Below are 52865 nucleotides of genomic sequence, written 5' to 3'. Positions count from 1 at the left end.
GAAGACTGGGTGGTGATGCCGCAGCATGGCTCTGGCATCGTCGTGCACGATGTCCATCGCAATCACGATCGGTAATCATTTTCCTCCCTAAGCGAAGCTTGGGGAGGTGTCGCCGTCATACGGCGACGGAGGGGTCATGAGTCATGGGAGAGGGTCGAGCCTGAGGCTCATGACCCCTCCGCCCCGTGTGACGGGGCACCTCCCCAGCGAAGCTGGGGAGGACTGTGACTACTCCGCCGCGATGCGGAGCGTCTCCGCGTTGCGCCATTGGTGCAGCATCTCGGCCTGCCTGCGGCGCGTCTTCTCGATGCTGGCGTCCTTGATGTGGCCGTAGCCGCGGATCTCATCCGGCAGTGACGCGAGCTTGATGGCGAGCGGATGGTTTGCCGGCGACAGGCCCTTCAGCAGCTCGTCGACCAGGACTTCGTACTCGCCGATCAGGGCGCGCTCCGTACGGCGCTCGGCCGTGTAGCCGAACAGGTCGAATGCCGTGCCGCGCAGTCCCTTGAGCTTCGCCAGGAGCTTGAACGCCGGCATCATCCAGGGACCGAACGCCTGCTTCACGAGATGGCCGGTCTTGGGATCGCGACTGGCCAGCAGCGGCGGGGCGAGATGGAACCTGATCGTGTAGCCGCCTTCGAACTGCCGCTCGATGGCCGCCTGGAACGCCGCGTCGGTATAGAGCCGCGCCACCTCGTACTCGTCCTTGTAGGCGAGCAGCTTGGCGTAGTTGCGGGCGACGGCGAGGGCGAGCCCGGTCTCGCCGGTCTTGTGCTCGGCCGCGCGCACCCTGTCGACCAGGGCGCGGTAGCGCTCCGCCAGAGCCGCGTCCTGGTACTTCGTCAGATGCTCGATGCGTGCCGCGACGAGCTCGTCGAGCGTCTTCGACGGCCGGGCGAACGGCACCACCTTGTCGTCGGCCGGCGCGATCAGTTTCTCGACCGCGGCGCGATCGTGCGCCGCCCGACGAGCTCGTCGAGCGTCTTCGACGGCCGGGCGAACGGCACCACCTTGTCGTCGGCCGGCGCGATCAGTTTCTCGACCGCGGCGCGATCGTGCGCCGCCCGGCGGCCCCAGCGGAAGGCGTTGCGATTCATCGTGACGGCTGCGCCGTTCAGCTCGATGGCCTGCTCGATCGCTTCGTGTCCCAGCGGCACCAGGCCCTTCTGATAGGCATAGCCCAGCATGAACATGTTGGTGGCGATCGAATCGCCCATCAGCGCCGTGGCGAGCTCGGTCGCTTCGAGGAATTCGCAGGCCTCGCCGCCGGCCGCCGCTTCGATCGACAGCCGGAGCGTATTGGCGGGGAAGGCGAGGTCGGGATGGCGCGTGAACTCGCCGGTGATGGTCTGGTGGGTGTTGACGATGGCGCGCGAGCGGCTGCCTTCGAGCCGTGCGAGCGCATCGGCGCTGGCGCTCACCACGAGGTCGCAGCCCAGAAGCAGCGACGCGCCGCCGGCACCCAGGCGCACCGCGTGCAGTGCCTCCGGATCGGCGCCGATCCGCACATGGCTGATGACGGCGCCGCCCTTCTGCGCCATGCCGAGCTGGTCGAGCACGGTGGCGCCCTTGCCCTCGATGTGGGCCGCCATGCCCAGGATGGCGCCGATCGTGACGACGCCGGTGCCGCCGATGCCGGTGATCAGCATGCCGTATGGCCTGTCGTCCACCGTCGGCAGGGAGGGCGCCGGCGGAAGGTCGGGCTCCGCTGTGGCGACCGCGCTCTTCTTCTCGGCCTTGCCCTTGCGCACGCCGCCGCCTTCGATGGTGACGAAGCTCGGGCAGAAGCCGTTCACGCAGGAGAAGTCCTTGTTGCACGACGACTGGTCGATGGCGCGCTTGGTGCCGAACTCGGTCTCGACCGGCACGACCGAGAGGCAGTTCGACTGAACCGAGCAATCGCCGCAGCCCTCGCAGACCGCCTGGTTGATGAAGGCGCGCTTGGCAGGATCGGGGAAGGTGCCGCGCTTTCGACGGCGGCGCTTCTCGGCGGCGCAGGTCTGATCGTAGATCAGGACCGAGACACCCTTCCATTCGCGCAAGGCACGCTGCACGTCGTCGAGCTCGCTGCGATGATGGAAGGTGACGCCGGGCGCCCATTCGGTGCCGACCGGATACTTGTCCGGCTCGTCGCTCACCAGCGCGATGCGGCGCACGCCCTCGGCATGGACCTGCTGGCTGATCGTCCACGGCCGGACGTTGCCGTCGTGCGGCTGGCCGCCTGTCATGGCGACGGCGTCGTTGTAGAGGATCTTGTAGGTGATGTTGGCGTTGACGGCGGCGGCCTGGCGAACCGCAAGGTAACCGGAGTGGAAATAGGTGCCGTCGCCCATGTTCTGGAACACGTGCGGCATGTCGCTGAAATGCCTGGCGCCGACCCACGGCGCGCCCTCGGCGCCCATGTGCGTGAAGGTCTTGGTGTTCCGGTCCATGCCGATGGCGAGCGTATGGCAGCCGATGCCCGCCATCGCCATCGAGCCTTCCGGCACCTTGGTCGAGCTGTTGTGCGGGCAACCGGAACAGAAATAGGGCACGCGGGCCAGTCCCGCCTCGTTGCGGATCTGCCGACCGGTGCGCCGCTGCAGCGCCTCGAAGCGCTGCTTGGTGTGCGCACTGAACGAGTCGAAGCCGAAGCGGGCGACCAGGGCTGCGGCGATCTCATACGGCGTCAGCTCGCCGTCCGATTTCAGGAGCTTCTGGCCACGCTCGTCGGTCTTGCCGACGACGACCGGGCGACGGTGGGCCGGCGCGTTGAACAGCGCGTCCTTGAGCTGTGGCTCGATGATCGCGCGCTTCTCCTCGACCACCAGCACCTCGCGCTTGCCTAGCGCGAAAGCGGTCGCGCCGTCGGTCTCGAGCGGCCACACGAGAGCCACCTTGTAGACGGCGATGCCGAGCCGTTTGGCTTCGGCGTCGTCGATACCGAGATCGTCGAGCGCCTGGCGGACGTCGAGATAGCTCTTGCCGACAGTGACGATGCCGAAGCGGGCGTCGGCCTCGCCCATCATCAGCCGGTCGAGCCGGTTGGCGCGCCAGTAGGCGAGCGCCGCCGGCTGCTTGACGGTGAAGGTGCGGCGCTCCTGGCCGAGCCAGTCGTCGGGCCAGCGGATGTGCACGCCGTCCGGCGGCAGGACGAAGTCGGTCGGCAGGCGGATCTCGATGCGGTGCGGATCGACATGCACCGAGGCCGAGGAGTCGGCGGTCTCGCTGATGATCTTGAAGCCGACCCACAGACCCGAGTAGCGCGACATCGCGAAGGTGTGCAGGCCGAGGTCGAGATACTCCTGCACGCCGGCCGGATGGATCACCGGGATGCCGGCAGCGATGAAGGCGGGCTCGCTCTGGTGTGCCGTGGTCGACGACTTGGCCATGTGGTCGTCGCCGGCCAGCGCCATCACGCCGCCGTTGGGCGCCGTGCCGGCATAGTTGGCGTGCTTCAGGGCATCGCCGCTGCGGTCGACGCCGGGCCCCTTGCCGTACCACATGCCGAACACGCCGTCGTAGCGCGCGCCGGGATAGAGGTGGATCTGCTGGGTGCCCCAGATGGCGGTGGCCGCCAAGTCCTCGTTGACGCCGGGCTGGAACTCGATGTGGTTGTTCTTGATGAAACGCTTGGCCTGCCACAGCGCCTGGTCGAAGCCGCCGAGCGGCGAGCCGCGATAGCCGGAAATGTAGCCGGCGGTGTTGAGCCCGGCCGCCTGGTCACGCTGGCGCTGCATCATCGGCAGGCGCACCAGAGCCTGTGTACCGGTGAGATACACCCGCCCGCTTTCGAGCAGGTACTTGTCGTCCAGGGTCACCGCGTGGGCCATGAAACTCTTCTCCCTGGCCCTCATATACTCGCGCCTGCTCAGGAAATCTCCCTGCCGAGGAAAAGAGCAGCTTTCCAGCCGGCTGGCGGCGGGACCCGGTGAGGCGTTTCGTGAAGACGCCGAAAGGCGAAATCTTGTGAGCGAGGATGCATCTTCTCCTGTTCCTCTCAGCTCTGATCGGCATGACTGGATGAGGCTGCCAAAGGTGGGAGCCCGACCCGATCAGGGCTGTTTCCGAAGTCGCGCTCTTGACGTGGCAAGAAACCCGCCTAGCGTGGGTGGACACTGGCGGTGGGTCATTGCCGGTGAATGCGCAGCATCAAGGAGGATGTGACATGCGCGAGCCGGCTGCCGCTGTTGCCCATGCGAACAGGGTCGATGAGCCTGCGCCGTCCAAGCGGTTTCAACGAGCTGTGCCGGTTGAACCAGGACACACCGAGACCCGGCGCCAAGGCGGAGAGTCGGGGCCGGCTGGAGGGCATCGCCATCCTGCGCGCCCGGCTGACGCAACGACGCCTTCGATCGACTTCCTTGCGTCAGTTGCAAGTGATTGATTTTAAAGGGCACTGACGCAACGGACGCAACTGACGCAAAATATCGCCCATGAATCCCCACGCGGCAGTCCGGCGGATGCGACACGCCAAGACCCGCAAATGGGAGAGGTTGGGTGAGGGAGCTCGAAGATTGCTGCATCGCCCACACCCCATTACCCCTCCTCTCCCCTTGCGAGAGGCGAGGAGCAAGAAAAGAGAGGATGGCGCGTTTCGTGCTGCTCGTGGATAAGGTCATCCGCTTGCCATCCAAGGAATCCGCATTGCCCCTGCTCGAGATCAAGGACCTGCGCCGCGCATTCTATGGGCTTGATGTGCTGCGCGGTGTCGATCTGTCGGTGGCGCCAGGCGGCATCACCGGGCTGATCGGACCGAATGGGGCGGGCAAGACGACCCTGTTCAATGTCGTCTCCGGGCTGGTGCCGCCCGATGCCGGGTCGATCCGTTTCGACGGCCAGGAGGTCGCCGGCTGGGCGCCCGACGCGGTCAGCCGGCGCGGGCTGGTGCGCACCTTCCAGGTGGCGCGCGGCTTTCCCAAGCTCTCGGTGTTCCAGCATCTCATGCTCTATGGGCGAGATCAGCCCGGGGAGAGCCTGTGGCAGGCGATCGTCGGCACCCGGGCGGCGCGCGACCGCGAGGCCGAGCTGGCCGAGCGAGCGTGGGCGACGGCGCGCTTCCTGCGCCTCGACCATCTGATCGACAATCCGGCCACGGCGTTGTCGGGCGGCCAGAAGAAGCTCTTGGAGATCGGCCGGGCGCTGATGGCCGAGCCGCGCCTGGTGCTGCTCGACGAGCCGACGGCCGGCGTCAACCCGACCCTGCAGAACGAGATCGGCGAGCGGCTGCTGGAGCTGCCCAAGCGCGGCATCACCGTGCTGCTGATCGAGCACGACATGGGCTTCATTGCCCGCCTGTGCAATCCGGTGATCGTCATGGCCGAGGGCCAGGTGCTGACCGAGGGCACATTCGACGCCGTGCGCGCCGATCATCGAGTGCGCGAGGCCTATCTCGGACGGCGGGCGGCATGAGCCCGGAGGGTAATGGCCCGAGGGGCGACCTCCTGAACATCGTCGGGCTGCGCGGCGGCTATGCCGCGGCCGACGAGATCGTCAAAGGGGCCGACCTGCGGGTGGCGCCGGGCGAGATCGTCGCCCTGATCGGCCCCAATGGCGCAGGCAAGTCGACCTTGCTCAAGCTCGTCGCCGGCCTGCTGCGGCCGAGCGGCGGCAGCGTGCGCTTCAAGGAGCGCGAGATCGCCGGCCTCGGCGCACCGGCGGTCAGCCGGGCCGGCCTGTCGTTCGTTCCGCAGGAGCGCAACGTGTTCGGCACCATGAGCGTCGCCGAGAACCTCGAGATGGGTGGTTATCTCGACGGCGCGCATGCGAAGAAGCGCATGGCCGAGCTCTACGAGCGCTTTCCCATGCTGGCCGACAAGCGCCGCGCCGCTGCACGCACCCTGAGCGGCGGACAGCGCCAGATCCTCGCCATGGCGATCGCACTAATGAACGCACCCGACCTGCTGTTGCTCGACGAGCCGACCGCGGGCCTGAGCCCGCGCGCGGCCGAACAGCTGTTCGGCACGATCCTGGCTCTGAACAAGACAGGGGTTGCGATCCTGATGGTTGAGCAGAATGCACTCGAGGCGCTGACCGTGGCCGGACGAGCCTACGTGCTGGTCCAGGGCCGGCCGGAGCACGAGGGGCGGGCGGCCGATCTGACCGACGACCCGATCGTCCGCGATCTCTTTCTCGGCGGCAAGGCAGCGCCTATGCTCGCGCGATCGGACGGGGAGTCTTCGAGCAGGGAAATGGGGAACAACACATGACGAATCTTCGTATCGGCCGCCGCGCCGCGCTGGCCGGCGGCGTCGCCGTTCTGGCCAGCCCGGCCGTGGCGCGCGCTCAGGCCGACCCGATCAAGCTCGCGACCCTGACGCCGCTCACCGGCGCCGGCGGCTCCTATGGACCGAGCATGGCCAAGGTCGCGGCTACCGTCGTCGAGGGAGTCAACAAGGCGGGTGGCGTGAACGGCCGCCGCGTCGTCCTGGTGAGCGAGGACGATCAGACCAGCCCGGAGGCTGCCGTTCGTGCGGCGCGCAAGCTGATCGATGTCGACAAGGTCTCGGCCATCATGGGGACCTGGGCCTCGTCGGTGACCACGGCGGTGGCGCCGCTGTGCTGGGAGAGCAAGACTTTCCTGTGCACCGTGTCGGGCGCCGACTCGATCACCCTTCTGCCGCACCAGGGGTTCCTGGTGCGCACCCAGCCCAATTCAAAGCTTCAGGTCACGCGGGTCGGCGAGTTCATTCTCTCGCTGGGGGCCAAGAAGGTCTTCACCATGATCCCGCAGACGCCGTTCACTCAGTCGACCTTCGACATCCTGAACGCAGTGCTGCCGAAAAGCGGAGCGACCCATCAGAGCCTGATCTACGACGACAAGAAGACGACCTATCGCACCGAGGTCGACCAGGCGCTGCGCACCTCGCCCGACGTGATCCTGGCCAACGGCTACACGCCCGACACGGTAGTGTTGCTCAAGGACCTCTATCGCGCCGGCTTCAAGGGCAAGATCCTGGGCTTCGCCTACTCGATCAACCAGAAGCTGGTCGACCAGGTCGGCCAGAACGAGGTGGTCGAAGGCGTCTACACCTTCGCGCCGGCGTCGGCCGAGGACAGCACGGCCTACGACAAGGTCAAGGCCGCCGTGGGGTCGTCCAATCCCGACCCGTACACCAGTCAGGTCTACGACCACATCAACATGGTGCTGATGAGCATGGCGATCGCCAGGGATTCGAGCGGCGTCGCCATCAAGGACAACATCCGCAAGGTGACGCAGGGCGGCGGCAAGACGGTCGACAACGCCGTCGACGGCATCAAGGCGATCACCGCCGGCGAGAAGATCGACTACACCGGCGCGTCGGGTCCCTGCGACTTCGACGAGCGCGGCGACATCGTCGACTGCAAGTTCCGCTACGAGCAGATCAAGGCCGGCAAGTTCACCGTGGTGAAGATCGCCTGACTTGATCGACGTCGTCGTCCAGGCGCTGGTCAACGGGCTGGTGTCGGGCACGCTGCTTGCGGTGCCTGCCATCGGCTTCACGGCGATGTTCGCCGTGCTGCGCTTCCCCAATTTCGCGGTGTCGGGCATTGCCACGCTCGGCGCCTTCGCCGGCTACTTGGCCTACGGCGCGGGCCTGCAGATGGCGGGCTCGCTGGCCGTCGCTTTCGTCGTCGCCGGCGCGGCCGGGCTGCTGTTCGACGAGGTGGCCCACCTGCCGCTGGTCAAGCAGGGGGCGCTGCCGGCCGCCATCGCCTCGATCGCCAGCGGCTTGGTGCTGGAAAACGTCGTGCGGCTGGGTTTCGGCAACGATCCGCGCGGTTACGACCGGCCGATCGCACGCGACATCAGGCTCGGTGACATCAGGGTGAGCCCGCAGCAGCTCGAGACCATGGGGCTGGCGCTGGCGCTGATGCTCGCCGTGTTCGCCATCCTGTCCTTCAGCCGCATCGGCAAGGCGATGCGCGCTTCGGCCGACAATCCCGACCTCGCCTCCTTGAAGGGCATCCGGCCGGAGCGCATCGCCATGATCGCGAGCTTCGCCGGCATGGGCCTGGTCGGCGTCGGCGGCATGCTGCTGGGCCTCGACAGCTCGATTGATCCGCTGACCGGCACCCGCATCCTGCTGTCCCTGTTCGCCGCCGCCGTGCTGGGCGGGCTGGGCAGCGTGCCCGGCGCCGTGCTGGGCGCTTTCCTGATCGGCATTGCCGAGGAGCTGTCGGTTCTGGTCGTCGGCTCGCAATACCGCGCCGCTGTTGGCTTCGTTGCCATCCTGGTGATGCTCACCCTGCGCCCGCGCGGGCTGCTGGGCGAGAGGGCGTATTGAGCAGATGCTGAGCTATCTCCTCTTCGTCGCCACCGTCGGTGGCATCTATGGCTTGCTGGCGCTCAGCCTCAACCTGATCTGGGGCGGGGCGGGGATGGTGAATCTCGGGCTCGCCGGGTTCTTCGCCGTTGGCGCCTACGCGTCAGGGCTGCTCACCACGGCGGGGCAGGGGCCGATCCTGTCAGGCTGGATGGTAGCGCTGGTTGCCGGCGGTTTCGCCGGCCTGATCGTCACGCTGTCGACGACGCGCCTGCGCGAGGACTATCTCGCCATCGTCACCTTGGGTTTCGCCGAGGTGGTGCGCCTGGTCGCTGCGAACGAGTTCTGGCTGACCCGCGGCACCGACGGCATTTCGGGTATCCCGGGACCGTGGAAATCCACGCTCGGCCAGAATTTCAACTCGGTCTACTTCCTGATCGTGGTTGCGGCGTTGCTCGTGGTGTTCTTCGTCGTCCGCCGAATCGATCGCTCACCCTACGGTCGGGCGCTGCGCGCCATCCGCGAGGACGCCCAGGTGGCTCAGGTCGCGGGCAAGCCGGTGCTGCGCTTCAAGACCGAGGCGTTCACGCTTTCCGCCGCGATCGCCGGTCTCGCCGGCGCGCTCTACGGTCATTTCACGTCGTATATCGCGCCCGACCTGTTCCTGCCGCTGATCACGGTCTACATCTTTCTCGCCGTGGCTTCGGGCGGCACCGGCCGCCCGGCCGGTGCATTGCTCGGCGCCTATCTCGTGATGACCCTGCTGGAGTCCTCGCGCTTCTTCGTCGAATGGATTCCCGGCACGACTGCGGTGCAGCGCGCCGCGCTCAAGGAACTGTTGATCGCTGTCGCCCTCATCCTGATGCTGCGCCTGAAACCTTCCGGTGTCCTGCCGGAACGGATCCCGCCGGCGCCACGTCCTGCAACTGGAGCAAGCTCATGACCCCGTTCGACTCTTGCGTCGCCGCCCTGCGCGAGCACGGCTCGAAGGACGCTTTGTTCAAGGTGCTGGACAAGGCGCTGGCCGACACGGTCGGCCACAAGCTGTTCACGCTGCTCTACGTCGCGCCCACCGGCCTGCGCGTGAAGCGCATCTATACCAACATGCCGAAGGAGTATCCGGTCGGCGGCTACAAGGAGATCACCGGCTCGCCGTGGCATCAGCATGTCGTGGAAGGCCGCAAGCCGTGGATCGGCTACAACGCCAAGGACATCGCCTGGGCCTATTTCGATCACGAGCTGATCGTGTCGCTGGGTTGCGAATCGGCCATGAACATCCCGGTGGTCTACGGTGGCCGCCTGCTCGGCACCATGAACCTCCTCGACGCGGCCGGGCACTACAAGGAAGCCGACGCCAAGACCCTGGAGCCGTTCGCCGCGCTGATGGTCGGGCCGTTCCTCGACGCCATCGCCGCCGATCCAGGATGAAGCGCTTCATCCTCACCGGCACGCCGGGCGCGGGGAAGACCGTGCTGCTGCGGCAACTGGAACAGGACGGCTTCGGTGTGGTCGAGGAAGCGGCGACCGACGTCATTGCGCTCGAGCAGGCGTGCGGCGTCGCCGAGCCCTGGACCGAGCCGGGCTTCATCGATCGCGTCGTCGACCTGCAGCGCCGGCGCCGGCTGCGCGCGGCATCGCTGCCCGAGGAGGTTCAGTTCCACGACCGCTCGGCCGTGTGTACGGCAGCCCTTGCGACCTATCTCGGCTACCCGGTCTCTCCTGCGCTTGCCGAGGAGCTGGCCCGGATCGAGCGGGATGCCGTCTTCGACCGCCGCGTCTTCATGATCCGCAGCCTGGGTTTCGTCGCGCCGACGTCGGCGCGACGGATCACGCAGGAGCAGGCGATGCGCTTCGAGGCGATCCATGAGCAGACCTATCGCGCGCGCGGCTTCGAGATCGTCCCCATTGTCGCAGGAAGCGTGCTAGATCGGGTCGGGGTGATCAGGCGGGCGCTGTAGAGCGCGCTTCTCATTCTCCTCCCCAGCGAAGCTGGGGAGGAGAAGAAGGGGGCTCTGGCCGAGCGCCGCGCGTCACCCCATATCGGAGCGTAAACGGAGTCTGTGCGAATGAATGCGATGCTGGGCGACCTGCCGACCTGGAAACTCTCGGACCTCTATTCCAGCCCGACCGGGCCCGACCTCGAGAACGACCTGAAGCGCGCAGGCGCCGACGCTGAGGCGTTCGCCCGGGACTACGAGGGCAGGATCGCCGCCCTCGGCGGCGCCGAGCTCGGCAAGGCGGTCGCCCGCTTCGAGGCCCTGCAGGATCTGATGGGACGTATCGGCTCCTATGCCTCGCTGTACTACGCGCAGGACATGGCCGATCCCGAGCGCGGACGGTTTTCGCAGAACGTGTCCGAGGCCTTGACCGACATCGGCAGCAAGCTGTTGTTCTTCCGGCTCGAGCTCAACAAGCTCGAGGACGCCGACCTCGCGGCCAAGATGAAGGAGCCGGCTCTCGCCAAGTACGGCCCCTGGCTGCGCGATGTCCGCGTCTTCCGCCCGCACGACCTTTCGGACGAGCTGGAGAAGTACATCCACGACCAGTCGGTGGTCGGCGGCTCGGCCTGGTCCCGCCTGTTCGACGAGACCATCGCGCGCCTGCGCTATCCCTTTCGCAACGAGGTGCTGACCGAGCCGCAGATCCTCGACAAGCTGTCGAACAAGGACGCCGACGTGCGGCGCGACGCCGCCAAGTCGTTCGGCAAGGTCCAGGGCGACAACATCGCGATCTTCTCCCTGATCACCAACACCCTGATCAAGGACAAGGAGATCGACGATCGCTGGCGCAAGTACCCGCGCTCACAATCCTTCCGCAATCTCGCCAACGTCGTCGAGGACGAGGTCGTCGATGCGCTGGTCGCATCGGTGAAGGCGGCCTATCCGCGGCTGGCGCATCGCTATTACAAGCTCAAGGCCAGGTGGTTCGGCGTCGACAGAATGCCGTACTGGGATCGCAACGCGCCGCTACCCGAGCACGACGACCGGGTGATCCCGTGGAACGAGGCGGAGCGGATCGTGCTCGACGCCTACCACGCCTTCTCGCCGGAGCTCGCCGATGTCGGGCGAAAATTCTTCGGCACCGGCTGGATCGACGCGCCGGCCCGGCCGGGCAAGTCGCCCGGCGCCTTCGCCCATCCCACGGTGCCGTCGGCGCATCCCTACCTGCTGCTGAACTACCAAGGCAAGGTGCGCGATGTGATGACGCTGGCGCACGAGCTGGGTCACGGGGTGCACCAGGTGCTGGCGGCGCGCCAGGGCGCCCTGATGGCCGACACGCCGCTCACCCTGGCCGAGACCGCGTCGGTGTTCGGCGAGATGCTGACCTTCCAGTCCTTGCTCCGCTCGGCGCCCGACGCGGCGACGCGCAAGGCGATGCTGGCCGGCAAGGTCGAGGACATGCTGAACACGGTGGTGCGCCAGATCGCCTTCTACGATTTCGAATCGCGCCTGCACGCGGCCCGGCGCCAAGGCGAGCTGACGCCCGATGCGATCGGCGAGGTGTGGATGGCGGTGCAGAGCGAGAGCCTGGGGCCAGCCTTCACCTTCGACGACGAATACAAGTTCTACTGGTCTTATATCGGCCACTTCATCCATTCGCCGTTCTATGTCTACGCCTACGCCTTCGGCGACTGCCTGGTGAACTCGCTCTACGCCGCTTACCAGTCGGGCCAGCCCGACTTTCAGGCCAAGTACCTCGAGATGCTCGAGGCGGGCGGCGTGAAGCGCCACAAGGAGCTCTTGGCCCCGTTCGGCCTCGACGCCTCCGATCCCGCCTTCTGGGACAAGGGCCTGGGCGTGATCGCCGGTTTCGTCGACGAGCTCGAGAAGCTGTAGCTCACCCGGAGCACTCCTTTCATGTTCCCTCCCCAGCTTCGCTGGGGAGGTGTCTCGGTAATCCGAGACGGAGGGGTCATGAACCTCAGTGAGGCTTTCGACCCCTCCGTCGGCGATTACGCGGACATCTCCCCACGCAAGGCGTGGGGAGGAGAATGATCCGGAAGAGCATGAGTGTGCAGATTGACAAGATAACGCCCGCACGGCAGCCTTTGCCTGGGTGGATACGACCTGCTGCTTGCGCCTTTCGAGGTATGGTGAACGTATCGAGCCTTTCGGGCCTCCCTTTGCCACGGCAAACGGATCAGTAACGCAAGCGACTGACATTCCCGTTTGTCTGTGCAGAGGACCAGAAGATGCGAGACTATCGTGATGCAAAGGCCATGGCGCAGACGCTGCGTCAGGCGCTCAAGGAGAAGTCGGTTGTCCTCACCCACGGCGAAAGCCTGGAGCTGGTCGCCAGGATCCTGGGCTGTGCCGACTGGAATGTGCTGTCCGCGAGAATCCAAGCCGGCCCGGCATCCTCCGCTCCGTTGGCGGTGGGACCATCGTCCATGAGGTTGCCGGTTGTGCCGTCGCGGGACGTCGTGTTCTTTCCACAGATGACGGCGCCCCTCTATATCGGGCGAATGAAGTCGACGTTCGCCGTTGATCGGGCAATGACTGCCGACAGGCAGATATTCCTCGTGACGCAACGGCGAAGTGCTGACGACGATCCCCAATCGGCGGACTTATATGACGTCGGCGTGATTGCATACATCATGCAGGCCCAGAAGCTTCCAGACGGATCCATCAAGCTCATGGTGCACGCCCTGAGCCGCGCACGGATCATCCACGTTGACGCCGATGACCGCTGCCTCACCGCCGAGCTTTCCCTGATCCAGGAGGACGGCGCGGCGGAAAAAGAGGCCGAGACGTTGGCGCACGAAGTGCGTCGCCGCTTCGAGAGCTATGCCAACGTTTCGCTCTCCTCTCCACCTCAGGCCTTACTTTACCTCACGTATACCCACGGGCCCGGCAGGGTCGCCGATTCGATCGCCCAGTACCTGTCGGCGACCATCGAGCAGCGGCAGGAACTTCTCCAGACCGTCAGCATCGTCGGGCGGCTGAAGCGCATCCTGACGATGATGGATACAGACCGAAAGGCTGCCTGAGCGCTTGTGATCATTTTCTTCCGGACCGAGAGCGTCGCGCTCGCTCATGGGCCTCAGCGAGCGAGACGCTCGCAGTCCGGAAGAGAATGCGCCCCTGAACGGCGCCAAAGCGCCGGATTTTTTTATGCGCGGCATCGGCTCGAGATTCGTCTGGCAAAGATCGACCCGGATCGCCACCTTGTCGCCGTGCAGGGCGTGACATCCGAATGACCCGGGACGAAGGCGACTCGCTCGGCGGCCGGCTTGGGCGTTACGCCCGGGTCGGCGCGTCGGTCGGCGGCCTGGCGGCCAAGCTGGCGGGCCAGCGCTACCTCGGCCTCTCGATCGACCGCGACAAGCATGCCACCGAGCTGAAGGCTGCGCTGGGCGGTCTGAAGGGACCGCTGATGAAGGCGGCCCAGATGATCGCCACCATTCCCGACGCTTTGCCGCCGGAATACGCCCGCGAGCTGGCGCAACTGCAGGCCAACGCGCCGGCGATGGGCTGGGCGTTCGTGCGCCGCCGCATGGCGACCGAGCTCGGCCCCGACTGGCAGGCCAAGTTCGCCCGCTTCGACAAGGACGCGTCGTTCGCGGCCTCGCTGGGCCAGGTCCATCGTGCGGCGCTGCCCGACGGGCGCGAGGTCGCGGCCAAGCTGCAGTATCCGGACATGGCGTCGGCCATGGAGGCCGACCTCAACCAGCTCAAGCTGGTGTTCGCCATCGGCCAGCGCTTCGATCCGGCGATCCGCACCGATGAGATCCATGCCGAGATCACGACGCGCCTGCGTGAGGAGCTCGACTACCGCCGCGAGGCGAGGCACGTGGCGCTCTATCGCTACATCCTGCGCGACGAGCCCGACATGCACATGCCCGAGGTCGTGCCGTCGCATTCGACCGACCGCCTGCTCACCATGACGTGGCTGAGCGGCGAGCCGCTGCTCAACTGGAAAAGCCGCAGCCAGGAGGAGAAGGACCGGCTCGCCATCAACATGTTCCGCGCCTGGTACGTGCCGTTCTATTTCTACGGCGTGATCCATGGTGATCCGCATCTCGGCAATTACACGGTGCGGCCCGATGGCTCGGTCAACCTGATGGATTTCGGCTGCGTCCGCATATTCCCGCCGCGCTTCGTGCGCGGCTCGATCGAGCTCTACCGCGCGCTGATGACCGACGACCAGGACCGTGCGGTGGCGGCCTACGAGGATTGGGGCTTTGCCGGTCTGACGCGCGAGATGATCACCGTGCTCAATCGCTGGGCGGCCTTCCTCTACGGGCCGCTGATGGACGATCGACCGCGCCGCCTCACCGAGGGCATGGCCGAAGGCTTTGGACGCGAGATGGCGCAGAACGTGTTCGGGGAGCTGCGTCGCATGGGCGGCGTCCGCCCGCCGCGCGAGTTCGTGTTCATGGACCGCGCCGCCATCGGTCTCGGCGCCGTCTTCATCCACCTGCGCGCCTCGATCAACTGGCACCGGCTGTTCGAGGACATGATCGCCGACTTCGATGTCGCGGCGTTGACGGCGCGACAGGACGAGGCTCTCGAGAAGGCCGGTCTCGCCACGCCATGAGGATCCTGGTTACGGGCTCTTCGGGCTGGCTCGGCCAGACCCTGGTGCCGCGCTTGCGGCGCGACGGCCACGCGGTGTTCGGGCTCGATCCCGAGCCGGGGCCGACGACGGCGATCGTCGGCTCGGTCGTCGATCGAGCCCTGGTCGGCCGGCTCATGCGCGAGCACGGTATCGAGGCGGTCGTGCACGCCGCGGCGCGCCACAAGCCGCACATCGAGACCCACGACAATTCGGAGTTCGTGGCGGTCAACGTACAGGGCACGCTCAACCTCCTGGAGGAGGCGGTGGCGCCGGGCTCCAGGGTCGACCGCTTCATCTTCACCTCGACCACGTCCCTCATGATCTCGCAGCGCATCCGCGACGGGAAGGTCGGGGGCGCGAAGGAAGCCACGTGGATCGACGAGACGCTCTCGCCGCTCGAGCCGCGCAACATCTACGGCGTCACCAAGCGCGCCGCCGAAGAGCTGTGCCGCCTGTTCAACCACCTGCACCGGTTGCCGATCCTGATCCTGCGAACGTCGCGCTTCTTCCCCGAGGCCGACGACATGGCGCACGCGATTGCGCAGTCGGACGAGAACACCAAGGCCAACGAGTACCTGTTCCGCCGCCTCACGGTGGAGGACGCCGCCGAGAGCCACGTCGCAGCGCTCGGGAAGGCGAAGCAGCTTGGCTTCGACACCTTCATCGTCTCGTCGATGACGCCGTTCTCGCCGGCCGATTGCCGCGAGCTGCTGGTCGACGCGCCCTCCGTCGTGGCGCGCTACTTTCCCGGCTATCGCAAGCTCTATGAGCGTCGAGGCTGGACGATGTTCGACTCGATCGATCGCATCTACGACGCCGGCAAGGCTCGGCGAAAGCTCGGCTTCGTCTGCAGGACCGGCTTCGGGGAAGTGCTCGCGTCGCTCGCGTAGCGTTGCGCTCACCATCGTCGCCGAAGGCACGGGTCCTGCACCAGTTCTGCCAAGTGGGGCGCTATCCGACCTCGCCGCTCACTTGATCCTCACAGTAGCGACGTCGAGCTGAGTCATCGCGCGACGAACGCAGGCAGGCCAGCCAGGCTTGCTGTTCGTACGTCACGGCCGGTATCACCCAGACGCAGTAGGTTCCGGTCGTGTTGTCCCGCTCCGCCAATTGGTATGTGCCGCCGACGGTAAGCGTGTAGAGCGTCTCCCACAGCTCGTTGTTGTTGCGCCAGCTACAGACGTAGAAGATGTCGACGTTGGCGCAGCGATGTTGGACCGTGAAGCCAACTTCGTTGTGCAGGCGAAGCCGGCCCGATTTGATCTCGGCGAGCAGAAACGACTGCGCCGCCTGCACCTCGCTCTCGGTGAAGGGCCTGTCGGGCGGGTTGATGAGGTACCATTTCAAGAAGATGCCAGGCGCCGTCAGCGGCGGCGTCGCCCGCATTTCCTTCCGGACATGGACGTAGTCGACGGCGACTGCATCGAAGAGGGCGGCAGCGGGCTCACTTCGGTAGACGTTCATTCGGCCTTCCTCCTGCGATCGCTTTGCGGCGTGCCGCCAGTGGCGTGGAACGGTGCACGGCCATGCAAGTCCGCCGCCGCGAGAGTTGCAGCATAGCGCCCGCAGATGCATAGTTTGGTCAGCAGCGACCGACTGGCAATGGAGATGCGGAAGATGGTCGGCGCAGGAACTTCTCGATTTGTCGGTCGGTCGATGCAGCGGCGGGAGGACCTCCGCCTTCTGACCGGACAAGGGCAGTTCGTCGCCGACCTGTCACTTCCGGGCACGCTCCATGCCGTCTTTGTCAGGAGCCAGGTTGCGCACGGCCGCATTCGCTCGGTCGACGGTGCGGCTGTGGCGGCGATGCCGGGTGTCGTGCGGGTGATCACCGGCGCCGATCTGCATCGCCTTGCGCCGCCTGTTGCCGGCGCGCAGTTGTCCCTCCCGAGCAAGTGGCGGACCCAGGTGCAGTACAGCTTCCATGTGCCGCAGCAGCCCATGCTGGCCGTGGACAAGGTTCGGCACGTGGGCGAGGCGGTCGCCGTGGTGCTGGCCAAGACTCGCTACCAGGCCCAGGACGCCGCCGAACTGGTTGCCGTCGACATCGAACCGCTCGCGGCAATCGTCGATCCGGCGGCGGCATTGGCGGCGGAAGCAGCGATCATCCACGAGGCGTATGCGACCAACCTGATCGGGGAGTTCGCCATCGAGAAGGGCCAGGTCGCGGCGGCCCTCGCGGCGGCGCCCCTGACGCTTCGCCGTCGCTTCTACACCCATCGTTACGCCGGAATCCCGATCGAATGCCGCGGCGTGATTGCCGCTTGCGATCAAAGAACCGGCGCCGTCACGATCTGGTCATCGACACAGGTCGTGCACTCCGTGCGACGCGAGGCTGCAGCCTTCCTGCGATTGCCCGAAGCGCGCGTGCGCTGCGTGGCGCTCGATGTCGGCGGCGGCTTCGGGACCAAGGGCCACGTCTACCCCGAGGACCTGCTGATCCCCTTCCTGGCGCGGCTGGCCGGGCGCCCGGTGCGCTGGATCGAGGAGAGGCAGGAGCATCTGCTTTGCTCGTGCCATTCACGCGACCAGGTTCACGAGGTCGAGGCCGGCTTCGATCGGGACGGCCGCGTCGTCGCGTTTCGCGACGATTTCATGGTCGATTGCGGCGCCTGGAATCCCATCGGATCGGCGATCGCCTACAACACCGCCGTCCATCTGCTCGGTCCATACAAGATCGCGAACTTCGCGGCGGCAGCCCGGATCGTGGCGACCAACAAGGTGCCGAATGCGCCCTACCGGGGCGCCGGCCGGCCGGAAGCGGCGTTCGCCATGGAGCGGACCATGGACCTGATCGCCCGAACGCTCGACCTCGAACCCGCGGAGGTCAGACGTCGCAACATGATCCGGCCGGAAGAGATGCCCTATGCCATGGGCCTGCCGTATCGCGACGGCGAGCCGATCGTGTACGACAGCGGTGACTTCCCGGGCGGATTGGACAAGGCGCTGCAGGCGGTCGGGGGCCTCAGTGGCTTTCGCGATCGTCAGCGCCAAGCGCGCGCGGCGGGGCGCCATCTCGGCCTGGGCGTCGCAAGCTACGTCGAGGGCACCGGCGTCGGTCCGTTCGAGAGTGCGATGGTGCGGATCGAGCCGACGGGGGCGATCTTCGTCACCTCGGGCGCCTGCGCCCAGGGTCAGGGCATGGAGACGATCTTCGCCCAGGTCGTGGCGGATGCGTGGTCGGTCGATCCGCAGGACGTCGTGATCGCGTTGGGCGATACGTCCCTGATTGCCATCGGGTTCGGCACGATCGCGAGCCGCAGCACCGTGAACCTGTCCGCGGCCATCCACCACGCCAGCGAACGGCTGCGCGCAAAGGTGTTCGCGATCGCGGCCAACCTGATGGAGTGCGCACCGGTCGACCTCGAGCTGCGCAACGGCAAGGTCGGCGTCGTCGGCGCCCCGGGCCTGGAGGTGACGCTCGCCAGCGTCGCCAAGGCAGCCGCGCCGGGTTGGGATCATCGTCGTCCGGAGGGTGTCGATGCCGGCCTCGAGGAGACCTACTACTGGCAGCCGCCGACGGTCACCTGGGCGAACGCCACGCATCTCGCCCTGGTCGAGGTGGACATCGCGTCAGGCCAGATCGACCTGAAGCAATACGTCGTGGCGCACGACTGTGGCGTCGTCATCAATCCGATGCTGGTTGACGGCCAGGTCGTCGGCGGGACGATCCAGGGCGTCGGTGGAACCCTGTTCGAGGAGTTCGTGTACGACCGCGAGGGCCAGCTGCTGACCGGCTCGCTGATGGACTATGCCTTGCCGCGGGCGAGCGACAGCCCGGCGATCCAGCTGGTGCATCAGACCTCGCCATCGCCTCTCAATCCCCTGGGCGTGAAGGGAGTCGGCGAGGGCGGTGCCATCGCCCCGCCGGCCGCGATCGCCAACGCGGTGTGCGACGCCCTTTCGATGTATCAGGTTGAATTCAATGCGACACCCATAAAGACGGAGCAGGTCGTAAGGGCGATCGTTCTCTCTGCTGACGGTCCTGCGCAGCCTGAGGAACAGCCCGGCGGGAATACCTTTCAGTCGTCCTGAGCGCAGCGAAGGACATCATCGCCGTCTGCCGCGGGCGCGCTTTGGTACTTCCGGCGATGAGATCCTTCGCTGCGCTCAGGATGACAAGCCATGTGCGCGGCCGCGCAGCTTGGATGGTGCCCGGCAAGCGTGCATCATGGGATGTCATTTTGACCCGGCGGCTGGGGGAGGGACTCCGATGAATGGATATTCGGTGAAGCCGGGAGTTGGCACGGCCAGCCGCCGCACCTTTCTGGCCGGCGTCGCTGCGGCGTGCACGGTCACGGCGACGCGCGGCTTCGCCCAGACGGCCACGCCTGTGCCGCCGCCGCCTGAGGGTGGCAAGTGGTACCGCAGCGCCAGCGAGCAGGTAGCCGACCTCGCCGCACGTCGCGTGTCGGCGGTCGAGTTGCTCGACCAGTCGATCGCCCGCATCGACGGGCTCGACAGGCACATCAACGCCGTGGTGGTGCGCGATTTCGACCGGGCCCGCCGGGCGGCGATCGCCGCCGACCAGGCGCTGGCGCGCGGCGAGCGCCGGCCGCTGCTCGGCCTGCCGATGACCGTGAAAGAGTCGTACAACATCGCCGGCCTGCCGACGACCTGGGGCATCCCCGTCTTCAAGGATTGGCAGCCGGCCGAGGATGCCGTCGTGGTCGAACGGCTGAAGGCGGCCGGCGCGGTGATCATCGGCAAGACCAACGTGCCGGTGGCGCTCGCCGACTGGCAGACCACCAATCCGATCTACGGCACCACCAACAACCCCTACGACATCGAGCGGACGCCCGGCGGTTCGTCGGGTGGCTCGGCCGCTGCGCTGGCAGCGGGCTACGTGGCCCTCGAGGCGGGCTCGGACATCGGCGGCTCGCTGCGCACGCCGGCGCACTATTGCGGCGTGTTCGCCCACAAGCCGACCTACGGTGTCGCGCCTCGGCGCGGTCAAAGCTTTCCGGGACGACCGTCATTGCCGTCGGAGGGCGACGGCCTCGCCGTGGTCGGGCCAATGGCGCGCAGCGCGCAGGATATCGCGCTCGCGTTCGACGTGATCGCCGGACCGGACGACCAGCGCGAGGGAGTCGCCTGGCGGCTGGTGCTGCCGCGGCCGCGCCATCGCACGCTGCGCGACTTCCGCGTGCTGCTCATCGACTCGCATCCGCTTTGCCCTACGGCGGAGGTGATCCGCAACGCGCTGGCGCTACTGGCCGATCGCCTCGGCAAGGACGGTGCCACCGTGGCGCGGCAAAGCCCGCTGCTGCCCGATCTCGCCGAGGCAACCCGCAATTACATGCGTCTGCTCGGCCCGATCATGAACCTGGGCCGTCCGCCCGAGTACTACGAGCGGATGCGCTCGCTCGCGGCGACGCTGGGCGCTGACAACCAGAGCCTCGATGCCATCTACGTCCGCAGCGCCAATCTCGGCTGGCGCGACTGGGAGGCGGCGTCCAACGTCCGCAGCAGGCTGCAACGCCAGTGGGCGACGCTGTTCAGGCAATGGGACGTCGTGCTCTGCCCGGTGATGCCGACCGTCGCGTTCAAGCACGACCATACCGAGTCGAGCACCCGCCGCCTCGACGTCGACGGCCAGAGCCAGCCATACGTCAACAACATCGTCTGGGCAGGTCTCGCCACCGCCGCCCAGCTGCCGGCCACCGTGGCGCCGATCGGGCGTACCGACACCGGGCTGCCGATCGGCGTGCAGATCATCGGGCCGTATCTCGAGGACCTGACGCCGATCCAGTTCGCCCAGCTGCTGGAGCGGGCATACGGCGGCTTCGTGCCGCCGGTGCTTTAAGCGCTCATGCTCTTCTGGACTGCGGGCGTCTCGCCCGCTCATGGTCCCTTGGCTAGGAAGCCGAAACGGCGACCCAAGGCCAGCCCAAGAGCCAAAGAAAGACGTTGAGGGGGCGACGCGGCTGGCGAACGGGAAGAATGCGTCGTGAAGCCCGCCACCTGCTAACGGCGCGTGTACGTAGCGGAGTGTGAGTAGCCAGGGCCGGTACGCGTTGCGGAAAGTTGGGTGGGGCTTTGGAGCACGAATTCCCAGGTAAGCGTGCGCCCCTTGGACGTAAGCTTGTTGCCAACGATAGTGGCAGAAAAGCGTGCGTTTCCAGCCTTGACCGCGTACTGGCCGCCAACCGACCCATTGATGTAGAGGAGCGCTGCCGTGCCGTCGCTCTTAACGGATTCCACGACAAGTACCGAGCATAGGTGACCTTCCCATTTGCCGGACCAGATGCCTGAGAACGCTCTCACATTTGGGGGAACGTCCGACGCGGGAGGCGTTAAGGTGTAGTTGACCGTCTGCTCGCAATCGGTGAGCGTGCCGCCGTTCTGCGCCGTAGCAGCATCTGTGGTTAGCGTGACGGCAAATGATGCAGAAGCGACGATTGCCAAAGTCCCTGACAATGTCAGTCGCATGGTATCCTCCATTTGAAAGTCGAAGACGAGACGCCCGCATTGTCTCAGAAGCGCGTTCACTGGCGTGCTCCGGGGAACGAGGCGTCATGCTCAGTCATGAGCAGCGGCGAGGACTTCAGCGCTGCGAACACCGATGAGAAGCGTCTGAGGGTCTGCCGTGATGGCGTGAACCAAGTTGGTTGCGGCAGTGATGTCGCTCGCTCCACTCCAGACCATGTGGTGATCCTGTTGCTCGTGCACGAAGGACAAGCTCACGGCGACCTTGGCCATCAGTGTGGTGATGTCCTTGCCATCCACCGTGTTCTGAGCGCCGCTCATGATGTTGACCAGCACGGAACCCACGAACTGTCCGGCGGCGAGAGTCTGCTTGATCTGGCTGGTCCAGTAAGCCAATCCATCGGCGTCCGGCGAGCGGTTGAAGAGGTTGCGGTAAACGCCGTCGACAAAGGTGCCAATCTGGCCGTCGCTTGAGCCGAACGGGCTGACCAGAAACGGATAGAGCGCCTTCGCCTCGGCGCTGACGCCGAACGAACTGGCGATGTTGGCGAACAGTGCGCCCGGCCCCTGCACTGGCAGTTTGGAGATGAACTCACCAACCCAGAACTCGAGGCCTCCGGCATCGGCCGCTCGACCGAAGAAGGCGGCGTAGGTCGCCGCGATCTGCTCCTCGGCACTCAACGCCAAGAGGTTCAAGGTCGTCGATGTTCCCGATAGTATGGGCACGACATAGACCAAGGCTTGGCCGTCATCGGTTCCGCCGCTCGCCGTCGTTCGGTAGGTGAAGTTGTCGATGCCTGTGAACCCGGTTGCGGGGACATAGTCGAGACCCCCATTCGACGCCAGCGTCAGCGCGCCGTGGCTAGTGCCGGTCAGCAGGGTGGCGGTTTGCGGGCCGCTGCTCGTATCGTAGGCGAGCACGCCGGCATCAGCCGCAACGTGCAGGGCGTGGCCCTGTAGGACGACATAGGCATCGTTGTGCGCCACGGGCGGCGGGGTGTCGTCGTTCCGGATGGTTACCAACGCTGATGTCGTCCCCAGGAGAAGACCGGGCGAGGGGTTGGACAGGCTGATCGTGAAGGCTTCGTCCGACTCGACGGTAGAATCGCCCGCCACGTCGAGGGTGATCATCTTGGTGGCCTCGCCAGCTGCGAAGGTCACAGTCCCTGCGGGCAGGCCGCCGCCGGCAAAGTCGGCGGCGTCCGCTGGCGCCACGCCCGATCCAGCCACCGTGTAGGACACGATGCGCGACACCGAACTGTCACCGGTCAGGGTCAACATGAAGGTGAAAGCTGTTGAACCGGTCCGACCTTCGGCTTTGGTGCCCAAAAGGGCGGCGATTGAGACCGACGCCTCGTCGTTCTGGATAATGCCGATTGCGCTGGTGCTACCGATCGTCAGCCCGGCCGAAGCGTTCGACAGGGTGACGGCGAAATCCTCGTCGAATTCGACCGCGGTATCGGCGGATACGGCCACGGTGACCGTCTTATTGGTTTCCCCGGCCGCGAACGAAATGGTCCCGGACGGCAATGTGCCGGCGAAGTCGGCCGCGTCGGCCGGATGCGCGCCACTGCCCGACACCGACCAATCGACTGTCTGGCCGGTCACGACGGCCTGATCCAGGCTCACAGCGAAGGAGTAGACGGTCGTGCCGTTGTTGCCTTCCGGTGCCGTTGCGGCCAGCGGCGCGACAGAGACTGTGGATTGATCATTGTTCAGGATCGTCGATGTCGCTGCCGAGGTGCTCAGGGCGAGGCCCGACGTCGGGTTCGACAGCGTCACCACGAAGCCCTCGTCGAACTCCACCAAATGGTCGCCTGTGACATCCACGGTGATCGTCTTGCTCGTCTCACCGGGCAGGAACGTCAGTGTTCCAGACGGCAACGCCCCGCCGAAATCTGTCGGGTCAGCGGGGTTGGCGCCGGTCCCGGACGCTGACCAGACCAGCGTCTGGATCGATACCGGGGCGATGTCGAGGTACACCGTGAAGGTGTAGCCGACCTGGCCCGTGTCACCTTCGGGGAGGCCGGTGGCGCTGGCCTGGACGGACGCAGAGCTGCGCCGGAACTGCAGGGTGGTAGCGTCCTCGCCCTCAGTCGCGACGAACTGCAGGCCGCTGGCAAGCAGCGCATCGAGGTCGATGCTCAGGGTGAAGGCGCCATCGGATACGCCGTCTTGGTCGACGTCGACTGCGATAATCGTCGACCCTTTGCTCAGGGTGAACCGAGCCCCCGTAGCCTGACGCTGTAGGAGAATCCGGTCGCCCTCCTGGTAATCGAGGATCAGATCGCCATCGAGTTCTGCCAGAGTTCCCCTGAAGACGTCGTTGCCCGTGCCGCCAGTTAGGCGATCTGCCCCAAGGCCGCCCATCAGGATGTCGTCGCCAGTGCCGCCTTGGAGCTCGTTCGCTTCGGCGTTGCCGATCAAGGTGTCGGCGAAGCCGGAGCCGAACAGTCCCTCGATCGAGACGTAGGTATCGCCGGCGGCGTCGCCCGTATTGATGGCAGGGTTCGCCAGCGACGCCGTGACGCCGGCCGTCGCCGTGGTGTAGGACGCATAGTCGAAGCCGCCGCCGCCGTTCAGCGCATCGGCGCCGGCCAGCCCCGTCAATGTGTTGGCCGCTCCGTTGCCGATCAGCGCGTCATCGAAGCTCGAACCGATCAGGTTCTCGATCGAGGTGTAGATGTCGCCTTTCGCGTTGCCGGTGTTCGCGCTGGGGTCGGCGAGGGAGGCGGTGACGCCGACCGCCGAGTCGGCATACGAGGCACTGTCGGTACCGCTACCGCCGTCGAGATTATCGGCGCCGCTGCCTCCGATCAGGATATCGTTGCCGGCGTTGCCGCCGACGAAGTTTTCGACGGCGTTGCCGACCAGCGTGTCGTCGAAGTTTGAGCCGAAGAACGCTTCGATGGAGACGTAGACGTCTCCTTTCGCCTCGCCCGTGTTGACGGTGGGATTGTCGAGGGAGGCGATAACGCCGCTGGTGGCATTGCTGTAGGAGGCATAGTCGAACCCATTGCCGCCATCCAGGTAGTCGGCGCCACCTTGTCCCACCAGCGTGTTGGTGTTGGCGTCGCCAGTCAACACATCGTCGAAAGCCGAGCCGCTCAGTCCCTCGATCGCGACATAGGTATCGCCCGCCGCGTCGCCCGAGTTGACGGATGGATTGGCGAGCGAAGCGATGACCGCGGCAGACGAGTTGAAGTACGAAGCGAAATCGAACCCGATACCGCCGTCGAGGCGATCGGCGCCCTTGCCGCCCCCCAGCCAGTTGCCCTGGGAGTCGCCAGTCAGGGAATCGTCAAAAGTCGAACCCACCAGCCCCTCGATCGACACGTAAGTGTCGCCCTTGGCGTCGCCCGTGTTGAGCGCAGGGGAGGAAAGCGAGGCCGTGAGGCCGCCAGCTGAGAATTGATAGGACGCGTAGTCGAAGCCGAGGCCGCCGTCGTGGCGGTCGGCGCCCGCGCCGCCATCCAGCCAATTACCCTGGGAGTCGCCTGTCAGCGCATCGTCGAAGCTCGAGCCGAAAAGGGCTTCGATGGAGACATAGGTGTCGCCTGCCGCCTCGGCGGTATTGAGCGCAGGATTGGCGAGGGAGACGGTGAGGCCGCCAGGCGCGTTGCGATAGGAAGCGTAGTCGAACCCGGCGCCGCCATCCAAGCGATCGGCGCCTCCTCTCCCCATCAGCGTGTTGGTGCCGGCGTCGCCGGTCAACAGGTCGTCGAACGCCGACCCACCCAGACCTTCGATCGAGATGTATCTGTCGCCCGCCGCGTCGCCCGTATTGATGGCGGGATTGGCTAGGGAGGCGATCACTGCGCCTGGCGATTCGTAGTACGACGCGTAGTCGAACCCGGCGCCACCGTCGAGCCGGTCGGCGCCCGTGCCGCCGTCCAGCCAGTTATCCTGCGAGTCCCCGATCAGCACGTCGTCCAAGCTCGAGCCGAACAGCCCTTCGATCGACACGTAGGTGTCGCCTTTGGCCTCCCCGGTGTTGAGCGTCGGATCGCCCAAGGAAGCGGTGATGCCGCTCGTCGCGTTGCTGTAGCTCGCATAGTCGAAGCCACCGCCGCCATCCAGGCGGTCGGTACCGCCTTGACCCATCAGCGTGTTACCGCCGCCGTCGCCAATCAGCACGTCGTCAAACGCCGAACCGCTCAGGCCTTCGATCGAGATGTACTTGTCGCCCGCGGCCTCACCCGTATTGATGGACGGATCGGCGAGCGAAGCAGTCACGGCGGTGGGGGACGCAAAGTACGAAGCGAAGTCGAAGCCGGAGCCACCGTCTAAAAGGTCGCCCCCACCATTGCCGCGCAGCGTGTTGTCTCCGGCATTCCCGATGAGAACGTCGTCGAACTGCGACCCTGCCAAGCGCTCGATCGAGACGAAAGTATCTCCGGCAGCGTCGCCGGTGTTGAGGCCGGGGTCTGCCAACGAGATCGTGAGCCCGATGGGAGAGCTTTGGTACGAAGCGTAGTCGGCACCGGCACCGCCACCGAGGTGATCGCCTCCAGGTCCTCCGTTCAGCCAGTTGTCTGTGCTGTTGCCAATCAGGTCATCGGCGAACTTGGAGCCGATGAGCCCTTCGATAGAAACGAAGGTATCGCCGGCGGCTTCGCCGGTATTGAGCGCCGGATCTGCGAGGGAGACTATGACAACGCCTGCCGAAAACTGATACGACGCGTAGTCGAAGCCGTTGCCGCCGATAAGACGATCCGCGCCAGAGCCGCCGGCAAGGATGTTCGCATCTTTGTCGCCGATCAGGGTATCGTCGAACTTCGACCCAATCAGGTCATTGATGGAGTTGTACGTGTCGCCGGCCGCCGGGCCTGCATTGTCGGCTGGGTTCTCGAGGGAGGCCGTCACGCCCGCCGGGGCATCGACGTAGGAAGCAAAGTCACCGACATGACTGTATGGCATCTACCAAGTTCCTTCCTATGCCAAGGCAGAACTTCAGTGAGGAGGAGGCGTGCGGTCACTTACGCTATGGCCAAAGACGCTCTTTGGTTGTCATCTGATTGCATGACAACTCGCCAATACAACGACCGTGTCGGGTATCGAGTTCTCAGACCCTTGAACGAAGGGCCGCCTCGAATGGGGCCCCGCGAGGATGGCTGGTCGGGTCTGCAGTCCGCGCCGCGACGGCCCAGCCGATGCAATCGCCTATGACATGAACGAACAGCGGACACCGGTACCCCCGCGATGCTTTGGATCTGCGCGCAGATAAGCATTGCGACGAAGGCCGAGGAATGGTGCGTTTGTACTACGGCAAGCGCTGCCACCTTGAGGCGGCCTGCGGCTTCAGGGCGCTCTCAGCGAACTCAGCAAGGCAACGAGATCGCTTTGTCGATTGACATGCATTTTGGCAAAGATCGCCGCCAGCTGATTGCGGGCGGTATTGCGGGAAATCGATAGCAATTGAGCAGCCGCTTCAAGCCGAACGCCTTCGCCAAGAAGGAGCGCCAATCGGCTCTCAGCGGCGCTCAGGCCAAAAAATGTGCAGGTCTCCTCCGGCGTCGGTTGCATCCGCCGGCCCGGCTCGATCAGGACAACGAGCGCAGCCCTGTCGCCGGAGGGCCACTGGCTTGCCGCAGATCCGATCGGAAACACGGAAGCAAGAATGCCTCGAGGACTACGGCGCATCGGAATTCGCACCGACAGCTTGCCGGCCGCGCCGACCTTTCCTGACGAGGCCGCGGCCAAGGCTGCAGCCAACGCATCTGCCGCATCGGAATCTGCGACGACTAAGCGGTTGCTCCGCGCTGTCACGCCATCCCCGAAAGCGAGCAACTGTCTGGCGGCCAAATTCTCGAATGCAATATGCTGGTGAATGTCGACAATAACTATTGCGGTCTGGAGGCGGTCAAGCGCGAGAGCGACGTCCGAATTGGCGCACCATTCGGTAAATCGCCTATGAAGATGTAGTGCCCGCGCCAGATGTCGGGAGATCGCTTGAAGGTGATTCTGTTCCTCACCTCCGAACGGGACGTGAGTGGCAATTCTGTGGAAGCCCAGCATGACGGTTGCATCTCTGCCAACCGGCAAGACTATCGCCATGGCATGCAGAATGTTGAAGTGTGGCCTTAGAAAGTCACCAAAGAAGCTCGTCCGTTTGAGGCTGGCCGGCGACACGAGGTCTTGAAGGAGGTGTACTCGACCCTGCTTGCTAGACGCCAGCGCCTCAACCCAAACATCCTGAGAGGCGAAGGAACGCTCGTACAGGGCAATGACGTCGCTGCCGCCAACTTCCTTGTAGGCAAGCGTCGCAAGTGGGCGCTCGACAGTCTGGATCGAACTGTAGCTTGTGTCCGCACCGATCAAGTGCATGACGTTCTGTAGGGCGCTCGGAAAGAGGCGAGGCTCGGTTGCAGCGTCGTAGAATGCGCCGACAGCGTCCAGGAAAGGTTCAACCGCAGCCCGTGGCATTTATCACGCCGCGCAGATCAGGAGGGTGCGTCGCGCGATCACGTGGCTCCCCGCGGGCTCATGCCAAGGAGTACCAATACGACCTGTGACAAGGTCCGACGCAGTCGCGAGCAAGTCTCAGCGCAAATTCCCCAACTGTAAGAATAGCGTGCCCGCTACTGCGCGAGCCTGTCAAGCGAACAAGCGAGACACAGATTGCTTTTGCAATCGGCGACTGGAGCGAAAAGGGAAAACCTTGTCAGCTCCGCTTGTTTTGTAGATTAGTCGTTCCCAGCGCACTCATGACGAGGCGGACCAAGTCAACTTGTGAATGCGTGTCAGTACGAGCCATCGCTCGAGTTAAGAGAGTCCGAATGGTATTGTAGGACAGCTGCCGCTTGCGTGCGAATTCAGGTAGGGTAGTGCCTGCGAGCAATGCGGACACCAGCTGCGCCTCACTGGGTGTGAAACGGAACAGCTCGGTGAGTACAGCAGTGTCCAAGGGAGAGGTTTCGGGTTCAGCAATGAACACCAGGGCTGAGGGAGCGTTCGCACTACCGAACCCAAGAGTGGACGCGATCGGCGCAATCATGAGCGCATAGGCCTTGCGGCCGGAAGGACGCGAAATTCTCAAATGCCCGCCGGCCGATCGAGTCGGCTCGAGCGCCGCACTGCTCAACCGCGCCTCGTTGAGAAGCCTGTGGAGCCTTTTGTCTTCATCCCGATGTGCGGCCCGCAGGCCTTCAGGCGTGCGTGTGAGGCCATCGTTGGAGTCTAGGATTGCGTCCGCGGCTGAATTCAGGTGCACAATTCTTCCAGTTCGAGCGATAAGAATGACGCCTAGTGCCATATGATCGAGTGCGGCGAGTAGGGAATAGCGTCCGCTCTCTGACTGAGCCAGCCGTTGGCGGATCTCCATTGCGCGCTGAATGTGGGGGAGAAGACGAGCCAGGCGGTGCGACTCATGCTTGGTATAGGCTTTGGTAGTACGTGGACGTTGGAGTCCTACGACGGCGTGATTGCCGTCGACGGTTTTCAGCATCGCACCGGCGAGATGGAACATGTCGAGTGGACGAAGCCAGTCGTAATAGAACAGGCTCTGCTCCAATACGCGCTCTTCAACGACCTGAGTGCCGAGGAGTGCCTGGCCAAATCGCGCTTTCTGACGTGCCGCGAGAACCCAAAGGTCATGCTGCGCATAGTAGTCACCGTATTGCTGCAGCGCCTCGGAAGAGAGACCCAACGTGGTCACAACGTCGACTGATTGGCTATTCGGATCATGGACCAACAGCATCATCGTCAGTGCGTCCAGATGGCGGACCAACTGGTTTGCGATGTCATGCCATGGCATTAGCCCCAGAGCGGCATCATAAATGTCGCCCACTAGCTTATGGTCGTCCATGGTCGTCAGCGCCGCTTTCGCAATTGTAAAAGCAAGCTTGCCGACCACCCTGGGCCTGTCAATGAGGTAGTTGACTCTCCGGCGCAGAGCCAACCAAATCATCGAAGCGGCTGCCTGGCGATTGGCCGTGAGGACAGTCTAACCCGGCGGTCGCTGCGGAGAGGCCGTCTTGTTGAGGCCGCAGAGCGCCCGCAATTGGCCGTCGCTCTTGGCTGTCCTCAACTCGACTTGGATGAAGGCCTTCTTCCTTTGAGGGTTATCCCCGAACCCGCGGCATCATGATCAGATCCCACGGGCTCGGCACGTCGCCGTGCGGGACCCAGACGAGGGCAGGGGCGTCGAGGGCAAAGGCCTTGTGCAGGGCGTCCTCGAGCTGCTTGGCGTCATGCGCCTTGAAGCTCGCGACGCCGAAGCTGTCGACCAGCTTGACGAAGTCGGGGTTCTGCAGGTCCGAGGCGATCAGGCGGTTGCCGTAGCGCTCCTGCTGGATGCGCTTGACGTTGCCGAAGGCGCCGTTGTCGAACACCACGATGACGACGGCGAGGTTGTGGCGCGCGGCGGTCGCCAGCTCGCCCACCTGGTACATGAAGCCGCCATCGCCGGCGATCGCCAGCACCTTCTTGTGCGGCATCGCCGCCTTGGCGCCGAGCGCTGTGCCGAAGCCCCAGCCGAGATTGTCCTGGTAGCCCGGCGACAGGAAGGTGCGCGGATGCTCGATCGGCAGCGCCACGCGCGCGGCGAAGTCGATCTGCGAGACCTCGTCGACGAAGATGCCGTCCTCGGGCAGCGCCCGCCGGATCGCCTGCAGGAAGGAGAGCTGCGGCTCGAGCCGTGACAGCCGCTCGGCGAGCCAGGCGCGATGCCCCTCGATTTCCTGGGCGCGCGACGGGCGCCGCCGGTTGTGTTTCGGCAGGGCGTCAATCAGGGCGCGGAGCTGTGGCGCGGCATTGCCGACCAGCGCCACGTCAGGCTTGCGCATCCGGTCGTGCTCGTCGGGGTCGATGTCGAGTCGCACGACCTTGAGGTTGGCGTCGACGCCCCAGGTGCCGTTCTGGATCAGTAAGCGCGTGCCGATCGCCAGCACGGCGTCGGCGTCCTTCCACAGGCGATGGCCGACCGGCATGTCGACGGCCAGACGATGCGAGCTCGGCACGACTCCACGGCCGCGGCGATAGGAGCTGACCGGCGCCTCGAGCAGCTCGGCGAGGCGGATCACCTCGGCAGTGGCGTCGAGCGCGCCGCCACCGACCACGATGATCGGCCGCTCGGCGGTTCCCAGGAGCCTGGCGGCGGCGGCAATCGCCTCGTCGTCGATCGCTTCGGGAGGGAGCGGTAACGGTGCGTCGCTCAGGGCGACCTCGGCGCGCCTTGCCCAGGTGTCGAGCGCGCATTCCAGAGCCACGGGGCGCGGCCGTCCGGTCGTTGCCTGCCAGATTGCCTCGTCGACGAGGCCCGGCGCTTCCTGCGGGCTGCGGATGCGCTCGGCCCACTTGGTGATGTGGCGCATCAGGCCGAGCTGGTCGTGGATCTCGTGCAGGTGACCGTGGCCCTTGTCGATGTCGGTTTGCGGGATCTGGCCGACCAGCCCCACAACCGGCGCATTCATGCCGTATGCCGTCAGCAAGGCGGAACCGGCGTTGAGCAGTCCCGGTCCCGGCACCACGGCGAAGGCCTGCGGCTTGCCGGTGACGAGGGCCGCACCCAAGGCCATGTAGGCGGCCGTCTGCTCGTGGCGGGGATGAATCACCCGGAGGCGGTCGGCGGCATGGTAGAACGCATCGAACAGCGGATCGTTGTGCAGCCCGGGCAACGCGTAGACCGTGTCGAGGCCATGGCGCAGGAGGGAATGGACGGTGGCTTCGGCAGTGGACAGGCGCGGCATGGCGATGCCTTACCGACCCGCGCCGCGCGCAGCAAGGCAGGCCGCGTGCGGCTGATCCTCTACGCCCTGCTGTCCGGCGGCGCGTTGGCTCTCGCGGTCGTCTTGCTGGCCTGGGTCGCCGAACGACGCCTCGATCCGCTCGCGCAGGCTTACCTGTTCTCCGATGTCGCGAAGGCACCGGCGATCGAGACCGCGCTGGTCCTGGGGACGGCGGCGATCGGACCGGAGGGCGGGCCCAATCGCTACTTCGTCTACCGACTGGATGCCGCTGCGGCGCTGTGGAAGGCCGGCAAGGTGAAATACCTGATCGTGAGCGGCAGCCGCGACGCCATCAACGACGAGCCGAGCGCCATGCGCGCCGGCCTGGTCGAGCGCGGCGTCCCGACCGAGGTCATCCACAGTGATTTCGACGGTTGGCGCACCTGGGACTCCGTGATGCGCGCGCGTGACATCTACGGCCAGAAGCGCCTGATGATCGTCTCGCAGCGCTTCCACCTGGCGCGGGCGCTCTACATGGCGCGCAACGTCGGCATCGATGCCTCCGGCTTCGAAGCCCGCGACGTCGGTGCCGCCTACAGCATCCTGACCGAGCTGCGCCGCTACCCGTCGGCGCTGCGCGCCTACTACGATGTCTGGTTCGAGGCGCCGTTCCGCGACGCCGGGCCGAAGGTTGTCATTGGCAAGGACCCGGCGGGGTGATGACCGCAGGGTGGCGAAGGATCATTGCTGGGACCGCGCCACTCCAGTGGCGCTCTTCCTGCTGATCACACATCCCCATGAGCGCCACTGGAGTGGCGCGGTCCCAGCGCATGACGCGGTCCCAGCGCCTACCTCAACCGCCCCACCGTCATCTCCGCCATGTCGCGCAGCTCGGGCAGCGGCGAGACCACCGGCTTGCCGGAGAAGTGGGCGTCGAGGTTCTGGCGCACCAGGGAGGTCATGCGGCGCTGGGCATGCTCGGTGCCGCCGCCGAAATGCGGCGTCATCACCAGATTGTCGAGCGGCTGCAGCTCGGTGCCTTCGTACGGCTCCTCGTCGAACACGTCGAGGGCGGCGCCCTCGATCACGTTGTTGCGGAGCGCGTCGGCGAGCGCCGCCTCGTCGACCGCCCAGCCACGGCTGATGTTGACCAGATGGCCGCGCGGCCCGAGCGCCTTCAGCACCTCGGCGTTGATGATGTGGCGGTTGGAGGCGTCGGAGCGCAGGGCGACGATCAGGTAGTCGGCCCAGGTCGCCAGCGCCATCACGTTGGGGAAGTAGGGGAAGTCGACGTCGCTGCGCCTGGTGCGATTGCAGTAGCCGATCTGCACGTCGAAGCCCTTGATGCGCTTGATGAACTCCATGCCGATGGCGCCTAGGCCCAGGATGCCGACCTTGCCGCCTGTCAGGCCGGCGATCGGGCCGAAGCGATTGGGGATGCGCTTGGTCCAGTCGCCACGGCGGATCATCTTGTCGGCGCGCGCGATGCGGCGCGTCGAGGCGAGCAGGATGCCGACGGCCATCTCGGCCACATCGGGTGCGTTGGCGTCGGCGCCGTGTGTGACCATGATGTTGCGCCGGCGCGCCGCCTCGATGTCGATCCGTTCGTAGCCGGTGCCGTAGCAGCAGATCAGCGACAGGCGGGGGATCGCCGCCATCAGCCCATCCGAGACACCGACGCTGCCCGTGGTCACGAGCGCCTGGACGTGCGGCTGGGCGTTGGCCGGCACGAGCCTCGGCTCGGGCCGGTCCATGTGGCCGGCGATGTCATAGCGCTCGGACAAGGTCGCGAGGGCCAGTCTGGTGAAATGAAAGCCGGTCAGGATGGCGGGACGCTGGTGCATGGGCGCAGTATCACTGGTCGGTTGCAGGTGGTAAATGCCTGCACCGCGCGGCGAAAAACCGGCTTGGCAAAGAGAGGGGCGCTGTGCATGGTGCGCTGCACCCAGCCCCTCCGTCGGCCTCCAACAGATCCAAGCTCTCCATGAAAATCGCCATTCTCAAAGAACGCCGGCCGCACGAAACGCGCGTGGCGGCGACGCCCGAGACCGTGAAGAAGCTGAAAGGGCTGGGGGTGGCGGAGATCATGGTCGAAGCGGGCGCCGGCACGGTGGCCGCCTATACGGACGAGGCCTATGCGGAAGCCGGTGCAACGATCGTGCCGGACGCGGCCGCGGCGTCCTCGGCTGCGGACGTGATCTTCAAGATCCAGCGCCCGATGTCGGCTACCGAGGGCACCGACGAGATGGCGCTGCTGCGCAGCGGCCAGGTGCTGATGTCGCCCTTGTCGGCGCTCACCAATCGCGAGCTGGTGCAGGCCCTGGCGGCGGGTGGCGTCACCTCGTTCGCGCTCGAGCTGATCCCGCGCATCACCCGCGCCCAGTCGATGGATATCCTGAGCTCGCAGGCCAATCTCGCCGGCTACAAGTCGGTGCTGCTGGCGGCCAACCATTTCGGCCGCATCCTGCCGCAGATGATGACGCCCGGCGGCACGCTGGCGCCGTCGCGCTCCTTCATCATGGGCGTCGGCGTGGCCGGCCTGCAGGCCATCGCCACCGCCCGCCGCCTCGGCTCGATCGTGACCGCGACCGACGTGCGGCCGGCGACCAAGGAGCAGGTCCAGTCGCTGGGCGCCAAGTTCATCGCCGTCGAGGACGAGGAATTCAAGGCGGCCGAGACCGCGGGCGGCTACGCTAAGGAGATGAGTGCGGAGTACCGCGCCAAGCAGGCAGCACTGGTCGCCGAGCACATCAAGACCCAGGACATCGTCATCACCACCGCCCTGATCCCGGGGCGCAAGGCGCCTGTGCTGGTGAGCGAGGACATGGTGAAGACCATGAAGCCGGGCTCGGTGATCGTCGATATGGCGGTCGAGCAGGGCGGCAATTGCCCACTGTCGGAGTTCGGCAAGACGGTCGAAAAGTTCGGCGTCAAGATCGTGGGGCCGGCCAATCTGCCGGGCGAACTGCCGACCGATTCCTCGGCGTTGTTTGCCCGCAATCTCCTGAACTTCATCACGCCGATGATCGACAAGGAGACCAAGGGGCTCAAGATCGACACGGCCGACGAGGTCGTGAAAGGCACCTTGGTGACCCGCGATGGCCAGGTCGTGCATCCGTCGCTGGCCCAGGCGTGAGCATGGTTTGTGAGGTCGCGGTTCATGTTCTTCCCGACCGCGGGCGTCCTGCCCACTCGAGATCATGAGCGGACGGGACACCCGGAGTTGGGAAGAATATGACAATTCACACGGGGCGACTTTCGGTTTTGGGAGCTGACCATGGACGATAAAGTAGCGGGCGAGGCGTCCAAGCTCGCCAGCCAGGCACAGGATCTCGCGACCAGCCTCAAGAGCATGGCGCAGCAGATCACAGATCTGGCGGCCCAGGGGGCGGCATCGATCCCGGATGGCCACATGCCGTTCGTCTCGCTGCTCACCATCTTCGCCCTGGCCTGCTTCGTCGGCTACTACGTGGTGTGGCGGGTGACACCGGCGCTGCATTCGCCGTTGATGGCGGTCACCAATGCGGTGTCGTCGGTGATCATCGTCGGCGCACTGCTGGCAGCCGGCCTCAAGGGGCTGGGCACCGCACAGTTCTTCGGAGCGATCGCCGTGGTCCTGGCGGCGATCAACATCTTCGGCGGCTTCATCGTCACGCATCGGATGCTGGCGATGTTCAAGAAGAAGCCGGGCCGGAAATAGGCGCGGGCAGAGGGAAGAGACGGGATGACCCAGGAACTCGCGGCCTACGGCTATCTGATCGCGGCCATCTGCTTCATCATGGCCCTGCGCGGGCTGTCCTCGCCGGAGACGTCGCGCGGCGGCAACCTCTACGGTATCGTCGGCATGGCGGTGGCGATCGGCGTCACCGTGGCGACGCCCGGCGTGGTCTCGCCTTGGCTGATCATCGTCGGCCTGATCGTCGGCGGGGCGATCGGCGCGGTTGTCGCCATGCGCATCCAGATGACGGCACTGCCGCAGCTCGTCGCCGCATTCCATTCGCTGGTTGGCCTCGCGGCGGTGTTCGTCGCCGCTGCCGCCTTCGTGTCGCCCGACGCGTTCGGCATCGGCTCGCCGGGCAAGATCAAGATGCACAGCCTGATCGAGATGGGGCTAGGCACGGTCATCGGCGCCATCACCTTCACCGGCTCTGTGGTCGCCTTCGCCAAGCTGCAGGGGCTGGTCTCCGGCGCGCCGCTGGTGTTTCGCGGCCAGCATCCGCTCAACGCCCTGATCGGCATCGTCCTGGTGCTGCTGCTGGTATGGTTCGCCCTGCGCGGCGAGCCTGTCACTTTCGTCCTGCTGATCGCGCTCTCGTTGGCTTTGGGCTTCCTGCTGATTCTGCCGATCGGCGGTGCCGACATGCCGGTGGTCGTGTCGATGCTCAATTCCTACTCGGGATGGGCGGCGGCCGGCATCGGCTTCACGCTCGGCAACACCGCGCTGATCGTCACCGGCGCGCTGGTCGGCTCGTCGGGCGCGATCCTGAGCTACATCATGTGCAAGGGCATGAACCGCTCGATCTTCAATGTGATCTTGGGCGGCTTCGGCACGGACTCCTCGGTGGCGGGCGCGCCTCATGCCAAGTCCGACAAGCCAGTCAAGGCGGGCTCGGCCGAGGATGCGGCCTTCCTGATGAAGAACGCGCAGTCGGTGATCATCGTGCCGGGATACGGCATGGCGGTGGCGCAGGCCCAGCACGCCTTGCGCGAGATGGCGGACCTTCTGAAGAAAGACGGCGTGCAGGTGCGCTACGCCATCCATCCGGTTGCTGGCCGCATGCCCGGCCACATGAACGTGCTGCTCGCCGAGGCCAACGTGCCCTACGACGAGGTTTTCGAGCTCGACGACATCAACCGCGACTTCGCCTCGACCGACGTGGCCTTCGTGATCGGCGCCAACGACGTCACCAATCCGGCCGCCAAGACCGACCCGGCGAGCCCGATTTACGGCATGCCGATTCTCGACGTCGAGCGGGCGCAGACGGTGCTGTTCGTCAAGCGCGGCATGGCCTCGGGCTATGCCGGCGTCGACAACGAACTGTTCTTCCGCGACAACACGATGATGCTGTTCGCCGACGCCAAGGTGATGTGCGAGAGCATCGTCAAGGCGCTCGAGGGTTCATCGCACTAAGCTGGGCAGGGGATGGCGCTCGAGGTTGCTCGGGAGACCGACCCGAATCTGAAGCGCCGACGGATCGAGGCCCTGACGGCGCGCCTGCCGCAATGGTTCGGCCGGCCGGAGTCCAATCGTCACTACGCCGAGCAGGCGGAAATCCTCGAGGGCTGGGTGGCTCGCCGCGACGGCCATGACGTCGGGCTGCTGCTGGTCAGGCGGCACGCCGCCGTCAGCGCGGAGATCTACTGGCTGGGCGTCGAGCCCGACCATCATCGCGCCGGTGTCGGGCGGGCGCTGGTAGAGCAGGTCGAAGGTCAACTCGGGAAAGAGGGTGTCCGGTACCTGTTCGTCATGACTCTTCATCCTGACGATCCCTACGAACCGTACCAGCGGACCAGGCGCTTCTACGAGTCGATGGGGTTCACGGTCGTCCTGTCTATGGATCACGGGGCTGACCGCCCGCCGGACGATCGCCTAGCCTACTATCTGAAGCTCCTGTAGCCGAGTGGCGCCTCGATCGGCGATCATCCAGCATGCCCTATCGCGCCGTTCTGTTCGATGTCGGCGGGCCGCTCGATCTCGAGTTCGCCTGGGAGAGCGCCGTCGATGGCGCGATTGCCATGGCCTGCGGATTGGAGGGAATCCGCGTCGACGAGACGGCGATCGAGGAGGCCTCCGAGGCCGCGGTTGCCGCCTTCGCGGCCGATGCCTATGCCCACATGGTCGAGACGCTGTGCGGGGGCGATCCGCGCACTATCGAGCGGGTCCGCCAGCGCGTCCGCGCGATGGTGAGCAATCTCGAAGTGTTCCAGCTACGCCCCGAGATCGACGGCCTGCTGCGCCGCGTGCGCGAGCGTGGCCTGGCGCTTGGCATCGTCGCCAACCAGCCCGAGGCCGCACGTGCCCGACTAGACCGGGCGGGGATCGGAGGCCTGTTCGACCATCATGGGCTGAGCGGAGTCACCGGCTTGCGCAAGCCCGATCCGCGCGCTTTTCTACTGGCGGCGCAAGCGCTCGGTGTCGCGCCCGCCGACTGCATCATGGTCGGCGATCGCATCGACAATGATGTCGTGCCAGCCAAGGGGCTCGGCATGGCCGCAATCCAGTTGCGCAGCGGCCGGCACCGCCGCCAGCGTCCGCGCACCCCGGCCGAAGAGCCCGATGCCGTCGTGACCGATGTGCCCGAGCTCGAAGCGGCGATCCTCGACCTGCTCGACCGACGGCAGGCCGGATGACTTCCTTGCACTTCACCGGTGATCGGCGCCTCCTGCTCGAGGCCGCCATCACGCGTGGTGGTGATGGCTGGCGCCGTAGCGGTGGATGTGCAGCGGGGTCTTGGCGAGGCCGGGGCAGAAGGTGCCGACGACCTTTTCCAGGCGCTGATAGAGCTTCTTCGCCGGCGCCGTGATCTTCTCGCGGCGGACACGCGATTCCTCCGCCTTGGCAGCGAGCTTGGCGAGGTCGACGGTGAGCAGCTTGTGGTTCTCGACGATCATGCGGCCGCCGATCATCACGGAATGGACGGCGCAGCCGTCCTCGGTGTGCACAAGGGCATTGACCGGATCGTTCGTCGGGATCCAGTTGATGTGGTGGAGGTCGAGGAAGACGATGTCGGCCTTGTAGCCCGGCGCGATCCGGCCGATCGCTTTGTCGAGGCCGAGCGCCCGGGCACCGCCGACGGTGGCGGCATGCAAGGTCTCGGCCGTGGTGATCCAGCGTGGCCAGTCGGGGCCTTGCACCTTGGAAGCGAAAGAGGCCAGCCGCATCGCCTCGTACATGTTCTGATTGTCGGCGCAGTTGGCGCCGTCGGTGCCGATGCCGACATTGACCTTGGCGTTCAGCATGCCGCGCATGTCGGCCAGCCCGTTGCCCAGCCGCATGTTGGAGCCGGGATTGTGCGCCACCGAGGAACCGCGATCGCCGAGCCGCTTCATGTCGTCGGCGTCGAGCCAGACGCCGTGCGCCACGGTGAAGCGCTCGTTGACCAGGCCGAGCGCATCCATGTGCGCGGCGAGCGTGCTGCCGTAGCGCTTGTAGCCTGCCACGACCTGGACCTTGGATTCGGCGACGTGGCTGTGGATGCCGACGTCGAACTCGCGCGCGAGGTCGCGGCAGGCGAACAGGAAATCGTCGGTGCAGTGGTGCGGGATCGTCGGGGCTACCGCGAGCGTCACCTTCTCGAACGGCCACTTCTGGAAGGCCTTGCGCATCTGCCGGGTGGTGGCTTTCCACGGCGCCAGGCGATAGGCCTCGACCTCCTTCTGCAGAGCCGGCGAAAGGCGCTCCATCAGGCCCGGGATGGCCTCGAAGAACGTCAGGTCGGCGACCATCGGCGCCAAGACGGCGCGCATGCCGACCTCCTCGTAGGCCTTGGCCATTGCCGACAGGCCATCGACCGAGGGCAGCGGGAACTCGGCGGCGAGATCGTAGGCGGCGGTGCAGCCCTTCATCACCATCTCGCAGGCCCCGATCAGGCTCGACAGGTACTTGTCCTCCAGCGTGCGGCCGCCATTGATCCACGGGCTCGCCGTCAGCAGGAGTTCCAGCGACCACAAATCGCCCATGCCCTTGCCGAGGTTGCCCGGCCCGTGCGTGTGGGCGTTGACGAGACCGGGATGCAGCAGGCGGTTCGCGGCATCGACCGTCACGGCGCCGGCCGGCGCGGCGAGGCCGGGACGGCCGATCTCGGCGATGGTGTCGCCTTTGATCAGGATGTCGGCGGGAGCGGCGCTGCGCTTGGCGATGTCTAAGAGCTTGCCGCCGCGGACGATGGTGTAGGGATGCTTGGCCATGCCCTTACTTTGCAAGGAAGGTGCCGAGACAGCCATGGCCAATTTACCTCGGAAGGGCCTTCGGGCTTTCGGCCGGGCAGGGAGCCATCTCGGCTGGGCCGGGCGGCCTCCCAGTCGACGGAATAGGCGTTGGGCCGCCGGGCGCCCGTTCGTCGTCGACAGCCAGGCGTTGCATATCCGGTTGGCAGGCAAGCGCGCATACGATCGGTAGGTCGTCCGAGCATCGGCTCTTGGGGTGGCGGGCGAATGAATGTCGTCGGCCCGGTTGGAAAGGTCGTCTCGTTCGTCGAAGATCGACCCGCGCCACCGTCCGCCTCGCGGACTGGCCCCCAACTAGTGCTTGGCTTCCCTGAGGAGCGCCGTAGCATGTCGGGGTTCGGGCCACGCCCTGGCAATCCGCTGACGACCGAGGGAACGCGCCATGGATCACAAGCTCATCTCCGGTGACAATCACATCGACCTGACCTATTGCCCAGCCGATCTCTGGTCGGCACAGGCGCCGGCCAAGTGGAAGAAGCTGGTGCCGCGCGTCGAGGAGCGCAACGACGGCCAGCACTGGTTCGTCGACGACAAGGACCGCGGCATGTGGAACGGCGTCGGGCCGGGGTTCCTGCCCTACACCAAGGGCTCGTTCCACCATGTCGACGAGATGAAGGATGCCGGCTTCGAATGGGACAGCTTCCCCGGCGCGCAACCGCGTCCGACCACGCCCGAGCTGCGCATCGCCGATCTCGACCGCGATGGTCTCGACAAGGAGATCATCTACGGCTGCCTGATGGTCAACGACCTGATCGATGCCGCCGACATCCGCGAATGGGTCAATGCCCGCTACAACGACTGGGCGGCCGACTTCGCCAAGCGCTCCGATCCCAATCGTGTCTTTCCGCTGGCCATCATCCCCAACACCGATCCGATGGCAGCGGCAGCCGAGGTGCGGCGCTGCGCCAAGATGGGCCTGAAGGGCGGCGATCTCGCCTTCAAGCGCATGTCCATCCCGATGTACCAGCACGAATGGTATCCGCTGTGGGAGGCTTCGGCCGAGTGCAAATTCCCGATCTCATTCCATTCGACGGGTTTCAAGGCGGTGCGTGCGCCCGATACGCCGGAGATGGAGAAGAAGTACTTCACCCAGTGGCGGCTGGTCCGTTCGGCGCTGTTCCAGCTCGACACGATGGAAGTGCTGGTCTCGCTGCTCGCCTCGGGCGCATGCCACAAATATCCCGACTTCAACTTCGTGCTGGGCGAGTCCGGGGTGACGTGGCTGCCTTACGTGTTCGATCGTCTCGATACCGAATATCACGACCGCGCGCGCGATCTCGGCTTCACAATGAAGCCCAGCGACTATTTCCGCCGCCAGGGCTACGTCACCTATCAGCAGGATAAGTACCTCGAGCCGATCGTTCCGCTGATCGGCGAGGACAACATCATCTGGGGCGCCGACTACCCGCACCCTGATTGCATCTGGCCGAAGTCGCGCGAGACCTTGAAGGAGAACCTCGCCGGCTTCTCCCCGAGCGTGCAGAAGAAGATCGTGCACGACAACGTCGCCCGCCTGTACGGGCTGAACTGACTGAGCTGAATCGAGTCAAAAGCCCCCGGTTGTTGCCGGGGGCTGGCATTCGCGGGATTGGCGTCGAGGGCTAGTAGCCCTCGCGCTCCATGCGCTTTCGCATCAGCTTGCGGGTCCGGCGGATCGCCTCGGCCCTTTCGCGCGCGCGGCGCTCGGACGGCTTTTCGTAGTTGCGGCGGAGCTTCATCTCGCGGAAGATCCCCTCGCGCTGCATCTTCTTCTTGAGGACGCGCAGCGCCTGATCGACGTTGTTCTCACGAACGAGTACTTGCACTTCGGTCGCTTCCTTCCATGCACAGTCGGGCGCCCCGGAAACGGCTCCGGGGGCAATTCAGAGGCGGCGTAGGTATCACAGGGTAGAACCCTTGGGAAGCCCCGGGGCCGTGCCTATATTTCGCCTCATGAGCTTGGAAATCAGCCCGAATTCCGCATCCGTCCCGGACCCCGATGCGGCTCTGCGCGACCGGCTGGTCGATGCCGTCGCTGCAGAAGCAGCCTTCGAAGGATGGACGCGGACGGCCATCGCCGCGGCAGCGCGCCAGCTCGAATTGCCCGTCGGCGAGGCCGACCGGCTGTTTCCTGGCGGCGCCATGCAAATTCTGAGCTTTGCCAGCGAGCGTGCCGACCTGCGCACGGTCGAGGATATGGAGAAGGAGGGCATTGCCAACCTCAAGATCCGCGACCGCATCAAGTCCGCTGTGCGTATCCGGCTGGAGCGGCATTCCGGCGAACGCGAGGCGGCTCGTCGGGCTCTCGCGACTCTCTCCTTGCCGTTCAATGGCGGGTTGGCGCTCAAGCTGCTTTACCGCACGGTCGATGCAATGTGGTACGCCGCCGGCGACACCAGCACCGATTTCAATTTTTACACCAAGCGCGCGACCTTGGCCGGTGTCTATTCGGCAACGCTGCTCTATTGGCTGAGCGATCGCTCGCCTGGCAGCGAGGCAAGCTGGGCCTTCCTCGACCGGCGCATCGACGACGTCATGAGGATCGAAAAGTTGAAATCGCGGGTCAGGTCGTGGACCGGCGGGACGACGCTGCGGGCTGCACGAAGGTGACGTGACCCATCTTGCGGCCGGGGCGTGCTGATGCCTTGCCGTAGAGATGCAGCCTGGCCGACGGATCGGCGAGATAGCGCAGCCAGTCGGTCGCCTCCTCGCCGATCAGGTTTTCCATGCGCGACGGCGCGGTGACATCGACTGGCCCCAAGGGTAGGCCGCAGATGGCGCGCACGAGCTGCTCGAACTGGCTGGTCGCGCACGCGTCGATCGTCCAGTGACCTGAATTGTGGGGGCGCGGCGCCATTTCGTTGGCGAGCACCGTGCCGTCTTGGGTCACGAACATCTCGAGCGCCACCAGCCCCACGAGATCGAGCCCCTGTGCCAGCGCGAGGCCGAATCGCTCGGCCGTAGCGAGTGTCTCGGCCGCCAGGTCGGCTGGCACTGTGGTGGTGTGCAGAATGCCGTCGCGATGATCGTTGAGCCCAATCGGAAAGCAGCGCATCGCCCCATCGAGGCCGCGCGCCACGATGGCGGAAACCTCGCAGCGGAAATCGACCAGCGCTTCGAGGATGCACTCGCGGCGGCCCAGCCTCTCCCAGGCCGCCTCGAGCGACGCCCGATCGTGAACCCGCGCCTGGCCCTTGCCGTCGTAACCCTCGCGGCAGGTCTTGAGGATACCGGGCAGCGCAGTGGCTGCCGCCAATTCGGCTTCGTTGCGCACGGGCTGGTAGTCGGCGGTGCCGATGCCGAGCGTGGCGAAGAATTGCTTTTCGCGCAGCCGGTGCTGGGCGACGTGGATCGGCGTGACGCCGGGCCGCACCGGCTTGTGTTCGAGGCAGGCGACGACCGCGGCTTCCGGGACGTTCTCGAATTCGTAGGTTATGACGTCGACCCGGCGGGCGAACCGGGCGAGTGCGTCGGTGTCGTCATAGTCGCCCCGCACGTATCCAGCCGCCACGTCGCCGGCAATCGAATGCTCGTCGGGCGCGTAGACCAGACAGCGGTAGCCCAGGCGGGCGGCCGCCAAGGCGGTCATACGGCCTAGCTGGCCCCCGCCCAAGATGCCGATGGTCGATCCCGGTGGAATGATCTGCGGCGTGCTCATCGCTAGCGGTACGGAGCCGGCGGATCATCGGTCGGCACGCGGGCGACCGCGGCCGTCTGGCGGACGCGCTGTCGCTCGACTGCCGCCATGATCTTGTTGTCGGAAAGACCGACAATGCTGGCGGCCAAGATGGCACTGTTGACGGCCCCGGCGCGGCCGATGGCGAGCGTGCCGACGGGGATGCCAGCCGGCATCTGGACGATGGAAAGGAGGCTGTCTTGGCCCTTGAGGGCGGCGCTTTCGATCGGCACGCCGAGCACCGGCAGGGGCGTCATCGAGGCCGTCATACCGGGCAGGTGCGCCGCCCCGCCGGCGGCGGCAATGATCACCTTGAGGCCGCGCCCCTTGGCGGCGGCGGCATAGGCCATCATGCGACGCGGCGTACGATGGGCCGACACGATTCGCGCCTCGAACGGCACGCCGAGGGCTTCCAAGGTCTCCGCGGCATGGCGCATGGTCGCCCAGTCCGACTGGCTGCCCATGATCAGGCCGACGAGCGGACGCGACATGGGCGGCTTGGCTTTCGCAGTTTTCTTGGCCATCGAAGCTTCGCGTGTCCTTCAGGCGATGATGTCGGGGATGAGCTGGCTTTCCAGCCGCAGAATCTGGTCCTTGAGGCCAAGCTTGCGCTTCTTCAGGCGTTGGAGCTGGAGCTGGTCGAACGGCGGCTTCTCGACCAGGCGATCGATCACCTCGTCGAGGTCGCGATGCTCGCTCTTCAGCGCTTCCAGCTTGGCCCTGATGGCCTCGGTGTCCAACGGATCCGATGGCGGATTGTTCATGCTCGGCGTACTCGTCCCGGCGGACTAGCCACGCCGCCTTGCGCCGTGTACCCCTTCGCCCCGCACTTGGGAAGCGTCCAGGGACCGAGCTGGTGTCCGATTTTCTCCCCCATCCGTTTTGGAATTTCTCGCTCGAGCTCTACGCCGGCGAGGGCGTGGCCGAGGCCTGCCTCGACCTGCAGGAGCGCCGCGGCTGCGACGTCAACGTGCTTCTGTTCTGCTGCTGGCTGGGAGCGTCTGGGCGTCCGACCCTGACTGCCGACCGGCTTCGGGTCATCCTCAAGGCGAGCGATGCCTGGCAGGCCGACGTGGTGCGGCCGCTGCGCCAGATGCGCCGCCTGCTCAAGGATCGGCCGTGGCCGCAGGCTTTGCCTGAGACGGTCGACGCGGTTCGTCGCCGCGTCGCCGACGCCGAGCTCGCCGCCGAACATGCCGAGCAACTCCAGCTCGCCAGCCTGCACACCCCGCCGGCCGACCGCGACCGTCCTGTGGAAAAGCGGATGCGGGCGGCGGTCGGCAATCTCGGGGTCTACGCGGTCTGCCTCGGCGTCGTTCCCGACACCAAGGATCGGGCTGCAGTGGTGGCCCTGATGAAGGCGACGTTCCCATCGCTCCTGGGTGAGGAAATCGGGCGTGTCGTCGGTCTCGAGGCGGTGCCGGCCTGATTCTTCGACGACAGGAGTTTCGCCCGTCCGAGCGCATGAGCGGGCGAGACGCCCGAGCTCCAGGGGAAGTCAGCTCCAGCGCTTGACCCGACCGGTGTCGAGGTCGAACAGGTCGAGCACGCGGCCGATCGTATGGTCGATGATGTCATCGAGGGATTGCGGCCGATTGTAGAAGGCCGGTACCGGTGGCGCGATGATCGCGCCTGCTTCGGCCAGCCTCGTCATGTTGCGCAGGTGGATGGCGTGCAACGGCGTCTCGCGGACCAGCAGCACCAGACGCCGCCGCTCTTTCAGCGCCACGTCGGCGGCGCGGGTCAGCAGGGTGGAGCTGATGCCGTTGGCGATCTCCCCCAGGCTGCGCATCGAGCAGGGCGCCACGATCATGCCCAGGGTCCGGAACGAGCCGCTGGAGATCGCGGCGGCGAGGTCGTCGACTGCGTACGCGCGCCCGGCCAGCGCGTGGACCTCGGCCACCTTCAGCGACGTCTCGTGCGCCAGCGTGACTTCCGCGGTGCGTGTCATGACCAGGTGGGTTTCCACCGGGAATTCTTGCAGTGCCTGCAGTAGGCGGACGCCATAGATGACGCCGGATGCTCCGGAAATACCGATCACCAGCCGATTGGGGTCTGTCATGCGAGTTACTGTACCGGGTTATGCACAGCGGCGGGAGGGCACTTGATTTGACGTGACAGGTACCAATGTCGGAGTCAGAGTTTGTCGTCCGCAACCAGCTCGGAGGTCGCCCGTGAGCACCGTGGACCACATCGAAGCGCTCAAGGCTAGGCATGCTTCCCTTGAGCAAGCGATAAGCGAAGAGAACCATCGGCCGCATCCCGACGACGATGCGATCTGCAGCCTCAAGAAGCAGAAGCTCCTCATCAAGGACGAGATCGTCCGACTTACGTCGCCAGCGACTCGACACTGACGTATCGGCCTTGGCGATAGGCTGGCCGCCTATGGCGGGGGCAACCGCTCAGCGTGTGCGCCCTCGTCGGGCATCGAATTCGCTTGGACCGCGGAGGTCTGGCGCGCCCTTGCTCATGATCGGGCGAGGCCCTCGCTGCCCAAGGGCCGGGCGTAAGAATTCGAGCCTTCAATTCAGCTTGTGCAAATTGACCGTCCAGGATACCGGGCCGGATGCACCGCGTGACGTGCCGCTGCAATGGGCGACGTCGCCTGCACCGCGCCGGCAGACGAGCTGGTCCGCATACCATCGCGAGCCGTCGTTGCAGCTCGAATCGCTGTCGCGCAGCGTTAGCGAGGGCCCGTCGAAGCGCGACTGCGCGCGCGTGCGGCAACTCGTGCGACCGCGTCGCCATTCGAGTTGCCCGTTGCCGTTGGCATCGAAGCAGTAGGTCGAGACGCCGGGCTGCTGTTGCATGGCTTCGTGGCGGAACGGATCGGTCCGCCAGCATCCTTCCATGAAGGCGTAGTTGTTGGTCGGAGCCGGCGGCAGGCGCAGCCGATCGTCGTTCGGCCGACTCTGGATCGGGGGCGGCGGCGGAACAGGAGCCGCCTTGGGCTGCTGCGGCTGGGGCGGAGGAACAGGTGGCGGCGGTGGCGCGACCGCGACCTGCGGTGGTGGCTTCGGCGGTTCGGGCGGCTTGCATTCGGCGATGCGCTTGCGCAGCTCGGCCTCGATCAGAGAGAGCTCGACCTTGAGCACGCGACTGCGCGATTCCTCGGCCGAGAATGCGGCCTTCAGCGCGGGCAGGGGGTCAGCCGGCGGTTCCGGTGGTGGCGGGGCTGGCGGACCTTCCCGCGTTGCCAGGTTCTGTTCGGGATCGCTGGGCAGCAGGCCGCGCAACAGCCATGCCCCGCCGAGCAGCAACAGCAGCAACGGCAACGCGACCAGCAGCGCGCGACCCCACGGGATGACCGCGCCTGCCGGCCGCGCCGTGCTCACCATCGGCCGGTCGGTCGGCGCATCGAGGACACGACGACGAACCGATGGGCTCGGCGATGCCAATGGCCCCGGCGGCGCCGGCAAGCTCGCCGGCAGCAAGCCCGCTGCGGCCTCCTTCTCGTAACCCCAGCAGACGATCGCCGGTCGTTCCCCGACCATGAAGACGCACGACTCGGATGGGGCACGGGCGGCGAGCTGGAGCGACAGGCCGACGACGCCGCTCTCCTCACGCGGGCCGGACCCGGCGAGCGTGTCGCCGAGGCGGCGCATGTCGGCCAGCCTCTCGCCGATGCCGGACATCACTTCGGCCCGGCGCTCGGGGGGCAACGCCGACAAGGGCTGCACGGCGCCCGCCCAGGCCGCGTACCAGTCGATCGCCTTGCCGTCCTCATGGAGCTGCGGCTCGGCCAGCAGGTCGGCGGCCGCGTCGCCGAGGCGCCGGCGCACCACCCGGCGCAATTGTGGCGCGGCGTTGTGCAACGGCTCGCCGCGCACGCCCAAAGGGCGCACGCCGCTGCGCGTCGATACGATCAACGTTGCTTGGCCGGCCATGTCGCGACCCAGGATAACCGGTCGATTATGGCGCGGCGATGGTGTCGCGGAGCGCCCCGTGCGGCGTCGTCTAGGCCGCCGCCTTCGCCCAGTCGCGCAGGACGAACTTTTGCACCTTGCCGGTCGAGGTCATCGGCAAGTCTCGGAACACGACGTAGCGCGGGCACTTGTAGGAGGCGAGGTTGGCCCGGCAGTGGGCGATGATCTCCTCGGCTGTTGCCACCGCGCCGGGCTTCAGCACCACGAAGGCGCACGGCGTCTCGCCCCACTTCTCGTCGGGCTTGGCGACCACCGCGACGTTGGCCACCGCCGGATGCTCGATGATCACGCCCTCGACCTCGATGGTCGAGATGTTCTCGCCGCCCGAGATGATGATGTCCTTCGACCGATCGCGCAGCTCGATATAGCCGTCTTCGTGCAGGACACCCAGATCGCCCGAGTGGAACCAGCCGTCCGCAAACGCCTCCCGGGTTGCCGTTGGATTCTTGAGATAGCCCTTCATGGTGAGGTTGCCGCGGAACATCACCTCGCCCATCGTGCTGCCGTCGCGCGGCACCTCCTGCATGGTGGTTGGGTCCATCACCGTGACGCCGTCCTCGGCGGCGTAGCGCACGCCCTGACGCGCTTTGCGCTGGGCCCGCTCGTGCGAGGGCAGGCTGTCCCATTCCTCGTGCCAAGAACAGATCGTCGCCGGCCCATAAACCTCGGTCAGCCCGTAGACGTGGGTGACGTGGAAATTCTCCTTCTCCAAGGCTTCCAGGACCGCCGCTGGCGGCGGCGCCGCGGCGGTCATGAACTCGACGCGGCGCGGCAGCGGCCGGCGCTCGGCGGGCGAGGCAGCGATGATGAACTGCATGATGATCGGCGCGCCGCACATGTGCGTCACGCCGTGCTCGGCGAGGGCCGAGTAGATCGTCGCGGCATTGGCGCGGCGCAGGCAGATGCTGGTACCGGCGACCAGCGCCAGGGTCCATGGGAAGCACCAGCCGTTGCAATGGAACATCGGCAGCGTCCACAGGTAAACCGGATGCAGGCCGATCGGCCATTGCGTGGCGTTGCCGTAGGCCGAGAGCGTCGCGCCGCGATGATGGAAGACGACGCCCTTGGGGTTGCCGGTCGTGCCCGAGGTGTAATTGAGCGACACGGCGTTCCATTCGTCGCTCGGGTAGTCCCAGGCATAGTCGGGGTCGCCGGTGGCGATGAACTCCTCGTAGGTCGTGTCGCCGATCTGGGCACGGTCGTCGCAGGCCGGGTCGTCGATGTCGACGACCAGCGGCTGGACCTTGGCGATCGCCAGCGCCTCGGTGGCGACGCGATGATATTCGCGGTCGACCAGCAGCACCTTGGTCTCGCTGTGGTCGAGGATGAAGGCGATCATCGCCGCATCGAGGCGCGTGTTGAGCGAGTTCAGGACTCCGCCCGACATCGGCACGCCGAAATGCGCCTCGTACATCTCGGGAATGTTGGGTGCCATGATCGCCACCGTGTCGCCCACCCCGATGCCGACTTTCTCGAGGGCCGAGGCGAGCTGCCGGCAGCGCCGATAGGTCTCGGACCAGGTCTGCCGGCGCTCGCCGTGGACCACGGCGATGCGGTCGGGGTACACGCTGGCGCTGCGTTCGATGAACTGCAGCGGCGTCAGCGGCGCGTAGTTGGCAGCCGTCTTGTCGAGGTCGCGCTCGTAGATGTTGCTCGAAAGCGCCGGCGCCTTGTGCAAGGCCGGCCGCGGCGCGGCAATGCGGCCCACCGAGGAGCGTCCCTTCACGGCGCGGCGCAGCGCCGGGCGAGCGACCGGCTTGCCGAGAACGCTCTTCTTCTTCGCGGCGACCTTCCGCTTGGCCGCCTTGCGCACCGGCTTCTTCGCCTTGGCGGCCTTGCGCGCGACCGGGCGCTTGGTCCCGGTGCCCTTGTTGCTCTTGCCCGATTTTCCCTTGGCCATGCCCTGATTCCCGCTGCCACCGAAGCAGGGCATTGTCCCACGAAGGGCGGGGTCTACTCCAGTTTGATATCGAGCTCCTTGATCAGGTTGGCGAAGAAGGCTTTGTCGTCGGCGACCTGCCGGGCGAACTGGTCGGTCGATTGGTGATGGGCGTACTGCGCCACCAGCAGGAGCTTCTCCTTCATCGACGGCTCTGCGGCAATGCGCGCGACCTCGTCCGAGATTCGCTTGGCGATGTCGGGCGACAGGCCCTTGGGCGCGAACAGGCCGAACCAGCTACGGTCGCGGAAGCCCTTGAGGTCGAGGCCGACTTCCCGCGCTGTTGGCACGTCGGGGAATTCGGCGAGCCTGGCCGGGCCGTCGGTCAGCACCATGCGCACCTTGCCGGACTTGGCGTAGGGCACGAACGAGGGATCGAACACCATCTGGATGCGGCCGTCGAAGATGTCGCCGGTGGCATCGACGATGGTCTTGTAGGGGGTGTGCTGCATCTCGATGCCGGCGGCGCGCGTCAGCACCTCTCCCGTGAGGTGGGTGATGGTGCCGAGGCCCGACGAGCCGAACCAGTACTTGCCCGGATTCTGCTTGGCCAGGGCGACGAATTCCTGCCAAGTCTTAGCCCCCAGCGCATTGGTGATGGTCACGGTGAGAATCGGCGTCGACAGTCGGCACACCGCGACCAGGTCGTCGGGATTGTACGGTGTTTTTCGAACGCCTGGCGTGATCGCCATGATGGCGGTCGGCGAGAGCAGGAATGTGTAGCCGTCGGGCGGGCTGGTCGCGACCATCTGAGTACCGACGCCGCCCGACGCGCCGGGCTTGTTCTCGACGATGATCTGCTGGCCGAGTACGGAACTCAGGCGCTCGGCGTAGAGGCGCGCCACCTGCTCGGCCGAGCCGCCCGGTCCGTAGGGGACGATCAGGCGAATTGGCTTTGTCGGCCAGGCAGCCTGCGCGCGGGCGGCGGCAGGCACCATGGCCGCCAGCGCGGCCAACGTCGCGTGACGACGACGGATCATGATTTCCTCCGAGTGTTCTTCGTGTCGGGAACGTGATTGAGCCGAAGCAATGAATGCGCGGCCTGCCGGAGCATACCGGGCGGCTGGATTTCGGTGCCGGCGATCAGTGCGGCCTGCACGCTGCCGGCACGGTGCGGCACGGTCGTCATCCTGGGATTATCCTGCATGTCGTCCCGAATGTACCTGCTGTCCCAATCGTAGATCGCCCTGCCTTGCGCCGCAGCCGAGCCCGAGCACAGTCGGAACCGCGATCCACGCGACGAGGCGCCGATACATTCAACGCTCCTTCTACGATCGGAAATAGTCGCACAGCCTGCTCTGCAGGGTCTACGAGGAGGCACGATGGCCTTTCGACTTGCGGCTTCGATTGTGTAGACGCGTTCTCCGTTCAATCGATTGGATAAGCCCAGTTCGGCGAGGAATACGCGGTGTGCGTGACCAATCGCGCCGCATTGCGGGCTTGCGCGCGCGAGGTTAAGCCTATGCTGGAGAAAGGACGGGGGAGACGCCGCCATGGCCGTGGGTGACACCTACCGCGCGCTGCATACGCGCTCGTTGAACGATCCTGCCGGATTCTGGACCGAGCAGGCTGCCGCGATCGACTGGGCCCGGCCGTGGGACAAGCTGCTGGATGCGACCAACCCACCCTTCTATCGCTGGTTCGCCGGCGCCGAGCTCAATACCTGCCACAATGCGCTCGACCGCCATGTGCAGCGTGGCCGCGGCGAGCAGGTCGCGTTGATCTACGATTCGCCGATCACCTCGCGCAAGAAGAAGTTCACCTATCGTGACTTGCGGGACCGGGTGGCGAAGCTCGCCGGTGCGATCTCCGCGCAGGGCGTGCGCAAGGGCGACCGGGTGATCATCTACATGCCGATGATCCCCGAAGCGGTGATGGCCATGCTGGCCTGCGCCCGGCTGGGGGCGGTGCATTCGGTGGTGTTCGGCGGCTTTGCCGCCAACGAGCTGGCGACCCGCATCGACGATTGCACGCCCAAGCTGGTGCTGACGGCATCGTGCGGCATCGAGCCGGGCAGGGTGGTGAAGTACAAGCCGCTGCTCGACCAGGCGATCGAGCTCGCTCAGCACAAGGTGCCGCGTTGCCTCGTCTATCAGCGCTGGCAGGCGCCGGCGACCATGGTCGCCGGCCGCGATCTCGACTGGTCCGAGACGGTGGAGGCGGCATCGCCGCACGGCTGTGTCCCGGTCAAGGCGACCGATCCTCTCTACATCCTCTATACGTCGGGCACGACCGGCCAGCCCAAGGGCGTGGTGCGCGACAACGGCGGCTACTGCGTCGCCCTGGCCTGGAGCATGCGCTACCTCTACGGCGTGCAGCCCGGAGAGGTTTGGTGGTGCGCTTCGGATGTGGGCTGGGTTGTCGGCCACAGCTACATCGTCTACGGCCCGCTGATCCATGGCGCGACCACCATCCTGTACGAGGGCAAGCCTGTAGGCACACCCGACGCGGGCGCGTTCTGGCGGGTCATCTCCGAGCACAAGGCGGCGGCGCTGTTCACCGCGCCGACCGCTTTCCGCGCCATCAAGAAGGAGGACCCCGACGGCAAGCTGCTGAAGAGCTACGACCTCTCCAGCTTCCGCACCCTGTTCCTCGCCGGTGAGCGCGGCGACCCGCCGACCATTGCCTGGGCGCAGAAGCTGCTCGGCGTGCCGATCGTCGACCATTGGTGGCAGACCGAAACCGGCTGGGCGATCTGCGGCAATTTTGTCGGCCTCGATCCGATGCCGATCAAGCCCGGCTCGTGCTCGGTGCCCGCGCCGGGGTGGCAGCTCGACGTGCTCGACGAGAACGGCGCGCCGATGAAGCGCGGTGAGATCGGCGCCCTGGCGGCCAAGCTGCCCATGTCGCCCGGCACCCTGCCAACGCTCTGGAACGCCGACGAGCGCTTTCGCCAAGCCTACCTCGCGGAGTTTCCCGGCTACTACAAGACCGGCGACGCGGGCTTCATCGACGACGACGGCTATGTCTCGGTGATGACGCGGGTCGACGACGTGATCAACGTCGCCGGCCATCGCCTGTCGACCGGCCAGATCGAGGAGGTGCTGGGCTCGCATGACGACGTCGCGGAATGCGCCGTGATCGGCGTCGCCGACGAGCTGAAGGGCCAGGTGCCGTTCGGCTTGCTGGTGCTGAAGGCCGGCGTCGACCGGCCGCATCAGGACACGGTGCGCGAGGTCGTCCAGATGGTGCGCGACCGTATCGGCCCGGTCGCCTTCTTCAAGACCGCCATCGTCGTGCCGCGCCTGCCCAAGACCCGGTCGGGCAAGATCCTGCGCGGCACCATGCAGAAGATCGCCGACGGCGAGCCGTGGAAGATGCCGGCCACCATCGACGATCCCGCGGCAATCGACGAGATCACCGGCGGCCTGAAATCGGCGGGATATGCGGCGAAAAGCTGAGGCTGCTCATGTTCTTCCGGACCGCGGGCGCCCCGCCCGCCCGGCACATTCACATGCGCCGTTCATGAACGCGCGAAGCGCGAGATGGGCGGGCGAGATACCTGCGATCCAAGAGAGTACGAGGCCCTGTCTGAAGGAGCATCCATGTCCAACCTGACGATCCGAGTGCCTGACGCTACCCATGCGCGGCTGCGTGATCTCGCGCGGGTGCGGGGCGTGAGCATCAACAAGCTGAGCGAGGAGATTGCGACCGCGACACTGTCGGCCCATGAAGCCGAGGTTCGCTTTCGACTGATCGCGGCACGGGGCAATCGCGGGCGTGCGCTCACCCTGCTGGATCGCCCCGACTCCGAGGATCACTCCAAGGAGATGGTGGAGCCGGCCGGAGCCTATCGGCCGCGACGGCGCGGGACAGTGGGAAGCAGAAGCAAGAGGAACGCGAAATGACTTTCGACATCAGCCGTCCCGATCTCTGCGTCGGCATCGTCGGCACCGGCGCGATGGGGCGCGGCATTGCCCAGGTGACGGCGCAGGGCGGCATGAAGGCGATCATGTTCGACGCGGCACCCGGTGGCGCTGCCAAGGCACGGAACGCCATCCTCGAAACCTTGAAGGGGCTGGTGGCGCGCGGACGGTTGAGCGACGCCGATCTCGCCAAGACGGAGGCCAATCTCGCTGTGGCCGACAAGCTCTCCGACCTCGCGGCCTGCCACATCGTGGTGGAGGCGGTTTTCGAGAATCTCGAGGTCAAGCAGAAGCTGTTCGGCGAGCTCGAGGCCGTCGTGGCCCCTGAGGCGATTCTCGCCTCTAACACCTCGTCGATCCGCATCGCTTCGATCGCCCGCGCGCTCAAGCACCGTGACCGGGTGTGCGGTATGCACTACTTCAATCCAGTGCCGTTGATGAAGCTGGTCGAGGTGATCCGTGCGGCTGACACGGCGCAGTGGGTGGTCTCTGCGATGACCGAGCTCGGCAAGCGTCAGACGCGCGTGCCGGTGGTGGTCGGCGATACGCCGGGCTTCCTGGTCAATCTCGGCGGCACGGCGATCGGTACGGAGGGGCTGCGCATCGTGCAGGAAGGCAGGGCCACCCCCTCGCAGGTCGACGCGGTGAT

General features: G+C 66.0%; 46 protein-coding genes. 27 read left to right on the top strand and 19 right to left on the bottom strand.

The window, feature by feature from the left end:
- Window positions 1-228: 228 nt before the first annotated feature.
- Both ACILR9_RS33240 and ACILR9_RS33235 read right to left on the bottom strand, forming a co-directional pair.
- Entirely contained in the window at window positions 229-906 is a 678-nt protein-coding gene (locus ACILR9_RS33240) for a DUF6537 domain-containing protein (RefSeq protein ID WP_395714284.1), read from the bottom strand.
- A 23-nt stretch (window positions 907-929) separates the two neighbouring features.
- Window positions 930-3812: an indolepyruvate ferredoxin oxidoreductase family protein gene (locus tag ACILR9_RS33235; protein ID WP_395714283.1), complete on the bottom strand. Its 2883-nt coding sequence runs from the start codon at window positions 3810-3812 to the stop codon at window positions 930-932.
- A 309-nt stretch (window positions 3813-4121) separates the two neighbouring features.
- Between ACILR9_RS33235 and ACILR9_RS33230 the strand changes: the two genes are divergently transcribed.
- From ACILR9_RS33230 to ACILR9_RS33175, 12 genes are all read left to right on the top strand, one after another.
- Window positions 4122-4382 carry a hypothetical protein gene (locus tag ACILR9_RS33230; protein ID WP_395714282.1) on the top strand — a complete coding sequence of 87 codons (261 nt, stop codon included), beginning with the start codon at window positions 4122-4124 and terminating at the stop codon, window positions 4380-4382.
- 196 nt (window positions 4383-4578) lie between these two features.
- Window positions 4579-5391 carry an ABC transporter ATP-binding protein gene (locus tag ACILR9_RS33225; RefSeq protein ID WP_395714281.1) on the top strand — a complete coding sequence of 271 codons (813 nt, stop codon included), beginning with the start codon at window positions 4579-4581 and terminating at the stop codon, window positions 5389-5391.
- Window positions 5388-6188 (top strand): ABC transporter ATP-binding protein, encoded by an 801-nt coding sequence (locus ACILR9_RS33220; RefSeq protein WP_395714280.1) that lies wholly within the window; start codon window positions 5388-5390, stop codon window positions 6186-6188. Before ACILR9_RS33225 ends, ACILR9_RS33220 begins: the two co-directional genes overlap by 4 nt.
- Window positions 6185-7381, top strand: coding sequence for an ABC transporter substrate-binding protein (locus tag ACILR9_RS33215; RefSeq protein ID WP_395714279.1), 1197 nt, complete (start codon window positions 6185-6187; stop codon window positions 7379-7381). Before ACILR9_RS33220 ends, ACILR9_RS33215 begins: the two co-directional genes overlap by 4 nt.
- A 1-nt stretch (window position 7382) precedes the next feature.
- Window positions 7383-8246 carry a branched-chain amino acid ABC transporter permease gene (locus tag ACILR9_RS33210; RefSeq protein WP_395714278.1) on the top strand — a complete coding sequence of 288 codons (864 nt, stop codon included), beginning with the start codon at window positions 7383-7385 and terminating at the stop codon, window positions 8244-8246.
- 4 nt (window positions 8247-8250) lie between these two features.
- Window positions 8251-9168 (top strand): branched-chain amino acid ABC transporter permease, encoded by a 918-nt coding sequence (locus ACILR9_RS33205; RefSeq protein WP_395714277.1) that lies wholly within the window; start codon window positions 8251-8253, stop codon window positions 9166-9168.
- Window positions 9165-9653, top strand: a complete 489-nt coding sequence (locus tag ACILR9_RS33200; protein WP_395714276.1) for a GAF domain-containing protein — start codon at window positions 9165-9167, stop codon at window positions 9651-9653. The genes ACILR9_RS33205 and ACILR9_RS33200 overlap by 4 nt, the downstream gene beginning before the upstream one ends.
- A complete protein-coding gene (locus tag ACILR9_RS33195; protein ID WP_395714275.1) occupies window positions 9650-10183 on the top strand; it encodes an AAA family ATPase in 534 nt (177 codons plus the stop codon). The genes ACILR9_RS33200 and ACILR9_RS33195 overlap by 4 nt, the downstream gene beginning before the upstream one ends.
- 108 nt (window positions 10184-10291) lie before the next feature.
- Window positions 10292-12061: a M3 family oligoendopeptidase gene (locus ACILR9_RS33190; protein ID WP_395714274.1), complete on the top strand. Its 1770-nt coding sequence runs from the start codon at window positions 10292-10294 to the stop codon at window positions 12059-12061.
- Between the two features lie 356 nt (window positions 12062-12417).
- Window positions 12418-13215, top strand: a complete 798-nt coding sequence (locus tag ACILR9_RS33185; protein WP_395714273.1) for an LON peptidase substrate-binding domain-containing protein — start codon at window positions 12418-12420, stop codon at window positions 13213-13215.
- 206 nt (window positions 13216-13421) lie between these two features.
- Window positions 13422-14765, top strand: a complete 1344-nt coding sequence (locus ACILR9_RS33180; RefSeq protein WP_395714272.1) for an ABC1 kinase family protein — start codon at window positions 13422-13424, stop codon at window positions 14763-14765.
- Window positions 14762-15676, top strand: coding sequence for an NAD-dependent epimerase/dehydratase family protein (locus ACILR9_RS33175; RefSeq protein WP_395714271.1), 915 nt, complete (start codon window positions 14762-14764; stop codon window positions 15674-15676). Before ACILR9_RS33180 ends, ACILR9_RS33175 begins: the two co-directional genes overlap by 4 nt.
- A 61-nt stretch (window positions 15677-15737) precedes the next feature.
- Here ACILR9_RS33175 and ACILR9_RS33170 read toward each other — a convergent pair whose 3' ends face one another.
- Window positions 15738-16250 carry a hypothetical protein gene (locus tag ACILR9_RS33170; RefSeq protein WP_395714270.1) on the bottom strand — a complete coding sequence of 171 codons (513 nt, stop codon included), beginning with the start codon at window positions 16248-16250 and terminating at the stop codon, window positions 15738-15740.
- Between the two features lie 192 nt (window positions 16251-16442).
- Between ACILR9_RS33170 and ACILR9_RS33165 the strand changes: the two genes are divergently transcribed.
- Both ACILR9_RS33165 and ACILR9_RS33160 read left to right on the top strand, forming a co-directional pair.
- On the top strand, window positions 16443-18821 hold the full coding sequence (locus tag ACILR9_RS33165; protein WP_395714269.1) for a xanthine dehydrogenase family protein molybdopterin-binding subunit: 2379 nt from the start codon (window positions 16443-16445) through the stop codon (window positions 18819-18821).
- Between the two features lie 178 nt (window positions 18822-18999).
- Window positions 19000-20592, top strand: a complete 1593-nt coding sequence (locus ACILR9_RS33160) for an amidase (RefSeq protein ID WP_395714268.1) — start codon at window positions 19000-19002, stop codon at window positions 20590-20592.
- Window positions 20593-20753: 161 nt separating this feature from the next.
- On the opposite strand, the gene ACILR9_RS33155 is transcribed toward ACILR9_RS33160, so the two are convergent.
- From ACILR9_RS33155 to ACILR9_RS33135, 5 genes are all read right to left on the bottom strand, one after another.
- Window positions 20754-21218, bottom strand: a complete 465-nt coding sequence (locus tag ACILR9_RS33155; protein WP_395714267.1) for a hypothetical protein — start codon at window positions 21216-21218, stop codon at window positions 20754-20756.
- Between the two features lie 90 nt (window positions 21219-21308).
- Complete coding sequence (locus ACILR9_RS33150) at window positions 21309-26135, bottom strand: Calx-beta domain-containing protein (RefSeq protein ID WP_395714266.1); 4827 nt, start codon at window positions 26133-26135, stop codon at window positions 21309-21311.
- Between the two features lie 381 nt (window positions 26136-26516).
- Window positions 26517-27542, bottom strand: coding sequence for a helix-turn-helix transcriptional regulator (locus ACILR9_RS33145; protein ID WP_395714265.1), 1026 nt, complete (start codon window positions 27540-27542; stop codon window positions 26517-26519).
- Window positions 27543-27879: 337 nt separating this feature from the next.
- Window positions 27880-29070, bottom strand: coding sequence for a helix-turn-helix transcriptional regulator (locus tag ACILR9_RS33140; RefSeq protein WP_395714264.1), 1191 nt, complete (start codon window positions 29068-29070; stop codon window positions 27880-27882).
- Window positions 29071-29278: 208 nt separating this feature from the next.
- The gene (locus tag ACILR9_RS33135; protein WP_395714263.1) at window positions 29279-30904 is read right to left on the bottom strand and encodes a thiamine pyrophosphate-dependent enzyme; all 1626 of its coding nucleotides are present in this window, start codon (window positions 30902-30904) and stop codon (window positions 29279-29281) included.
- Here ACILR9_RS33135 and ACILR9_RS33130 point away from each other — a divergent pair.
- Window positions 30869-31603, top strand: a complete 735-nt coding sequence (locus ACILR9_RS33130; protein ID WP_395714262.1) for a vancomycin high temperature exclusion protein — start codon at window positions 30869-30871, stop codon at window positions 31601-31603. The two genes, ACILR9_RS33135 and ACILR9_RS33130, sit on opposite strands and share 36 nt — an antisense overlap.
- Window positions 31604-31731: 128 nt before the next feature.
- Here ACILR9_RS33130 and ACILR9_RS33125 read toward each other — a convergent pair whose 3' ends face one another.
- Complete coding sequence (locus ACILR9_RS33125) at window positions 31732-32727, bottom strand: 2-hydroxyacid dehydrogenase (RefSeq protein ID WP_395714261.1); 996 nt, start codon at window positions 32725-32727, stop codon at window positions 31732-31734.
- A 140-nt stretch (window positions 32728-32867) separates the two neighbouring features.
- On the opposite strand from ACILR9_RS33125, the gene ACILR9_RS33120 reads away from it, so the two are divergent.
- The 5 genes from ACILR9_RS33120 to ACILR9_RS33100 all read left to right on the top strand — a co-directional run bounded on the left by ACILR9_RS33120 (window position 32868) and on the right by ACILR9_RS33100 (window position 37234).
- Complete coding sequence (locus tag ACILR9_RS33120) at window positions 32868-34019, top strand: Re/Si-specific NAD(P)(+) transhydrogenase subunit alpha (protein WP_395714260.1); 1152 nt, start codon at window positions 32868-32870, stop codon at window positions 34017-34019.
- Between the two features lie 141 nt (window positions 34020-34160).
- On the top strand, window positions 34161-34583 hold the full coding sequence (locus ACILR9_RS33115) for an NAD(P) transhydrogenase subunit alpha (RefSeq protein WP_395714259.1): 423 nt from the start codon (window positions 34161-34163) through the stop codon (window positions 34581-34583).
- 24 nt (window positions 34584-34607) lie between these two features.
- Window positions 34608-36014 (top strand): NAD(P)(+) transhydrogenase (Re/Si-specific) subunit beta, encoded by a 1407-nt coding sequence (locus ACILR9_RS33110; RefSeq protein WP_395714258.1) that lies wholly within the window; start codon window positions 34608-34610, stop codon window positions 36012-36014.
- Window positions 36015-36026: 12 nt separating this feature from the next.
- Window positions 36027-36500, top strand: a complete 474-nt coding sequence (locus tag ACILR9_RS33105; RefSeq protein WP_395714257.1) for a GNAT family N-acetyltransferase — start codon at window positions 36027-36029, stop codon at window positions 36498-36500.
- A 32-nt stretch (window positions 36501-36532) separates the two neighbouring features.
- A complete protein-coding gene (locus ACILR9_RS33100; protein WP_395714256.1) occupies window positions 36533-37234 on the top strand; it encodes an HAD family hydrolase in 702 nt (233 codons plus the stop codon).
- Window positions 37235-37282: 48 nt separating this feature from the next.
- On the opposite strand, the gene ACILR9_RS33095 is transcribed toward ACILR9_RS33100, so the two are convergent.
- Complete coding sequence (locus ACILR9_RS33095; RefSeq protein ID WP_395714255.1) at window positions 37283-38791, bottom strand: amidohydrolase family protein; 1509 nt, start codon at window positions 38789-38791, stop codon at window positions 37283-37285.
- Window positions 38792-39212: 421 nt separating this feature from the next.
- Here ACILR9_RS33095 and ACILR9_RS33090 point away from each other — a divergent pair, with 421 nt between their 5' ends.
- The gene (locus ACILR9_RS33090) at window positions 39213-40361 is read left to right on the top strand and encodes an amidohydrolase family protein (RefSeq protein WP_395714254.1); all 1149 of its coding nucleotides are present in this window, start codon (window positions 39213-39215) and stop codon (window positions 40359-40361) included.
- Between the two features lie 70 nt (window positions 40362-40431).
- Here ACILR9_RS33090 and rpsU read toward each other — a convergent pair whose 3' ends face one another.
- On the bottom strand, window positions 40432-40635 hold the full coding sequence (gene rpsU, locus ACILR9_RS33085; RefSeq protein ID WP_020696578.1) for a 30S ribosomal protein S21: 204 nt from the start codon (window positions 40633-40635) through the stop codon (window positions 40432-40434).
- Window positions 40636-40762: 127 nt separating this feature from the next.
- Here rpsU and ACILR9_RS33080 point away from each other — a divergent pair, with 127 nt between their 5' ends.
- Complete coding sequence (locus tag ACILR9_RS33080; RefSeq protein WP_395714253.1) at window positions 40763-41419, top strand: COQ9 family protein; 657 nt, start codon at window positions 40763-40765, stop codon at window positions 41417-41419.
- Here the strand turns inward: ACILR9_RS33080 and ACILR9_RS33075 are convergent.
- The 3 genes from ACILR9_RS33075 to ACILR9_RS33065 are packed head-to-tail and all read right to left on the bottom strand — an operon-like array spanning window position 41373 to window position 43249.
- Window positions 41373-42467: a 5-(carboxyamino)imidazole ribonucleotide synthase gene (locus ACILR9_RS33075; protein ID WP_395714252.1), complete on the bottom strand. Its 1095-nt coding sequence runs from the start codon at window positions 42465-42467 to the stop codon at window positions 41373-41375. The genes ACILR9_RS33080 and ACILR9_RS33075 overlap by 47 nt on opposite strands.
- A gap of 2 nt (window positions 42468-42469) precedes the next feature.
- Window positions 42470-43009 carry a 5-(carboxyamino)imidazole ribonucleotide mutase gene (gene purE, locus ACILR9_RS33070; RefSeq protein WP_395714251.1) on the bottom strand — a complete coding sequence of 180 codons (540 nt, stop codon included), beginning with the start codon at window positions 43007-43009 and terminating at the stop codon, window positions 42470-42472.
- 18 nt (window positions 43010-43027) lie between these two features.
- Window positions 43028-43249, bottom strand: coding sequence for a YdcH family protein (locus ACILR9_RS33065; protein WP_395714250.1), 222 nt, complete (start codon window positions 43247-43249; stop codon window positions 43028-43030).
- Between the two features lie 92 nt (window positions 43250-43341).
- Here ACILR9_RS33065 and ACILR9_RS33060 point away from each other — a divergent pair, with 92 nt between their 5' ends.
- Window positions 43342-43914 (top strand): TIGR02444 family protein, encoded by a 573-nt coding sequence (locus tag ACILR9_RS33060; RefSeq protein ID WP_395714249.1) that lies wholly within the window; start codon window positions 43342-43344, stop codon window positions 43912-43914.
- A gap of 69 nt (window positions 43915-43983) precedes the next feature.
- On the opposite strand, the gene ACILR9_RS33055 is transcribed toward ACILR9_RS33060, so the two are convergent.
- Entirely contained in the window at window positions 43984-44547 is a 564-nt protein-coding gene (locus tag ACILR9_RS33055) for a UbiX family flavin prenyltransferase (protein ID WP_395714248.1), read from the bottom strand.
- Window positions 44548-44659: 112 nt separating this feature from the next.
- On the opposite strand from ACILR9_RS33055, the gene ACILR9_RS33050 reads away from it, so the two are divergent.
- A complete protein-coding gene (locus tag ACILR9_RS33050) occupies window positions 44660-44839 on the top strand; it encodes a YdcH family protein (RefSeq protein WP_395714247.1) in 180 nt (59 codons plus the stop codon).
- Between the two features lie 168 nt (window positions 44840-45007).
- Here the strand turns inward: ACILR9_RS33050 and ACILR9_RS33045 are convergent, their stop codons facing one another.
- From ACILR9_RS33045 to ACILR9_RS33030, 4 genes are all read right to left on the bottom strand, one after another.
- Window positions 45008-46372 carry a hypothetical protein gene (locus tag ACILR9_RS33045; protein ID WP_395714246.1) on the bottom strand — a complete coding sequence of 455 codons (1365 nt, stop codon included), beginning with the start codon at window positions 46370-46372 and terminating at the stop codon, window positions 45008-45010.
- 70 nt (window positions 46373-46442) lie between these two features.
- Window positions 46443-48311, bottom strand: a complete 1869-nt coding sequence (locus ACILR9_RS33040; RefSeq protein WP_395714245.1) for an acyl-CoA synthetase — start codon at window positions 48309-48311, stop codon at window positions 46443-46445.
- Between the two features lie 53 nt (window positions 48312-48364).
- The gene (locus ACILR9_RS33035) at window positions 48365-49330 is read right to left on the bottom strand and encodes a Bug family tripartite tricarboxylate transporter substrate binding protein (RefSeq protein ID WP_395714244.1); all 966 of its coding nucleotides are present in this window, start codon (window positions 49328-49330) and stop codon (window positions 48365-48367) included.
- Entirely contained in the window at window positions 49327-49479 is a 153-nt protein-coding gene (locus ACILR9_RS33030; protein WP_395714243.1) for a hypothetical protein, read from the bottom strand. Before ACILR9_RS33030 ends, ACILR9_RS33035 begins: the two co-directional genes overlap by 4 nt.
- A 364-nt stretch (window positions 49480-49843) precedes the next feature.
- Between ACILR9_RS33030 and ACILR9_RS33025 the strand changes: the two genes are divergently transcribed.
- From ACILR9_RS33025 to ACILR9_RS33015, 3 genes are all read left to right on the top strand, one after another.
- A complete protein-coding gene (locus ACILR9_RS33025) occupies window positions 49844-51751 on the top strand; it encodes a propionyl-CoA synthetase (protein ID WP_395714242.1) in 1908 nt (635 codons plus the stop codon).
- A gap of 144 nt (window positions 51752-51895) precedes the next feature.
- Window positions 51896-52198 (top strand): toxin-antitoxin system HicB family antitoxin, encoded by a 303-nt coding sequence (locus tag ACILR9_RS33020; protein WP_395714241.1) that lies wholly within the window; start codon window positions 51896-51898, stop codon window positions 52196-52198.
- On the top strand, window positions 52195-52865 hold a 671-nt coding region (locus ACILR9_RS33015), incomplete at its 3' end, for a 3-hydroxyacyl-CoA dehydrogenase family protein (RefSeq protein WP_395714240.1). The genes ACILR9_RS33020 and ACILR9_RS33015, both read left to right, overlap by 4 nt.

The sequence above is a fragment of the Reyranella sp. genome, assembly GCF_044224635.1.
Lineage (GTDB): Bacteria > Pseudomonadota > Alphaproteobacteria > Reyranellales > Reyranellaceae > Reyranella.
The sequence above is the reverse complement of the archived record's forward strand: the minus strand, read 5'-3'. Positions and strand labels throughout refer to the sequence as shown.

Coding starts and splice junctions, on each gene's coding strand:
- ACILR9_RS33235 (WP_395714283.1), bottom strand. CDS start 3,812: ATGGCCCACGCGGTGACCCTGGACGACAAGTACCTGCTCGAAAGCGGG.
- ACILR9_RS33230 (WP_395714282.1), top strand. CDS start 4,122: ATGCGCAGCATCAAGGAGGATGTGACATGCGCGAGCCGGCTGCCGCTG.
- ACILR9_RS33220 (WP_395714280.1), top strand. CDS start 5,388: ATGAGCCCGGAGGGTAATGGCCCGAGGGGCGACCTCCTGAACATCGTC.
- ACILR9_RS33215 (WP_395714279.1), top strand. CDS start 6,185: ATGACGAATCTTCGTATCGGCCGCCGCGCCGCGCTGGCCGGCGGCGTC.
- ACILR9_RS33205 (WP_395714277.1), top strand. CDS start 8,251: ATGCTGAGCTATCTCCTCTTCGTCGCCACCGTCGGTGGCATCTATGGC.
- ACILR9_RS33200 (WP_395714276.1), top strand. CDS start 9,165: ATGACCCCGTTCGACTCTTGCGTCGCCGCCCTGCGCGAGCACGGCTCG.
- ACILR9_RS33195 (WP_395714275.1), top strand. CDS start 9,650: ATGAAGCGCTTCATCCTCACCGGCACGCCGGGCGCGGGGAAGACCGTG.
- ACILR9_RS33190 (WP_395714274.1), top strand. CDS start 10,292: ATGAATGCGATGCTGGGCGACCTGCCGACCTGGAAACTCTCGGACCTC.
- ACILR9_RS33185 (WP_395714273.1), top strand. CDS start 12,418: ATGCGAGACTATCGTGATGCAAAGGCCATGGCGCAGACGCTGCGTCAG.
- ACILR9_RS33180 (WP_395714272.1), top strand. CDS start 13,422: ATGACCCGGGACGAAGGCGACTCGCTCGGCGGCCGGCTTGGGCGTTAC.
- ACILR9_RS33175 (WP_395714271.1), top strand. CDS start 14,762: ATGAGGATCCTGGTTACGGGCTCTTCGGGCTGGCTCGGCCAGACCCTG.
- ACILR9_RS33170 (WP_395714270.1), bottom strand. CDS start 16,250: ATGAACGTCTACCGAAGTGAGCCCGCTGCCGCCCTCTTCGATGCAGTC.
- ACILR9_RS33165 (WP_395714269.1), top strand. CDS start 16,443: ATGCAGCGGCGGGAGGACCTCCGCCTTCTGACCGGACAAGGGCAGTTC.
- ACILR9_RS33160 (WP_395714268.1), top strand. CDS start 19,000: ATGAATGGATATTCGGTGAAGCCGGGAGTTGGCACGGCCAGCCGCCGC.
- ACILR9_RS33155 (WP_395714267.1), bottom strand. CDS start 21,218: ATGCGACTGACATTGTCAGGGACTTTGGCAATCGTCGCTTCTGCATCA.
- ACILR9_RS33150 (WP_395714266.1), bottom strand. CDS start 26,135: ATGCCATACAGTCATGTCGGTGACTTTGCTTCCTACGTCGATGCCCCG.
- ACILR9_RS33145 (WP_395714265.1), bottom strand. CDS start 27,542: ATGCACTTGATCGGTGCGGACACAAGCTACAGTTCGATCCAGACTGTC.
- ACILR9_RS33130 (WP_395714262.1), top strand. CDS start 30,869: ATGGACGGTGGCTTCGGCAGTGGACAGGCGCGGCATGGCGATGCCTTA.
- ACILR9_RS33135 (WP_395714263.1), bottom strand. CDS start 30,904: ATGCCGCGCCTGTCCACTGCCGAAGCCACCGTCCATTCCCTCCTGCGC.
- ACILR9_RS33125 (WP_395714261.1), bottom strand. CDS start 32,727: ATGCACCAGCGTCCCGCCATCCTGACCGGCTTTCATTTCACCAGACTG.
- ACILR9_RS33120 (WP_395714260.1), top strand. CDS start 32,868: ATGAAAATCGCCATTCTCAAAGAACGCCGGCCGCACGAAACGCGCGTG.
- ACILR9_RS33115 (WP_395714259.1), top strand. CDS start 34,161: ATGGACGATAAAGTAGCGGGCGAGGCGTCCAAGCTCGCCAGCCAGGCA.
- ACILR9_RS33110 (WP_395714258.1), top strand. CDS start 34,608: ATGACCCAGGAACTCGCGGCCTACGGCTATCTGATCGCGGCCATCTGC.
- ACILR9_RS33105 (WP_395714257.1), top strand. CDS start 36,027: ATGGCGCTCGAGGTTGCTCGGGAGACCGACCCGAATCTGAAGCGCCGA.
- ACILR9_RS33100 (WP_395714256.1), top strand. CDS start 36,533: ATGCCCTATCGCGCCGTTCTGTTCGATGTCGGCGGGCCGCTCGATCTC.
- ACILR9_RS33095 (WP_395714255.1), bottom strand. CDS start 38,791: ATGGCCAAGCATCCCTACACCATCGTCCGCGGCGGCAAGCTCTTAGAC.
- ACILR9_RS33090 (WP_395714254.1), top strand. CDS start 39,213: ATGGATCACAAGCTCATCTCCGGTGACAATCACATCGACCTGACCTAT.
- ACILR9_RS33080 (WP_395714253.1), top strand. CDS start 40,763: ATGAGCTTGGAAATCAGCCCGAATTCCGCATCCGTCCCGGACCCCGAT.
- ACILR9_RS33075 (WP_395714252.1), bottom strand. CDS start 42,467: ATGAGCACGCCGCAGATCATTCCACCGGGATCGACCATCGGCATCTTG.
- purE (WP_395714251.1), bottom strand. CDS start 43,009: ATGGCCAAGAAAACTGCGAAAGCCAAGCCGCCCATGTCGCGTCCGCTC.
- ACILR9_RS33065 (WP_395714250.1), bottom strand. CDS start 43,249: ATGAACAATCCGCCATCGGATCCGTTGGACACCGAGGCCATCAGGGCC.
- ACILR9_RS33055 (WP_395714248.1), bottom strand. CDS start 44,547: ATGACAGACCCCAATCGGCTGGTGATCGGTATTTCCGGAGCATCCGGC.
- ACILR9_RS33045 (WP_395714246.1), bottom strand. CDS start 46,372: ATGGCCGGCCAAGCAACGTTGATCGTATCGACGCGCAGCGGCGTGCGC.
- ACILR9_RS33040 (WP_395714245.1), bottom strand. CDS start 48,311: ATGGCCAAGGGAAAATCGGGCAAGAGCAACAAGGGCACCGGGACCAAG.
- ACILR9_RS33035 (WP_395714244.1), bottom strand. CDS start 49,330: ATGATCCGTCGTCGTCACGCGACGTTGGCCGCGCTGGCGGCCATGGTG.
- ACILR9_RS33030 (WP_395714243.1), bottom strand. CDS start 49,479: ATGACGACCGTGCCGCACCGTGCCGGCAGCGTGCAGGCCGCACTGATC.
- ACILR9_RS33025 (WP_395714242.1), top strand. CDS start 49,844: ATGGCCGTGGGTGACACCTACCGCGCGCTGCATACGCGCTCGTTGAAC.
- ACILR9_RS33020 (WP_395714241.1), top strand. CDS start 51,896: ATGTCCAACCTGACGATCCGAGTGCCTGACGCTACCCATGCGCGGCTG.